At 67.0% G+C, this 55,096-nt stretch carries 54 protein-coding genes (1 of these 54 only partly in view); 17 read left to right on the plus strand and 37 right to left on the minus strand.

Annotation, left to right across the window (positions count from 1 at the left end; genetic code table 11):
• Nucleotides 1–139 precede the first annotated feature (139 nt).
• From ACSUZJ_RS16620 to alr, 15 genes are all read right to left on the minus strand, one after another.
• Nucleotides 140–1,183: an IS110 family RNA-guided transposase gene (locus tag ACSUZJ_RS16620; RefSeq protein ID WP_499408564.1), complete on the minus strand. Its 1,044-nt coding sequence runs from the start codon at nt 1,181–1,183 to the stop codon at nt 140–142.
• 325 nt (nt 1,184–1,508) lie between these two features.
• Nucleotides 1,509–1,922, minus strand: coding sequence for a GlcG/HbpS family heme-binding protein (locus tag ACSUZJ_RS16625; RefSeq protein ID WP_499409973.1), 414 nt, complete (start codon nt 1,920–1,922; stop codon nt 1,509–1,511).
• Nucleotides 1,923–1,959: 37 nt separating this feature from the next.
• Nucleotides 1,960–2,862, minus strand: a complete 903-nt coding sequence (locus ACSUZJ_RS16630) for a patatin-like phospholipase family protein (protein ID WP_499409974.1) — start codon at nt 2,860–2,862, stop codon at nt 1,960–1,962.
• A gap of 274 nt (nt 2,863–3,136) precedes the next feature.
• A complete protein-coding gene (gene phoR / locus ACSUZJ_RS16635) occupies nt 3,137–4,429 on the minus strand; it encodes a phosphate regulon sensor histidine kinase PhoR (protein ID WP_499409975.1) in 1,293 nt (430 codons plus the stop codon).
• Between the two features lie 15 nt (nt 4,430–4,444).
• A complete protein-coding gene (locus ACSUZJ_RS16640) occupies nt 4,445–5,128 on the minus strand; it encodes a response regulator (protein ID WP_499409977.1) in 684 nt (227 codons plus the stop codon).
• A 5-nt stretch (nt 5,129–5,133) separates the two neighbouring features.
• The gene (phoU, locus tag ACSUZJ_RS16645; protein WP_499409978.1) at nt 5,134–5,826 is read right to left on the minus strand and encodes a phosphate signaling complex protein PhoU; all 693 of its coding nucleotides are present in this window, start codon (nt 5,824–5,826) and stop codon (nt 5,134–5,136) included.
• Between the two features lie 174 nt (nt 5,827–6,000).
• Entirely contained in the window at nt 6,001–6,786 is a 786-nt protein-coding gene (gene pstB, locus ACSUZJ_RS16650; protein ID WP_499409979.1) for a phosphate ABC transporter ATP-binding protein PstB, read from the minus strand.
• Nucleotides 6,787–6,813: 27 nt separating this feature from the next.
• Complete coding sequence (gene pstA, locus ACSUZJ_RS16655; protein WP_499409981.1) at nt 6,814–7,671, minus strand: phosphate ABC transporter permease PstA; 858 nt, start codon at nt 7,669–7,671, stop codon at nt 6,814–6,816.
• A complete protein-coding gene (gene pstC, locus ACSUZJ_RS16660) occupies nt 7,668–8,684 on the minus strand; it encodes a phosphate ABC transporter permease subunit PstC (protein WP_499409982.1) in 1,017 nt (338 codons plus the stop codon). The genes pstA and pstC overlap by 4 nt, the downstream gene beginning before the upstream one ends.
• 89 nt (nt 8,685–8,773) lie before the next feature.
• Nucleotides 8,774–9,814, minus strand: coding sequence for a phosphate ABC transporter substrate-binding protein PstS (gene pstS, locus ACSUZJ_RS16665; protein ID WP_499409983.1), 1,041 nt, complete (start codon nt 9,812–9,814; stop codon nt 8,774–8,776).
• Nucleotides 9,815–10,095: 281 nt separating this feature from the next.
• The gene (gene aac(6'), locus ACSUZJ_RS16670) at nt 10,096–10,545 is read right to left on the minus strand and encodes an aminoglycoside 6'-N-acetyltransferase (protein ID WP_499409984.1); all 450 of its coding nucleotides are present in this window, start codon (nt 10,543–10,545) and stop codon (nt 10,096–10,098) included.
• 394 nt (nt 10,546–10,939) lie between these two features.
• Nucleotides 10,940–11,260 carry a PilZ domain-containing protein gene (locus tag ACSUZJ_RS16675; RefSeq protein ID WP_499409986.1) on the minus strand — a complete coding sequence of 107 codons (321 nt, stop codon included), beginning with the start codon at nt 11,258–11,260 and terminating at the stop codon, nt 10,940–10,942.
• A gap of 175 nt (nt 11,261–11,435) precedes the next feature.
• Nucleotides 11,436–12,796, minus strand: a protein-coding gene (locus ACSUZJ_RS16680; protein ID WP_499408834.1) for an IS3 family transposase whose coding sequence is annotated in 2 segments (ribosomal slippage) — nt 11,436–12,317 and nt 12,320–12,796 — 1,359 coding nt in all. Because the reading frame shifts where the segments join, the coding sequence is not laid out codon by codon here.
• Between the two features lie 143 nt (nt 12,797–12,939).
• Nucleotides 12,940–14,319, minus strand: coding sequence for a DNA repair protein RadA (gene radA, locus ACSUZJ_RS16685; RefSeq protein WP_499409987.1), 1,380 nt, complete (start codon nt 14,317–14,319; stop codon nt 12,940–12,942).
• Nucleotides 14,312–15,421 (minus strand): alanine racemase, encoded by a 1,110-nt coding sequence (alr, locus tag ACSUZJ_RS16690; protein WP_499409989.1) that lies wholly within the window; start codon nt 15,419–15,421, stop codon nt 14,312–14,314. Before alr ends, radA begins: the two co-directional genes overlap by 8 nt.
• A gap of 169 nt (nt 15,422–15,590) precedes the next feature.
• Between alr and lplT the strand changes: the two genes are divergently transcribed.
• Nucleotides 15,591–16,841 (plus strand): lysophospholipid transporter LplT, encoded by a 1,251-nt coding sequence (lplT, locus tag ACSUZJ_RS16695; protein WP_499409990.1) that lies wholly within the window; start codon nt 15,591–15,593, stop codon nt 16,839–16,841.
• A 260-nt stretch (nt 16,842–17,101) separates the two neighbouring features.
• Here the strand turns inward: lplT and ACSUZJ_RS16700 are convergent, their stop codons facing one another.
• The 4 genes from ACSUZJ_RS16700 to tsaB are packed head-to-tail and all read right to left on the minus strand — an operon-like array spanning nt 17,102 to nt 20,199.
• A complete protein-coding gene (locus ACSUZJ_RS16700; RefSeq protein ID WP_499409991.1) occupies nt 17,102–18,079 on the minus strand; it encodes a DUF1853 family protein in 978 nt (325 codons plus the stop codon).
• A complete protein-coding gene (locus ACSUZJ_RS16705; RefSeq protein ID WP_499409992.1) occupies nt 18,060–19,022 on the minus strand; it encodes a uracil-DNA glycosylase in 963 nt (320 codons plus the stop codon). The genes ACSUZJ_RS16700 and ACSUZJ_RS16705 overlap by 20 nt, the downstream gene beginning before the upstream one ends.
• Nucleotides 19,019–19,495 carry a ribosomal protein S18-alanine N-acetyltransferase gene (gene rimI, locus ACSUZJ_RS16710; protein ID WP_499409993.1) on the minus strand — a complete coding sequence of 159 codons (477 nt, stop codon included), beginning with the start codon at nt 19,493–19,495 and terminating at the stop codon, nt 19,019–19,021. The genes ACSUZJ_RS16705 and rimI overlap by 4 nt, the downstream gene beginning before the upstream one ends.
• A complete protein-coding gene (gene tsaB, locus ACSUZJ_RS16715; RefSeq protein WP_499409995.1) occupies nt 19,492–20,199 on the minus strand; it encodes a tRNA (adenosine(37)-N6)-threonylcarbamoyltransferase complex dimerization subunit type 1 TsaB in 708 nt (235 codons plus the stop codon). Before tsaB ends, rimI begins: the two co-directional genes overlap by 4 nt.
• A 91-nt stretch (nt 20,200–20,290) precedes the next feature.
• Here tsaB and ACSUZJ_RS16720 point away from each other — a divergent pair, with 91 nt between their 5' ends.
• Nucleotides 20,291–20,716, plus strand: coding sequence for a thioredoxin family protein (locus tag ACSUZJ_RS16720; protein WP_499409996.1), 426 nt, complete (start codon nt 20,291–20,293; stop codon nt 20,714–20,716).
• 339 nt (nt 20,717–21,055) lie between these two features.
• On the opposite strand, the gene ACSUZJ_RS16725 is transcribed toward ACSUZJ_RS16720, so the two are convergent.
• The 5 genes from ACSUZJ_RS16725 to modA form a co-directional block, all read right to left on the minus strand.
• Nucleotides 21,056–21,268, minus strand: a complete 213-nt coding sequence (locus ACSUZJ_RS16725) for a hypothetical protein (protein ID WP_499409997.1) — start codon at nt 21,266–21,268, stop codon at nt 21,056–21,058.
• A gap of 88 nt (nt 21,269–21,356) precedes the next feature.
• On the minus strand, nt 21,357–21,500 hold the full coding sequence (locus ACSUZJ_RS16730) for a molybdopterin-dependent oxidoreductase (RefSeq protein ID WP_499409998.1): 144 nt from the start codon (nt 21,498–21,500) through the stop codon (nt 21,357–21,359).
• On the minus strand, nt 21,479–21,865 hold the full coding sequence (locus ACSUZJ_RS16735; RefSeq protein WP_499410000.1) for a hypothetical protein: 387 nt from the start codon (nt 21,863–21,865) through the stop codon (nt 21,479–21,481). The genes ACSUZJ_RS16730 and ACSUZJ_RS16735 overlap by 22 nt, the downstream gene beginning before the upstream one ends.
• Before the next feature lies 1 nt (nt 21,866).
• Nucleotides 21,867–22,688, minus strand: a complete 822-nt coding sequence (locus ACSUZJ_RS16740) for an ABC transporter substrate-binding protein (protein ID WP_499410001.1) — start codon at nt 22,686–22,688, stop codon at nt 21,867–21,869.
• 12 nt (nt 22,689–22,700) lie between these two features.
• Nucleotides 22,701–23,492 (minus strand): molybdate ABC transporter substrate-binding protein, encoded by a 792-nt coding sequence (gene modA, locus ACSUZJ_RS16745; RefSeq protein ID WP_499410002.1) that lies wholly within the window; start codon nt 23,490–23,492, stop codon nt 22,701–22,703.
• 130 nt (nt 23,493–23,622) lie between these two features.
• Here modA and ACSUZJ_RS16750 point away from each other — a divergent pair, with 130 nt between their 5' ends.
• On the plus strand, nt 23,623–24,717 hold the full coding sequence (locus ACSUZJ_RS16750) for a substrate-binding domain-containing protein (RefSeq protein WP_499410004.1): 1,095 nt from the start codon (nt 23,623–23,625) through the stop codon (nt 24,715–24,717).
• 8 nt (nt 24,718–24,725) lie between these two features.
• Nucleotides 24,726–25,931 (plus strand): putative sulfate/molybdate transporter, encoded by a 1,206-nt coding sequence (locus ACSUZJ_RS16755; protein ID WP_499410005.1) that lies wholly within the window; start codon nt 24,726–24,728, stop codon nt 25,929–25,931.
• A gap of 142 nt (nt 25,932–26,073) precedes the next feature.
• Here ACSUZJ_RS16755 and ACSUZJ_RS16760 read toward each other — a convergent pair whose 3' ends face one another.
• The 4 genes from ACSUZJ_RS16760 to ACSUZJ_RS16775 all read right to left on the minus strand — a co-directional run bounded on the left by ACSUZJ_RS16760 (nt 26,074) and on the right by ACSUZJ_RS16775 (nt 32,547).
• Complete coding sequence (locus ACSUZJ_RS16760) at nt 26,074–28,398, minus strand: xanthine dehydrogenase family protein molybdopterin-binding subunit (RefSeq protein WP_499410007.1); 2,325 nt, start codon at nt 28,396–28,398, stop codon at nt 26,074–26,076.
• On the minus strand, nt 28,361–31,531 hold the full coding sequence (locus tag ACSUZJ_RS16765; protein ID WP_499410008.1) for an EAL domain-containing protein: 3,171 nt from the start codon (nt 31,529–31,531) through the stop codon (nt 28,361–28,363). The genes ACSUZJ_RS16760 and ACSUZJ_RS16765 overlap by 38 nt, the downstream gene beginning before the upstream one ends.
• Nucleotides 31,532–31,769: 238 nt before the next feature.
• The gene (locus tag ACSUZJ_RS16770; protein WP_499410009.1) at nt 31,770–31,943 is read right to left on the minus strand and encodes a DUF1289 domain-containing protein; all 174 of its coding nucleotides are present in this window, start codon (nt 31,941–31,943) and stop codon (nt 31,770–31,772) included.
• Nucleotides 31,944–31,977: 34 nt separating this feature from the next.
• Nucleotides 31,978–32,547, minus strand: a complete 570-nt coding sequence (locus tag ACSUZJ_RS16775; RefSeq protein ID WP_499410011.1) for a DUF1415 domain-containing protein — start codon at nt 32,545–32,547, stop codon at nt 31,978–31,980.
• 436 nt (nt 32,548–32,983) lie between these two features.
• On the opposite strand from ACSUZJ_RS16775, the gene ACSUZJ_RS16780 reads away from it, so the two are divergent.
• Both ACSUZJ_RS16780 and ACSUZJ_RS16785 read left to right on the plus strand, forming a co-directional pair.
• Nucleotides 32,984–34,303, plus strand: a complete 1,320-nt coding sequence (locus ACSUZJ_RS16780; RefSeq protein ID WP_499410013.1) for a transglycosylase SLT domain-containing protein — start codon at nt 32,984–32,986, stop codon at nt 34,301–34,303.
• A gap of 416 nt (nt 34,304–34,719) precedes the next feature.
• On the plus strand, nt 34,720–36,306 hold the full coding sequence (locus tag ACSUZJ_RS16785; protein WP_499410014.1) for a DEAD/DEAH box helicase: 1,587 nt from the start codon (nt 34,720–34,722) through the stop codon (nt 36,304–36,306).
• Nucleotides 36,307–36,447: 141 nt separating this feature from the next.
• Here ACSUZJ_RS16785 and ACSUZJ_RS16790 read toward each other — a convergent pair whose 3' ends face one another.
• Nucleotides 36,448–37,185, minus strand: coding sequence for a PEP-CTERM sorting domain-containing protein (locus ACSUZJ_RS16790; protein ID WP_499410016.1), 738 nt, complete (start codon nt 37,183–37,185; stop codon nt 36,448–36,450).
• 301 nt (nt 37,186–37,486) lie between these two features.
• On the opposite strand from ACSUZJ_RS16790, the gene senB reads away from it, so the two are divergent.
• From senB to ACSUZJ_RS16805, 3 genes are all read left to right on the plus strand, one after another.
• Nucleotides 37,487–38,479 (plus strand): selenoneine biosynthesis selenosugar synthase SenB, encoded by a 993-nt coding sequence (gene senB / locus ACSUZJ_RS16795; protein WP_499410017.1) that lies wholly within the window; start codon nt 37,487–37,489, stop codon nt 38,477–38,479.
• Nucleotides 38,480–38,526: 47 nt separating this feature from the next.
• The gene (selD, locus tag ACSUZJ_RS16800) at nt 38,527–39,576 is read left to right on the plus strand and encodes a selenide, water dikinase SelD (protein ID WP_499410019.1); all 1,050 of its coding nucleotides are present in this window, start codon (nt 38,527–38,529) and stop codon (nt 39,574–39,576) included.
• Between the two features lie 134 nt (nt 39,577–39,710).
• Nucleotides 39,711–40,868, plus strand: a complete 1,158-nt coding sequence (locus ACSUZJ_RS16805; RefSeq protein WP_499410020.1) for a GGDEF domain-containing protein — start codon at nt 39,711–39,713, stop codon at nt 40,866–40,868.
• 9 nt (nt 40,869–40,877) lie between these two features.
• Here the strand turns inward: ACSUZJ_RS16805 and ACSUZJ_RS16810 are convergent, their stop codons facing one another.
• From ACSUZJ_RS16810 to egtD, 4 genes are all read right to left on the minus strand, one after another.
• Nucleotides 40,878–41,051: a hypothetical protein gene (locus tag ACSUZJ_RS16810; protein ID WP_499410022.1), complete on the minus strand. Its 174-nt coding sequence runs from the start codon at nt 41,049–41,051 to the stop codon at nt 40,878–40,880.
• Nucleotides 41,052–41,154: 103 nt separating this feature from the next.
• The gene (locus ACSUZJ_RS16815; protein ID WP_499410023.1) at nt 41,155–42,096 is read right to left on the minus strand and encodes a YihY/virulence factor BrkB family protein; all 942 of its coding nucleotides are present in this window, start codon (nt 42,094–42,096) and stop codon (nt 41,155–41,157) included.
• Nucleotides 42,093–43,310 carry an ergothioneine biosynthesis protein EgtB gene (egtB, locus tag ACSUZJ_RS16820; protein ID WP_499410025.1) on the minus strand — a complete coding sequence of 406 codons (1,218 nt, stop codon included), beginning with the start codon at nt 43,308–43,310 and terminating at the stop codon, nt 42,093–42,095. Before egtB ends, ACSUZJ_RS16815 begins: the two co-directional genes overlap by 4 nt.
• 11 nt (nt 43,311–43,321) lie before the next feature.
• Complete coding sequence (gene egtD / locus ACSUZJ_RS16825) at nt 43,322–44,293, minus strand: L-histidine N(alpha)-methyltransferase (protein ID WP_499410026.1); 972 nt, start codon at nt 44,291–44,293, stop codon at nt 43,322–43,324.
• Between the two features lie 161 nt (nt 44,294–44,454).
• Between egtD and ACSUZJ_RS16830 the strand changes: the two genes are divergently transcribed.
• The 6 genes from ACSUZJ_RS16830 (at nt 44,455) to ACSUZJ_RS16855 (ending at nt 48,929) form a co-directional block, all read left to right on the plus strand.
• A complete protein-coding gene (locus ACSUZJ_RS16830) occupies nt 44,455–45,345 on the plus strand; it encodes a putative selenate ABC transporter substrate-binding protein (protein WP_499410027.1) in 891 nt (296 codons plus the stop codon).
• 16 nt (nt 45,346–45,361) lie between these two features.
• Nucleotides 45,362–46,174 (plus strand): phosphonate ABC transporter ATP-binding protein, encoded by an 813-nt coding sequence (locus tag ACSUZJ_RS16835; RefSeq protein WP_499410029.1) that lies wholly within the window; start codon nt 45,362–45,364, stop codon nt 46,172–46,174.
• Nucleotides 46,175–46,177: 3 nt separating this feature from the next.
• Nucleotides 46,178–47,005 (plus strand): PhnE/PtxC family ABC transporter permease, encoded by an 828-nt coding sequence (locus ACSUZJ_RS16840; RefSeq protein ID WP_499410030.1) that lies wholly within the window; start codon nt 46,178–46,180, stop codon nt 47,003–47,005.
• The gene (gene phnE, locus ACSUZJ_RS16845) at nt 47,002–47,802 is read left to right on the plus strand and encodes a phosphonate ABC transporter, permease protein PhnE (RefSeq protein ID WP_499410031.1); all 801 of its coding nucleotides are present in this window, start codon (nt 47,002–47,004) and stop codon (nt 47,800–47,802) included. Before ACSUZJ_RS16840 ends, phnE begins: the two co-directional genes overlap by 4 nt.
• Before the next feature lie 14 nt (nt 47,803–47,816).
• On the plus strand, nt 47,817–48,461 hold the full coding sequence (locus tag ACSUZJ_RS16850; RefSeq protein ID WP_499410033.1) for an ABC transporter ATP-binding protein: 645 nt from the start codon (nt 47,817–47,819) through the stop codon (nt 48,459–48,461).
• A 180-nt stretch (nt 48,462–48,641) separates the two neighbouring features.
• A complete protein-coding gene (locus ACSUZJ_RS16855) occupies nt 48,642–48,929 on the plus strand; it encodes a hypothetical protein (RefSeq protein WP_182988058.1) in 288 nt (95 codons plus the stop codon).
• Nucleotides 48,930–48,983: 54 nt separating this feature from the next.
• Here ACSUZJ_RS16855 and ACSUZJ_RS16860 read toward each other — a convergent pair whose 3' ends face one another.
• The 4 genes from ACSUZJ_RS16860 to ACSUZJ_RS16875 form a co-directional block, all read right to left on the minus strand.
• Complete coding sequence (locus ACSUZJ_RS16860; RefSeq protein ID WP_499410034.1) at nt 48,984–49,712, minus strand: hypothetical protein; 729 nt, start codon at nt 49,710–49,712, stop codon at nt 48,984–48,986.
• A gap of 41 nt (nt 49,713–49,753) precedes the next feature.
• Complete coding sequence (locus tag ACSUZJ_RS16865; RefSeq protein ID WP_499410036.1) at nt 49,754–50,749, minus strand: Ppx/GppA phosphatase family protein; 996 nt, start codon at nt 50,747–50,749, stop codon at nt 49,754–49,756.
• Between the two features lie 184 nt (nt 50,750–50,933).
• Nucleotides 50,934–52,106, minus strand: a complete 1,173-nt coding sequence (locus ACSUZJ_RS16870; protein ID WP_499410038.1) for a GGDEF domain-containing protein — start codon at nt 52,104–52,106, stop codon at nt 50,934–50,936.
• Between the two features lie 9 nt (nt 52,107–52,115).
• Nucleotides 52,116–52,391: a hypothetical protein gene (locus ACSUZJ_RS16875; protein WP_499410039.1), complete on the minus strand. Its 276-nt coding sequence runs from the start codon at nt 52,389–52,391 to the stop codon at nt 52,116–52,118.
• Between the two features lie 141 nt (nt 52,392–52,532).
• On the opposite strand from ACSUZJ_RS16875, the gene ACSUZJ_RS16880 reads away from it, so the two are divergent.
• Together ACSUZJ_RS16880 and ACSUZJ_RS16885 are read left to right on the plus strand one after the other, a co-directional pair.
• Nucleotides 52,533–53,339 carry a fused MFS/spermidine synthase gene (locus ACSUZJ_RS16880; protein ID WP_499410041.1) on the plus strand — a complete coding sequence of 269 codons (807 nt, stop codon included), beginning with the start codon at nt 52,533–52,535 and terminating at the stop codon, nt 53,337–53,339.
• 120 nt (nt 53,340–53,459) lie between these two features.
• Nucleotides 53,460–55,096: the 5' portion of a bifunctional diguanylate cyclase/phosphodiesterase gene (locus ACSUZJ_RS16885; RefSeq protein WP_499410042.1), read on the plus strand. 1,213 nt of this gene lie beyond the right edge of the window; the window shows 1,637 of its 2,850 coding nt (coding positions 1–1,637); its start codon is at nt 53,460–53,462; the stop codon falls past the right edge of the window.

Raw genomic sequence — 55,096 nt, forward strand, 5'->3', positions numbered from 1 at the left:
CTCATAGGGTGACGGCCTTGATGGCCACTACAGTTTACGGATTCACCCGACGCCGGTCCAACCTGTTGGCATCATTCTTTCTTCTCGTCGCAAACTTGGCGGTTGCTCCTTGCTGTTGCTGAGTTAATCGACAGTCTTTTCAGGCCGGCCTGGGCGTGTCTTTCGACCAGGCCGGAACGTACGGGCGTCCATGCGCCATCAACGCCCAGATCACCCTGGCCATCTTGTTGGCCAGCGCAGTCGCGGCAACGTTGAAACTGCGCCGTTCTGCCAGCCTTGTTGCCCACTGCAGCAGCTTGTCGGGCTTGCCGCTTGCTGTTCTCAGTGCACTGCGCGCTCCGTGTATGAGCAGGGTGCGCAGATAGCTGTCGCCCCTGCAGGTAATGCCATACAGGCGCTGCTTGCCTCCACTGCTATGCTCGCGTGGCACGAGGCCTAAATTCGCTGCAAAGTCCCGCGCGCTCTTGTAGTGGCGCGGATCGGCGATGGTTGCCTGCACTGCCGTTGCCGTCAACGGCCCCACACCCGGCACCTCCATCAGTTTCTTCGCCAGTTCCGACTTGGCTGCCTGGTTCAAACGTCGGTCGTACGCCTGAATCCTCTCGTCCTTGTCGTCCAGCTGGGCCTTGAGCTCCCGGAACGTCTCCAGGGCCATACCAGACAAACCATTGTCCAGATCGTTCAGCCATGCTTTCAGTCCGTCGCGGAATCTTTCCACGCGCTTGGGAAACACCCGGCCATATTCCCCGGCAAACGCCCTGATCCTGTTGATCATCGCCACCCGTTCCGTCATCAGGGCGCTGCGAGCGCGGTGCAGCATCTGCAAATCTTGCTGTGCAGCCGTATTGATCGGCACATACTTGGTTGCCCCACGCGAGCGCGCCTCGGCAATTGCAGCAGCGTCGTTCATGTCGTTCTTGTTACCGGTGACATATGCCCTGACGTGTTGGGCCGCAATCAGTTTGGCGTCGTGTCCCATTTCGACGAGCTTGCGTGCCCAGTAATGCGAACCCGCGCACGCTTCGATACCAATCATCGCCGGAGCCATCTGCGCGAACTGCGCAAGCACCTGGTCTCGAGAAAGCTTACTCTTGAACACCCGTTTGCCGTTTCCATCGAGCCCGACCGCGAAGAACACGTCCTTCGCAATATCCAAACCAACTACTTTTGCGCTAGCATTCATGGTGACTCCCCCTCTTGTTTTAGCGTGCCAGCCCAATCTGGCACGCTTGGCACAATGATGCCGATATCAGGAGGGTGGAGTCCATCACATTAGGGTGGTCGGCTACACCCGGCGGCTTGCGGATACGCGGCGGGTGCGCCGCCCACGCGTTCAACAGGTGTTCGACAGGATGGTGTGGTTCACGAAGCCGATTGAAGCAATTGCTCATCAGCTTCGTGAAACGGTGCGGCAACCTGGGGCAGGCTGAACGCGTGGACGGCGCAACTGCCGCGTGTGCACAGCCGCCGCCGGTAGAGCCGTCCACCCTACCGGACCATCACGACATTTACGGATTGGCGACCAGTGCAGCGATACCCGCCTTCGCAATCTGCGCGTCCTCGGTCGACTTCACGCCAGAGACGCCGACCGCGCCGATCACGTGGCCGTCGACCACGACCGGCACGCCGCCTTCCAGCATGCCCTCGAGTTCCGGGGCGGACAGGAAGGACACGCGGCCGTTGTTGATGATGTCTTCGTAGATCTTCGATTCGCGGCGGCCCAGCGCGGCGGTCTTCGCCTTCTGCGGCGCGATGTGGGCCGAGATCGGCGCCACGCCGTCCAGGCGCTGCAGCCACAGCAGGTGGCCGCCGTCGTCGACGATCGCGATCGTCACGGGCCAGTTGTTCTTGAGCGCTTCGGCTTCGGCCGCGGCTGCAACGGTTTTCACGTCCGCCAGGGTCAGCATCGGTTTGGTCTGCATGGTTTTCCTTGTTGTCCTTGTTTAACTGAGGTGATTGTTATTGTTGCTGCTTCGCCTTGAGCTTGGCCTTGATCTGCGGCATGACCGCAGCGGCGGCCTGCTCGCCGGCGAGGATTGCGAGATTGCGTCCGGCAAAGTCGGCGCTACCCATTTTACCCAGCGCCGGGGTGATGACGACGTCCGCTTCCTTCAGCTCGAAGTGGTTGATGCGCTGGCCCATGATCGAAAAGGTCTGCATCAGCACGTCGAGCGAGCTGGCGGTGGCCTGGCTGTCGGCCTGGGTCGAGATGTTCACGGCGATAATGAAGTCGGCCCCCATCTCGCGCGTGAACTTGACTGGCACCGGCGCGACCAGGCCGCCGTCGACATAGGTCTTGGCGCCGATCTTCACCGGCTGGAACACGCTCGGCACCGAGGACGAGGCGCGTACGGCCAGGCCGGTGTTGCCCTTGTTGAAGAGGATCGATTCGCCGGTCTTCAGGTCGGTCGCCACCGCGCCGAAGCGTTTCGGGAAGCGCTCCATCGGTACGTTGTTGACGGCCTTGTTGACGTAGTTCTGCAGCGCCTCGCCCTTGAGCAGGCCGGGGGACTTCGAGAACAGCGGCAGCGCCCAGTCCGAGATCGTGGCCTCGTCCATGCTCATGGCGGTGCGCTGCAGCGCGAAGCCGTCGTAGCCGGAGGCGTACAGCGCGCCCACCACCGAACCGGCGCTGGTGCCGACCACGATCTCGGGAACGATGCCCTGGGCCTCGAGCGCCTTGATGACGCCGATGTGGGCAAAGCCGCGCGCCGCCCCGCCGCCCAGGGCCAGGCCGATGCGGACCTTCTTCGGCGGGGGCGGTTGTACGGCGACCGGGGTGGGAGGAACCGGTGGGGTGCTGCCGCAGCCGGCCAGGACGAGCGCGCCGAGCGCAATGAGGGTGGTACGTCGAGAAAACATGTGCGGGTCGAAAAAGACAATATTCGATTGTACCGCGCAATGTGGATGTGTGGATGAGGCCGGGCTTATGGAGGTTGTAGGGTGGACACCTGTGTCCACGCGGTGCAGCGGATGAACTGACGCGGCGTTTGACCACGGCCATCGCACCTACGCGATCTCCGGGTGACGTTTCGGCGCGCATCGGTACGACCGCGTGGGCACAGGTGCCCACCCTACGAAAATCCGGTTGCGGCCCGAGGTGGCGCCAGCATCGCGCCACCCATCCAAATCCGGATCACCCCGGCAGCGAGGTATTCGGCAGCGACGCCGTGAAGGTACTCCCCTCCCCCGGCACCGAACTGATCTTCAGCCTGCCGCCATGGCGCAGCAGCACGTGCTTGACGATGGCCAGGCCCAGGCCCGTGCCCTGGGTGTCGCGCGAACGGCTCTTGTCGACGCGGTAGAAGCGTTCGGTCAGGCGCGCGATGTGCTGGGGGTCGATGCCGATGCCGGTGTCGGCCACCGCGAACTGCAGCTCGTCGCCGGCGCGGCGCCAGGCCAGCTCGATGCGGCCGCCGTCCGGCGAATAGCGCACCGCGTTCGAGGCCAGGTTGGCAAACGCGCTGCGCAGTTCTTCCGCGCTGCCCATCACGTCGGGGCCGTCGACCGAGACCGATATCTCGTGGCGTCCGTTCGACAGCGCCCTCGCCTCGCTCGCCACCGACTCGACCAGCGACTTGATGTCGACGCGTTCGCGCCGCAGCGGGAATTCGTCGGACTCCAGTCGCGACAGCGTCAGCATGTCCTCGATCAGGCGCTGCATGCGCTGGCCCTGCTCGGTCATCAGTCTCAGGTGGGCTTCGCGCGTGCCGGCGTCCATGCAGGGATCGGACATGGCGATTTCCAGGAAGCCGACGATGACCGTGAGCGGCGTGCGCAGCTCGTGCGAGGCGTTGGCGATGAAGTCGCGCCGCATCGCTTCGATGCGCTCGGTATCGGTGGCGTCGTGCGTGACCAGGATCTGGCGCCGGTTCTCGAAAGGGATGATGCGGCACTCGATCTTGCGGCCGCGGAAGGACAGGGTCAGCGGCTGCTCGTAGCGGCCGAGGATGATGTAGTCGATGAAGTCGGGATGGCGCACCAGGTTGGTCACGCGCAGGCCCTTGTCGCGCTCCAGCGTCAGGCCGAGGTGGCGCTCGGCTGCCGGATTGCACCACTCGAGGAAGAGCACGTCGTCCATGATCGCCACACCTTCGGGCAGCAGGCTCATGGCCTGGCGGAAGCGCGCCAGCCACTCGGCCAGTTCCTGCTGGTTGCGCTCGTCCTCGCGGCGCAGGCGGTACAGGCGCGCGAACACGTCGGTCCAGGCGCCCCAGCCGTCGGGCAGCCTGCCCGAATGCGGGTCGTCCAGCCAGCGGCCCAGCTGGTCCAGGTAGGACAACTGCACGAACAGCGCGACAACGGCGCCGGCCAGCGCCAGCGCCAGCGCGGGAACCGGGCCGGCCATCCACCAGACGACGCCGGCGGCCACGAAGATGGAGCCCAGGCGCAACAGCGCCGGCACCCAGAACAGCAGTTTGGGATTCATCGGACCTTGTGTGATTTATTTTTCCGAGAGCATATAGCCGACGCTGCGCACCGTGCGGATCAGCCCCTCGGCGCCCTTCAGCGCCTTCCTGAGCCGCAGCACGTGCACGTCGACCGTGCGCTCCTCGATGACGGCGTGGTCGCCCCAGACCTTGTCGAGCAGCTGGGCGCGCGAGAACACGCGTTCGCGGTGCGCCAGCAGGAATTTCAGCAGCTTGTATTCGGCGTTGCCGATATCGATCTGGCTGCCGTCGATCGACACCGTGCAGCTGGCCGGGTCGAGCACCACGGCGCCGGCGCGCAGCGGCGCCTCGGCCAGGTGCGGGCTTTTCCGGCGCAGCAGCGCACGGGCGCGCGCCAGCAGTTCGCGCGGCGAGAAGGGCTTGGTGACATAGTCGTCGGCGCCCGTGTTCAGGCCGGCCAGCTTGTCTTCTTCCATGCTCTTCGCGGTCAGCATGATGACCGGGATGTCCTGGAAATCGCGGTCGCCGCGCAGCCGCGCCAGCAGGCGCAGGCCGCTCTGGTCGGGCAGCATCCAGTCGAGCAGCAGCAGGTCCGGCTTGCCGTGGGCGATGCTGTCCCAGGCCGCGGCGGTGGTGCCGACCGACCTGATCGTCCAGCCGGCCTCGCGCAGCGAGTAGCTCACCAGTTCGACGATCGCCGGCTCGTCCTCCACCACCAGTACGGTCGTGTTGCTCATCGCGGTCAGCCCTCGTGCGCCACGGGTTTGCTGTGGCGGATGTCGCGTCCTTCCACCACGTAGATCACGTACTCGGCGATGTTCTTGGCGTGGTCGCCGATGCGCTCGATGGCCTTGGCCACCCACAGCGTGTCGAGCGCCGAAGAGATGGTGCGCGGGTCTTCCATCATGAAGGTGATCAGGTTGCGCAGGATGGTGCGGAACTCGTGGTCGACGATCTCGTCGGCGGCGATGATCTGCATCGCCTGCTTGCCGTCGAGGCGGGCAAAGGCGTCGAGGGCGTCGTGCAGCAGGTCGGAAGTGGCCTTGCCGATGGTGCGGATCATGTCGAAGTGGGCGAAGCCGATGTTGCCGCGCCCATGCAGGTTCTTGGCGGTGCGCGCGATCTTCGAAGCCTCGTCGCCGATGCGCTCCAGGTCGGTGATCACCTTGATGGTCGCCATCACGGTGCGCAGGTCGTTGGCGGTCGGCTGGCGGCGCACGATCAGGTGGCTGCAGGCGTCGTCGAGCTGTACTTCGAGCTGGTTCACCGCGTGGTCGTCGGCCATGACCTTGTCCGCCTTGGCCGCATCGTCGACGCGGAAGCAGTTCAGCGCCTCCTCGAACTGGGTTTCCACCATGCCGCCCATCAGCAGGACCTTGGAGCGGATCGATTCCAGTTCCTGGTCGTACTGTTTGGATGAGTGCTCGCCAATCATACTGCTCTCCTAATTCTGAACATTGTTATCTTATCGGGGCCTCGAGAAACCGTAGCGAGCGGAAGGAGTGGCGTCCGAGCCGCCAAGGCGCCGCGGCTGTACGGATAGTACAGCGAGCTATCGCCTTGGCGGCGCAGGGCGCCAATCCGACGCGCAGTAGGTTTGTCGAGGTCCTCAGCCAAAACGGCCGGTGATGTAGTCCTGTGTCTCTTTCTTGCTGGGGTTCATGAACAGCTGGTCGGTCTCGCCGAATTCCACCAGTTCGCCCAGGTACATGTACGCAGTGTAATCGGAGCAACGCGCCGCCTGCTGCATGTTGTGGGTCACGATCGTGATCGTGTAGTCCTGCTTCAGCTCGCTGATCAGTTCCTCGATCTTCGCCGTCGAGATCGGGTCGAGCGCCGAGGTCGGCTCGTCGAGCAGCAGGACGTCGGGCTTGACGGCCACACCGCGCGCGATGCACAGGCGCTGCTGCTGGCCGCCGGAGAGCGACAGGCCGCTCTTGGCCAGCTTGTCCTTCACCTCTTCCCACAGGGCCGCCTTTTTCAGGGCCCATTCCACGCGCTCGTCCATCTCGCCCTTCGACAGGTTCTCGTAGAGGCGCACGCCGAAGGCGATATTGTCGTAGATCGACATCGGGAACGGGGTCGGCTTCTGGAACACCATGCCGATTTTCGCGCGCAGCATGTTCACGTCCACGCCCGGCTCGAGGATGTTGCGGCCGCGGTACATGATCGAGCCCTCGGCGCGCTGGCCCGGGTAGAGGTCGTACATGCGGTTGAGCGTGCGCAGCAGGGTCGACTTGCCGCAGCCGGAAGGGCCGATGAAGGCCGTCACCTGTTTCTCGTGGATGTCGAGGGAGACGTTCTTCAGGCTCTGGGTCTTACCGTAGAAGAAATCCAGCTTCGAGATCTCGATGGTCTTCGTCTTGGCCGACAGGGTCGGGATCGGGGTTGCCATAGCTTGGGTCATGGTTATCAGGATAAATTAACGCGGGGTCTTCTGCGAGAACAGGGTGCGCGACAGGATGTTCAGGAACAGCACGGTGAAGGTCACCAGCAGCGCACCGCCCCAGGCCAGCGAGCGCCAGTCGTCGTAGGGGCTCATCGCGTAGGTGTAGATCACGACCGGCAGGTTGGCCAGCGGCGCGTCCATGTCGGTGCTGAAGAACTGGTTGTTCAGGGCGGTGAACAGCAGCGGCGCGGTCTCGCCCGAGATGCGGGCCAGCGCCAAGAGCACGCCGGTGATCACGCCCGCCTTCACGGCGCGCAGGCGCACCAGCATCGCCACCTTCCAGCGCGGGGCGCCGAGGGCGAAGGCGGCTTCGAGCAGGCTGTTCGGCACCAGGCGCAGCATGTTGTCGGTGGTGCGCACGACCACGGGAATCGCGATCAGGGCCAGCGCGATCGAGCCGGCGTAGCCCGAGAAGTGCTTCACATTGGCCACGTACAGGGCGTAGACGAACAGGCCGATCACGATCGAGGGCGCCGACAGCATGATGTCGGTAACAAAACGCGTGACCTGGCCGAAGCGGTTGGTCTCGCCGTACTCGGCCAGGTAGATGCCGGCCAGGATGCCGACCGGGGTCGACACCAGGGTCGACAGGCCGACCATCATCAGGCTGCCGACGATCGCGTTGCGCAGGCCGCCTTCGCTGCCCGGCGCCGGGGTGTCGAGGCTGAACATCGGGCCGGAGAGCGCGCCGAAGCCCTGGATCAGCAGCGTGGCCAGGATCCAGGCCAGGAAGGCCAGGCCGATCGCCATCGCCAGCACCGACAGGGCGATGCCGACGCGGTGCGCCAGCAGGCGCTTGCGGTACACGGGGTTCTTGGCGATGCCCTTCATTTCACACCTTCCTTGCGGGACATCCCCACCAACATCAGTTTTGCAGCGGCGAGCACGATGAAGGTGATCGCGAACAGGATCAGGCCGAGGGCGAACAGCGAGGACACGTGCAGGCCCGGCGTCGCTTCGGCGAATTCGTTGGCCAGGGTCGACGAAATCGAGTTACCCGGCATGAAGAGCGAGGTCGAGAGCTCGTGCGCATTGCCGATCACGAAAGTGACGGCCATCGTTTCGCCCAGCGCGCGGCCCAGGCCCAGCATCACGCCGCCCACCACGCCGTTGCGGGTGTAAGGCAGCACGACCTTGCGCACGACTTCCCATTTGGTGCAGCCCAGGCCATAGGCCGATTCCTTCAGCACGGCGGGAACGATCTCGAACACGTCGCGCATCACCGAGGAAATGAAGGGGATAATCATCACGGCCAGGATCAGGCCGGCGGTGAGGATGCCCATGCCCATCATCGGGCCCTGGAACAGCTGGCCGACGACCGGCAGCTGGCCGAGGGTATTCTGCAGCAGCGGCTGCACATGGTCGGCGAACAGGGGCGCGAACACGAACAGGCCCCACATGCCGTAGATGATGGACGGGACGCCGGCCAGCAGCTCGACGGCCGTGCCCATCGGGCGGCGCAGCCAGGCCGGGCAGATCTCGGTGAGGAACAGGGCGATGCCGAAGCTGATCGGGAAGGCGATCAGCAGCGCGATCAGCGAGGTGGCGACCGTGCCCCAGATGGCGATCAGGGCGCCGTAGCGGTCTTCGATGGGATCCCACTCGACGGTGGTGATGAAGGCGGCCCCGAACTCCTTGAAGGCGGGCGCGGCGCCGATGGCCAGCGAGACGATGATGCCGAGCAGGGCCAGCAGGACGCTGGCTGCGAACAGCAGGGTAATCTTGTGAAACAGGAAGTCCTGGATGCGCTGGTTGCGCATGGTCTTGCGCAGGGCGGCGTATTCGTGGTCGGCCGCGGCCGGGGGGGCCTGGTCCTCGATTGTGACGGAAGGATGAGCGCTCATGTGTGTTCTTGTGTTTGCCGCGTGTGAGGCCGCCGGGCGAACCCGGCGGCCAGGCCTCAGTGCCTGTTTTACGCGTGATTAGCGCGTGATTACCAGACCGCCTTGCCGGCTGCGTCTTTCACGTTCGCGCGCCAGGCATCCTGCACCAGCTTGGTGACGGCGTCGGGCATCGGCACGTAGTCCAGGTCGGTGGCGGCGGCGTCGCCGTTCTTGTATGCCCAGTCGAAGAACTTCAGCACTTCCTTGCCCTTGGCCGCATCGGCCTGCGCCTTGTAGATGATGATGTACGAGGCGCCGGTGATCGGCCAGCTGGCCTTGCCCGGCTGGTCGGTCAGCACCACGCCGAAGCCGGGGGCCTTGGCCCAGTCGGCGCTGGCGGCGGCGGCCTTGAAGGCGGCGTCGTCGGGCTGGAGGAAGGCGCCTTCGCGGTTCTGCAGCTGGGTGTGCGCCATGCGGTTCTTCTTGGCGTAGGCCCACTCGACGTAGCCGATCGCACCCTTGATGCGCTGGACGTTGGCGGCCACGCCTTCGTTGCCCTTGCCGCCCACGCCGGTCGGCCACTTGACCGAGGTCCCGGCGCCGATCTTCAGCTTCCAGTCCGGGCTGGCCTTCGACAGGTAGTCGGTGAACAGGAAGGAAGTGCCCGAGCTGTCGGCGCGGCGCACGACGGTGATGTTATCGGCCGGCAGCTTGACGCCCGGATTCAGGGCGGCGATCGGCTGCGCATTCCATTTGGTGATCTTGCCCATGAAGATGTCGGCCAGCACGGCGCCGGTCAGCCTGACCTGGCCCGGCGTGACGCCCGGGATATTCACGACCGGCACCACGCCGCCCATGATGGCCGGGAACTGGAACAGGCCGGCTGCGTCCAGGTCCTTCGCCGGCAGCGGCATGTCCGAGGCGCCGAAGTCGACCGTTTTCGCCTTGATCTGCTTGATGCCGGCGCCCGAGCCGACCGACTGGTAGTTCAGGCCGTTGCCGCTGGCTGCCTTGTACATTTCCGCCCACTTCGCGTAGATGGGATAGGGGAAGGTCGCGCCGGCGCCGGTGATGTTGACCGCCTGGGCGGCGCTGGCCGCCAGGGTGGCGGCGGCAACCGCGACGGAGAGGAGCAAGTGCTTCATACGCATATCGATATCCTTTCAGAAGGTGGCGCGGACTGCGCCCCGGGTTGCCCCGGTTGGATTAGCGCGCAGTCTACTGACCGAATATGACAAGTTGATGACACGCCCCTGGCGCCGAATGGGAGCGGATGCCATGTCATCGAATCGATGACATGGCGAAGAAGCGTGTCATATGTATGTTTCAGGACGGTGTCGACCTCGTGGCGGCCTCCTCGAAGCCGCAACATGGCATTTACCCGCGCAATAGTGCCGCGAACCGGAAATGGCCGTCACACACTTGATGACGTCTATACATCCGGCAGTTCCTTGCGAAAGAAGACGACGCGCTCCGTTTCCTCGAACCCCAGCGCATGGTGCATCAGGTGGCTCGCCTCGTTCTCCAGCAGCGCATCGGACGCCAGCTCGCGGCAGCCCCTGACCCTGGCCCAGGCAGTCACGGCGTCGACCAGCGCCCTGCCCCAGCCCTTGCGGCGCTGCTGGGGCAGGACGTAAATCCCTTCGAGAAAGGCGACCGGCGAGCTTGCCGTGCCGTTGACGTAGTCGGTACGCAGCGCCGCCTCGGCGAATCCGGCGGCCCGGCCGTCCTCGTCATACGCGACGAACTGCGCGTACCTGTCCGGGTCGAGAACGAAGGCCTGCATCTCGGCGAGGTGCTCGGCCTCGGGACAGTCGGGCCAGAGCGCCTGGCGCAGGCGCAGCCAGCCGTCCTGCGCGACGGACGTACATGGAAGAATCATGACGGTGATCCCCTTTCGTGCCGGTGCCCGGCCGACGCCGGGCGGGCCGCTCCCACGGTCGGGCGAGCCCGGCCACAAATATAGGCAGCGGCATACTTGTAAATACGCCGACGGCTGCTATGCTCAAATCGTCATCATGACATGGAGGGGATGCTGAAAAGCGTTTTGGCCGTATGTGGAATATGTTTGTGTTTGCAGTCCTGAGTGGCATGGTTGGCCTGATTGCCTACGAAATCTTCCAGGAAATCGAAGGCAGTTCGGAAGCCCTGCACGACCACTATCACGAATAGTGAACGACCCTGGTAAGGGTCAGTGTCATGCGACAAAAAAAGCGGCGAGGCCCGAGGGCGCTCGCCGCTTTCGTTTACGTCGCGAGTGCAGGTCGCGAAGATGCTCAGCGCAGGAAGCGCGACAAGGCGGTCATTGCCGCCGGCTCCAGGTTGAGGAACTGGAAGCCCACCTTGAAATCCCCGCCGCTGAGAATGCAATACTGCGCCTTGGCGCGCGTATTGATGGGGACGATATTGCCATCGACCAGGAGGTCGAAGCGCAGCTGGGCTGCCTGGCCGATGCCGACCGAATGCGGCAAGGCCAGGCTGACGCCGTTTGCGCCGATGTCTGTGGTACGGCCCAGCACCGGAGCGCCGCCTTCGACCGCCAGCATGGCGCGTGTCTTGAATACCTTGCGTTGGGACTGCCTTTGATCTGTCTGCACTAATTCACCAGGTGAAACTTTAAAACGGCCCAATTATAGGCAAAAACGCATGCGCCCGCTCAGCTGGTGCTGATCGAAGAATCCTGCCCGCAGCGTTTTTCTTCGTCAATGCCAACCATCCCGGGCCTTAGGGTGGGCGCCCCTTGAACTGACCCCAGAAAGTTGGACAGTTGATCTATGCTGCCAATTGCTGAGTCCTGAATTGTACAGGGCTCAGCCCGTTGAGTCTGAGCTTGCCGCGGTCATTGTTATAGTAGCGAATATACTCATCAATCCCAGCTTCCAGCTGATCGATGCTGGTGATTTTTTCCAAGTAGAAGAACTCGGTCTTGAGCACGGCAAAGAAGCTTTCCATGGCCGCATTGTCGTGACAGTTACCCTTGCGCGACATGCTCTGCACGATCCCATGCTCGGTCAGTGCCTGTTGATAAGCGGGCATGCGGTATTGCCATCCCTGGTCGGAGTGGAGCATTGGTTTGTCCTCCGGGCCAAGTCTTGAAAATGCCTTGGTCAGCATGGATGTCACCAGTTCGAACCGAGGGCGCCTGTTCGTTTCGAAAGCGATGATCTCACCATTGTATAGGTCGAGCACAGGCGACAAATAAAGCTTTTCACCTGCGACATGAAACTCGGTGATGTCGGTCACCCATTTCTGCTTTGGCGCCTTTGCTTCGAACCGGCGCTGCAATTCGTTCGGCGCCGTCTTGCCCACTTCGCCTTTGAAAGACTTGTATTTCTTGGGACGAACCAGGGACTTCAACTTCAGTTGCCCCATCAAACGCTGTACGGTTTTATGATTGATGCGTTCGCCAAGCTGGCGAATGGCTGAGGTCACACGGCGGTAACCATAACGTCCCTTGTGGCGCTCGAATACGTCCTTGATCGTCGCTTTCAATTGTCCGTACTTGTCATCGGCAGCTTGCGCTTTGAGCCGGTAATAGAACGAGCTTCGAGGAAGTCCTGCCAGCTTGAGCAGACCGTCGAGTCGATATTGCTGCCTTAGTTCTTGGACCGCTTGGGTTTTTTCGCAGACTCCGCTTCCTGCCTTGCCTGAACTAAGGCTCTCAACTTTTTTAGGTAGGCGTTCTCCATCCGCAGGTACTCCAACTCGGCCAGCAATTCTTCGCGGCTACGCTTGTCTTCATGCGCTACTTCCGGCTTTGTCGTCGGTATGATCATCTTCTCGGATCTGCTTGTTGGAGGGCGAGCCAATGCCTCGCTCCCCCCTTCTTGATAGGCACGCTCCCAGACTCCTACCGTCGAATGACCGCGGATATCGAACCGGGCAGCGGTCTGGGTGATCGAAAGGCGATTTTCCCACATGTACTGTAGTACCGACAGCTTGAATGCGGCCGTATATCTGCTCCGCTTCTTGCGCAGTCCAGCATCCCCATGCAGTCGATACGCTGTTACCCAGCGCTCCACCAGCGAGCGATTGGCCATGCCATGGCGCTGAGCCACAGCCCGGTAGCCTCCCCGACCAGACAAATAGTCCTGGACAACCGTTATCTTGAACTGCTCCGTGTGCTTACCCATATCACCCCAATAAGTTGTGTCTAACTTATTGGGGTCAGTTCACCCTGTGCCCACCGGAACGATGCGCTAACGCGACGCGAACATTTGGTGGGCACGGAGCGCCCACCCTACGCAGCGCAATGACACGTGCCCCGCCGGTTTGCTCAGTCCAGTTCGCGCAGCTTGCTGAAGGCCTGGTCGATGCGCTCGACCGAAATGATGGTCATGCCTTCGATCTTCTGCTTGGGCACGTTGGCCTTCGGGATGATCGCCGTCGAGAAGCCGAGCTTGGCCGCCTCGCGCAGGCGTTCCTGCCCGCGCGGCGCCGGACGGATCTCGCCCGCCAGGCCCACTTCGCCGAACACCACCAGCCCGCGCGGCAGCGGCTTGTTGCGCATCGACGAGTTAATCGCCAGCAGCACCGCGAGGTCGGCCGCCGGTTCGGCGATCTTCACCCCGCCGACGGCGTTGATGAACACGTCCTGATCGAAAGCCGCGATGCCGGCGTGACGATGCAGCACGGCGAGGAGCATCGCCAGGCGGTTCTGCTCCAGGCCCACCGACAGGCGGCGCGCATTCGGCAGGTGGCTGGCGTCGACCAGGGCCTGGATCTCGACCAGCAGCGGGCGCGTGCCCTCCTGGGTGACCATCACGCAGGAACCGGGCACCTGGCTGTCGTGCTGGGACAGGAACAGCGCCGATGGATTCGACACGCCCTTCAGTCCCTTCTCGGTCATGGCGAACACGCCCAGCTCGTTCACCGCGCCGAACCGGTTCTTGATGGCGCGCACCAGGCGGAAGCTCGACTGGGTGTCGCCCTCGAAATACAGCACGGTGTCGACGATGTGCTCGAGCACGCGGGGACCGGCCAGCGCGCCCTCCTTCGTCACGTGGCCGACCAGGATGATGGTCACGCCGGTCTGCTTGGCCACGCGCGTGAGCTGGGCCGCGCACTCGCGCACCTGCGACACCGAGCCGGGCGCGGCCGTCAGCGCGTCCGAGTACAGCGTCTGGATCGAGTCGATCACGGCCACCTCGGGCTTCAGGTCGGCCAGGGTGCCGAGGATCTTCTCGAGCTGGATCTCGGCCTGGAGCTTGAGCTCCTTGGCGTCGACCGCGAGGCGCTTGGCGCGCAGCGCGATCTGGGCGCCGGATTCCTCGCCGCTCACATACAAGGTGCTGCGCACCGAGGCCAGGTTGGCCAGCGCCTGCAGCAGCAGGGTCGACTTGCCGATGCCCGGATCGCCGCCGATCAGCACCACGCCGCCGGCCACCAGGCCGCCGCCCAGCACGCGGTCGAATTCCTCGATCCCGGTGCCGAAGCGTGGCACGTCGATCGCCTCGATGTCGGCCAGCGAGAGCACCGGCGCGGTCTGCGCCAGCGCCTTGTGGTGGGTGGCCTGCGACATGCGGTTCACGCCGGCCGTTTCCGCCACCGTCTCGACCATCGTGTTCCAGGATTTGCAGTCGGGGCACTGGCCCATCCAGCGGCTCGATACACTGCCGCACTCGCTGCAGACGAACTGGGTCTTTGCCTTAGCCATGGGTACCCAACCTCCCCTCGATCACGCGCACGCGCGGCGCGAGTGCGCACATCAATTCATAGCCGATGGTGCCCGACGCCGCGGCCACCTCGTCGATCGGCAGGCCGTCGCCCCAGAGCGTGACCTTGCTGCCCACGCGCGCATTCGGGATCGGCGTCAGGTCCACCGTCATCATGTCCATCGACACCCGGCCGACCACGCTGGTCCGGATGCCGTCCACGATCACCGGGGTGCCGTGCGGCGCGTGGCGCGGGTAGCCGTCGGCATAGCCGCAGGCCACCACGCCGACCTGCATCGGGCCGGTCGCTTCGAAGCGGCTGCCGTAGCCGACGGTGTCGCCGGCCACCAGGTCCTGGATCGCGATGATCTCCGAGGACAGGGTCATGGTCGGGCGCAGGCCGAAATCGTGGGCCGTGCGCCCGCCGCCGGGGGTGCCGCCGTACAGCATGATGCCGGGGCGGACCCAGTCGTTCTGCAGTTCGCTGGCCAGCGCTTCGTTGTGCAGCACGCCGGCCGAGTTCGACAGGCTGCGCTCGCCCTCCAGGCCTTCGACGCCGCTGCGAAAGCGCCGCACCTGCTCGCTGATGGCCAGGCGCGGGTGCTCGAGTTCGTCGGCGTTGGCGAAGTGGGTCATGTGGGTGATGTTGCGGATGCCCGGGATCGCGCGCAGGCGCTTGAAGGCGACCGCGTATTCCTCGGGCTTGAAGCCGAGGCGGTTCATCCCGGTGTTCATCTTCAGGTGCACGTCGATCGGGCGGTAGAGCTGGGTGTATTCCAGCATCTTGATCTGCTCGATGCAGTGCACGGTGCTGTTGATATTGTGCTCGGCCAGCAGCGGCACATCAAGGGCGTCGAAAAAGCCCTCCAGCAGCAGGATCGGCTTGACCCAGCCCAGTTCGCGCAGGCGCAGGGCGTTTTCGGTTTCGATCAGGGCCAGGCCATCTGCCAGCACGAAGCCCTTCATGCCGCGCTCGAGCCCATGGCCGTAGGCGTTCGCCTTCACCACCGCCCAGACCTTGGACTGGGGGGCGCAGGCGCGCGCGCGCGCCAGGTTATGCTGCATCGAATCGAGGTGGATGGTGGCGCAAAGCGGACGTGGCATGGCAGGCTGACGGGAAATAAAGACTAAATGGAAACGAAAGCGGAGGAATCGTGAATTAGGTGAAAGGTTCTATTTTACCGGACCGGACCGGGTCCTGCCCGGCTGTTTTCTTTGGCGAGCCGACCTTTCATGGTATAAAGCAACCCACACTAGTTTTCAGATATTCTCGATGAACCGTGGTTTTTACACCATTATGGCGGCGCAGTTCTTCTCGTCGCTGGCAGACAATGCGCTGCTGTTCGTAGCCATTGACATCTTGGTGACGATGAATGCCCCGGCTTCGCTCACTCCGCTGCTGAAGCTGTCGTTCGTCCTGTTCTATGTGCTGCTGGCCGCCTTCGTCGGCGCCTTCGCCGACGCCATGCTCAAGGGGCGCGTCATGTTCATCGCGAACCTGATCAAGATCTTCGGCTGCGGCCTGATGTTCCTCACCGTGCACCCCCTGCTTGCCTATGCCGTCGTCGGCTTCGGCGCGGCCGTGTATTCGCCGGCCAAGTATGGCATCCTGACCGAACTGCTGCCGCCCGAAAAACTCGTCGCCGCCAACGGCTGGATCGAGGGCCTGACCGTGATGTCGATCATCTTCGGCACCGTGCTGGGCGGCGCCCTGGTCAGCCAGGCCGGCTCGGCGCTGCTGCTGGGCTTCGGCATTCCCGGCATCGACACCACCAGCGAGGCCGCGATGGCCGTGGTGGTTGCCATTTATGTTCTTGCGGCCCTGTTCAACCTGCGCATTCCCGACACCGGCGCGCGCTACGAGCACCAGGAACGCAATCCGATGAAGCTGATCGCCGACTTCGCCAACTGCTCGGCCACGCTGTGGAAAGACAAGCTGGGCCAGATCTCGCTGGCCATCACCACCCTGTTCTGGGGCGCGGGCGCGACCTTGCAGTTCATCGTGCTGAAGTGGGCCGAGCGCTCGCTGCACATGCCGCTCGACAAAGCCACCAGCCTGATCGGCGTCGTCGCGATCGGCGTGGCGGTCGGCGCGGCGCTGGCGGCAAGGATCATCCCCCTGCGCAAGTCGCTGACCGTGATCCCGATGGGCATCTTCATGGGCCTGGTCGTCACCGTCATGGTCTTCGTGCACGACGTGATCATCGCCTACCCGCTGCTGGCCCTGATCGGCTTCCTGTCGGGTTTCTTCGTGGTGCCGATGAACGCCCTGCTGCAGCACCGCGGCCACGTGCTCATGAGCGCCGGCCACTCGATCGCCGTGCAGAACTTCAACGAGAACCTGTCGATCCTGACCATGCTGGCGCTGTACGCCATCATGATCACCCTGAACCTCGACCTGAACGTGATCATCGTGATCTTCGGCCTGTCGATCGCCAGCATCACCTACCTGATCCTCAAGCGGCACCAGCGCAACCAGGCGCAGCACGATTCGCTGGCGCTGATTGGCGAGCACAAGCACTGATCAGGCCGCGCTCGTCGCCGGGCCGTCGGCCGCGACCGTAGGGTGGGCACCCTGTGCCCACGCGTTACGTGCGTATCGTTCGGCTAGGTATTGCCAAGTGTCGCTCGCCAGCTTCAAGCGTAGCTGATAGCGGTGCTATTAGCGCCGCGTAGCGCTGCGGCACAGTCAACAATACGGGATACGTGCGTAACGCGTGGGCACGGAGTGCCCACCCTACGGGCGACGCTGCCCTGCAAACAATATTTGCAAAGAATTAATATTTACCAAACAATATTTCGCGCCACATCCGTTGCGCGCCGGGCCGCTGCGCGCTCGCGCCAGTTGTTCGGCACGATGAATCCCCGCTCGACCTCTTCCACGCAGCCCGGCGTCTCGCGCACCACGGCCACCAGCACCGGCGAAGCCGACTCCTCGAACTGCGCTTCCAGCTCCGCATGCAGCTGGGCCCGGTTGAGCAGCCAGGCCGCCGACATGGCCCGGAACGGCGTCAGCCATTGCAGGCGCGGCAGGATCAGGAAGGCGTCCGCCCCGGTCGCATCGAGCTCGTCCAGCGCGCACCAGAAGCCGCGGCAGTGGCCGGCCGTGATGCCGCTCATCGCCGGCCAGCTGCCGGCCGGGTAGAACAGCCAGCCCTTCACCAGCGCGCGCGCCTGCGCCACCGGCCTTGGGAGCAGGGGTTGGGCCGCCGGATGGGCGCCCAGTTCCAGCTGGCGCTCGAAGATCTTGCGCATCTTGGCGCCCAGGCTGTCGGCCAGATTCGGCCCGACCAGGGCGTCGAACTGCTGCCCGGCTTGTCCTTCCCTGCCTTGCAGGAGATAGAACTTGGTGGCGAACTCGATGTGCTCGACCGCCTCCGGCCCGGCATCGAGCAGGAAGTCGAATTCGCCGACGGTGTCGTTGCGGCTGGCGCGGATCTGCAGGCCGTGCGCGATCAGCCGGCCCTGGTGTTCGAAGTAGAAGGCCATCAGCTTTTCCGCGTACAGCCCGAGGCGGGTGTAGACGCGCGGGCCGAGGGCGGCGTCGAGCGGCGCCGGATCGCGGTCGAGTTCTGCCAGCCAGCGCTCGGTGTCGGGCGTGACCGGTCCGAGCGAGGCGATGCGGCCCTGCCAGTGCGGGGCGTCGACATCGAGCAGGTCGGGAGAATCGAGGAGCCAGGCCAGCGCACGCACCCGCGCGCGCCGCAGGTGGCCCCAGCGGCGGTGGAAGGACGCCTGGTAGCTATCGGCCCCGTCGCGCATGGGCAGCTCGCGCCCGGCACAGGTCGGCCCAGGCCTGGGCCTTGTCCAGCCCGCGCCGCAACAGTTCGCCCGGATGCAGCGTGGCCACCAGGTCTGCCGCGCCGAACGCGTGGACGGCGCCGCGCGCGCCGGCCAGCGGCTCCTGCAGGGGCTTGCCCAGCAGGCCGTTGGCGGCGATCTGGCCCAGGGTCAGCACGGTGGCCGCCTTGGAGAGCGCCAGTTCGCGCGCCAGGAAGGGACGGCAGGCGGCCGCTTCGTCCGCCGTCGGCGCGCGGTCGCCGCCGTTTGCCGAGGTCGGGCGGCACTTGACCAGGTTGGTCACGTAGACATCGCGCTCGCGCGACAGGTCGACCGCGGCCAGCATGTTGTCGAGCAGCTTGCCGGCCTCCCCGGCCAGCGGCACGCCCGCTTTCTCGTCGGCGGCGGAGCTCGCCCCGGCAGCCACGAACCAGCGCGCCGTGCGCGCGCCGGCGCCGTACACCGGTTTGGCGCCGCCCGCGCAGGCGCCGCAGCGCTTGCAGTTGGCGATCGCGGTGCGCAGCTCGTCCCAGTCCATGGCGGCGATCGCCGCCTCGTCGATGGCGTCGGGATCTGGTTCCGGCTCGGGCGGAGGCGGCGGCGTCCAGCGGGCGGGCGCCGGCGCGGCCGTGGCCGGGATCGGGCCCCAGGCCGGGTCGCGCGGCTCGGGCACCGGCGCGCGCGCGATCGCCGGTGCGGGTGCCGGCGCGGGCGTCGATTCGGGCTCGGCCCATGCGGCGTCCATCGGCGCGGGCGACGGCGCCCGCTCGACGGGAGCCGGCACAGGCGCGGCCACCTCGGCCGGACTCGCCTGCTCCTGCGCCGCTTCCGCCGGCGCTTCCTCCTGCGGCGGATGGCGCAGGCGCCACAGCGGGGCGATGCCCATCTCCTGCAGGAACACCTCGTCGCGTTCGCTCACCTTCATACAACCAACCTCATCACGATCGCATCCTCGCGCTTGCCCTCATGCGCCGGATAATACCCCTTGCGCCGGCCGATCTCCTCGAAACCGTAGCGTTTGTACACATGCAGGGCGCGCTCGTTGGACGGACGCACTTCGAGCAGCACCGATGCCGCGCCCATGTCGCGGGCGCGCGCGCACAGGGCGTCGAGCAGCCAGCGCCCCAGCCCGGTGCCGTGGCGCTCGCCCGCGACCGCCACGTCGAGCAGGTGGGCCTCGTCGAGCGCGTACATCAGGAGAAAATAGCCGGCCAGCCTGCCGGCGCCGTCGCGCGCGACCCAGGCGTCGTAGCCGCTGACCAGGCAGTCGTCGAAGTTGGCCCGGCTCCAGGGATGCGGGAACACGCTGCACTCCAGGGCGTGGACCTCGTCGACGTCGGCCGGCGTCATCGGCGCCAGCGCCAGCGCAGCAGCGGCGGGGCTGGGCGCGCCCGTCATGCGCCCGCCTTGGCCGCGTTGATGGCCTGGCGCTCGGCGCTGGTATAGGCCACCTTGTTGCGCAGGTAGAGCGGCTGGGCCTGGGCTGCCGGAACGCCCTGCCCGGCAGCCAGGGCCGGCGCGGCCAGCACGGCCAGCTCGCGCGCGTGCGGGATGATGTCGCCGTGCGCGTTTACTGCGAAGTCCTTGCCGGCAAAGGCGTCCGGATACGCAGTCAGGCCATTGCCGCAGGCGACCAGGCCGCTTGCCGCCAGCGGCTGGACGGCCTCGGGCGCGGACAGGAGCGGCTCGGCGACGGCTTTCCAGCCGGCATCAAAGCGGTACTGGGCCCAGTAGACTTCGCCCATGCGGGCGTCGAGCACCGCCAGGACCTCGGTCGCGCCGGTGCGCGCGCGGCAGGCTTCGGCCATTGCTTCAAGCGTGACCAGCGGGACCACCGGCAGTTCGGCGCCGAAGGCCAGGCCCTGGGCCACGCCGCAGGCGGTGCGCACGCCGGTGAAGGAACCGGGACCGGCCCCGAAGGCGATGGCGTCGAGCTCGGCCAGCTTCACGCCGGCTTCGCGCAGCAGTTCCTGCACCATCGGCAGCACGGCCTGGGAGTGCGTGCGCACGCCGCCGGATTCGCGTGAAAAGAGGTGGGCGCCGGACAGCAGCGCGCACGAGGCGAGTTCCGACGAGGTTTCGATAGCAAGGATATTAGGCATGCGCTATTTTAACCCGCCGGGCCGCAGCCCGGCCATGGCCGCTCGCCATGCGGAGGCTGCCGGATTCGTCCGCCCGAGGTAGAATTCGCCCATGCATAGCCTGACACTCGATCTTGATAACCGCGACGCCATCGCCGCCGCCATCGATGGCGACCGCTGGGTTGTCGCCTGCCTGTGCGCCGCCTGGTGCGGCACCTGCGGCGGCTACCGCGCCGCCTTCGACAGCCTGGCCGCGCGCCACCCGGACAAGGTCTTCGTCTGGATCGACATCGAAGACCAGGCCGACGTGGTCGGCGACCTCGACGTCGAGAACTTCCCCACCCTGCTGCTGCAGCGCGAGGACACCGTGGCCTTTTTCGGCACCATGCTGCCCGACGCCGCCGTCGCCGAGCGCCTGCTGCTGGCCCAGGCCGAGCTGCCTCCGGCGGAACTTGCGCGCCTGGCCCAGTCCAGCGAAGAGCGGCGCGAATGGCAGCGCGAATGCAATTTGCGCACGCTGCTGCAGGACGCCGGCTGAGCGCTCCCGACGCAACACCACCAGCGACGCGGCGCGCCTGGCCAGGACGCCGTCCTGCATGCTCAGCACCTGACGCACGGTCGCCCGTCCCAGCAGCATGCGCATACCGTTCTGCCCGAGCAGCATGATGGCGCCTCCATGCTGTCCACCGGCGGGCCGGCATGGTGGCGCGACAGGTCGGCAGCGTTCATGTTCTCGTCGCGCAGGGTGCGCAGCAGTTGCGGGATGACCCCGGGAACGCGCGGCACCAGGGCGGCGCCGGAGAACGGCGACCGGACCAGGCGCGCCAGCTCGGCCAGGATGCGGCGCCCGTATCGGGCGAGGGGCCGGCCAGCGGTTTCAGTCGCCCGGCCCTTCGCCCGGCATGGTGTCGGCCATCAGACGCAGCTCTTCCGGCGTCAGTTCCTCGGGCTTCTTGTCCGCCAGGCCGTCGAACGCGGCCTTCGCCCTGGCCTCGGGGCTGTCGTCGGCGGGTTTGTGCCCGTCCGCCTGGGGTGCTTCAGGAGCCTGTTGCGCCTGGTTGGTCTGCTTGGTCTGGTTGTCGGTTGCCATGATGTTCCTCCATGGATGTTTTCATTGGCGAACCAGTGTGACACAGCCCGCCGATGCGCGGCGTCGGCTAGCCGCCAGGCAAAGCCCCCTATTTCGGGACCGTGAAGACCTCGACGCGGTTGAGCCACTTCACGTGGCGCGGGCCGGAGCGGGTATCGAGCAGCGAACGCAGCGCATAAGGCCCTTCGCTGGCCGGCAGCGGCTTGCCGTTCATCGAGGTGATGACCAGCACGTTCTCGCCGGGCCGGGCGTTATACAGTTCGCCCCAGGAGAACAGCACGGCGTTTTGTCGGTCGCGCGGGCCACCACGCCCGAATGGCGCAGCGCGTAGCGGTCGATGCTCTGCATCCCGGCGGCATCGAGCAGGTCGCGCAGCAGCACGCCGCGCCAGCGCACCTCTGCATTCTCGGCCTTGCCGCCGGCGCCGACGCTGCGCGCCTCGACGATTTCCGTCTGCGGCAGCGCGGCCAGCTCGGCCTGGCCCAGGCGCCGCGGCGCGGCGGCGCCGACCTTCACCTCCAGCAGGGCTTCCTGGGCGGCGGCGAACCCGCACGCGAGCAGCAGCGGCAGGAGCCAGGCACCGCGGGCGCGCCCCATCCTACTTCTCGCCCTTGTACGACGGGAAGAAGACCTGCTGGCCCTCGACCTTGAACGAACCGATCAGGTTCTGGCCCTCGGGCGAAGTGATCCACTCGACCAGCTGCATCGCGCCCTTGTAGTTGACCTCCTTGTGCTTCTGCGGGTTGACCGCGATGATGCCGTAGGGGTTGAACATCTTCGGGTCGCCTTCGACCGCGATCTGCAGGCCGGTCTTGGCGCGGTAGGCGATGTAGGTGGCGCGGTCGGTCAGGGTGTAGGCGCGCAGCTCGGCGGCCATGTTCAGCACCTCGCCCATCCCCAGGCCGGCCGAGACGTAGGCCGGCCCCTGGGGCTGGCTGCCGACCTGCTTCCAGTAGCCCTTCTCCATCTGGTCGGTGCCGGAATTGTCGCCGCGCGAGATGAACCTGGCCCTGGTGTCGACGATCTTCTTCATCGCGGCCAGCACGTCCTTGCTGCCCTTGATACCGGCCGGGTCGCTCTCCGGACCGACGATGATGAAGTCGTTGTACATCACGTCGCGCCGGTTCACGCCATGGCCTTCGGCGACAAACTTGTCTTCGCTGGCGCGCGCATGGACCAGCGTCACGTCGACGTCGCCGTTCTTCGCCAGCTCCAGCGCCTTGCCGGTGCCGACCGAGATCACGTTGACCTTCGAACTGGTCTTCGCCTCGAACTTCGGCAGCAGGTATTGCAGCAGGCCCGAGTTCTCGGTGCTGGTGGTGGTCGACAGGCGGATCACCTGCTGGGCAAAAGCCGGCGCGGCCGTGGCTGCGGCCAGCAGGAAGCCCAGCAGGGCAAGGTGTTTCTTCAGATTCAGCATGCTCGTTTCCTCTCAATGAAATCCGTAAGTGCGCAGGATGTCCTGGCCGGCCGGGCTCAGCACGAAGCGCAGCAGGCGCGCGCCCGCTTCCGAACCCGGGCGCGCGGCGATGCCGTAGCTGCTGCGCACGTTCAGCTCGTCGGGAATGCGCAGCTGCGCCAGGTGCGGCAGCGTGTTCCTGGTGAGCACCGCGTTGGTGCAGTACATGATGTAGGCGTCGGCCTTGTCTTCCGCGAAGGCCGCGACATACGGCAGGGTGCTGTTGGGATCGACGTTGGCGGCGCCGGAGAGCTTGAGCGCCTTGGCGTCGAGCACCTTGTACAGGCCCGGCTGCCGGGCGTCGGCCTTGCGGAAGAACTGCCAGGTGTAGTCGCCCATCGGGTCGCTTACCGGGGTCGAGGTCGCCAGCCGCACGCCGGGGCGGGCCAGGATCTCGAGCAGGTTCGCCGCGCGCAGGCCGAGCTGGGGCGTGGACACCACGCACAGGTCGTTATGGGCAAAGACGCTCGGCTGGCCCAGCAGGCCCTGGCGCGCCAGCGCCTCGGCATGCTCCAGTGCGGCCGAGGCGAACAGGTCGACCGGGCGCCCGCCCTCGATCTCCTTGCGCAGCTTGCCCGAGGGACCGTACTGGGCCGCGAACGCCTCCCCGCCGCCGGCGCGGTAGGCCACGAGGATGTCGCCGAAGGCCTGGCGCAGGCTGCCGGCGGCCAGCAGCACGGGCGCCGGTGCGCCTGCTCCGGCACCTGCCGCAGCGGCGCTTTCCTGCGCCGGCGCAGGGCCGGGCAAGAGTGAAGCGAGCAGCATCACGCCCAACGCACGTCTATCCGAGTGCCGTCCCATCCGCATCCCCTGTGTGATTGTTATCGATGTGCTATGGTAAGCCGCCTTCAAAAACTTTCAATATGAACATCATTGCATATGTCGCACCTTGATTATGTTGCACGTTAAGCTAGCCTATACCTTCGACCGCCAGGCCGGCATGCGGAGCCAGCTCGACAATCCCCTGTTCGACATCCTGTCCGCCATCCACGCCTCCGGCTCGGTCGGCCAGGCAGCCGCGCGCCTGCAACTGTCCTACCGCCACGTCTGGGGTGAACTGAAGAAATGGGAAACGGTGCTGGCCGCCAGCCTGATCGTCTGGGAGCGCGGCAAGCGCGCGCGCCTCTCGCCCTTCGGCGAAAAGCTGCTGTTCGCCGAGCAGCGCGCCCGGATGCGGGTGCAGCCCCAGGTCGAGAACCTGATCGCCGAGATGGAACGCGAATTCGCGCTGGCCTTCGATCCCAACGCGCACGTGATCCCGATGTTCGCCAGCCACGACCTGGCCCTGCCGCGCCTGAAGGAGTTCATGGCGCGCGACGCCATGCTGCACCTGGACCTGCAGTTTCGCGGCAGTATGGAATGCATAGCGGCCCTGAGCCGCGGCGAGTGCCTGCTGGCGGGCTTTCACGTGAGCGAAGACCGCGCGCCGGGCAGCATGACCCAGAAGGCCTTCAAGGCCCTGCTCAAGCCGGGCCGCCACAAGCTGATCAATTTCGTGGGCAGGCAACAGGGGTTGATGGTCGCTCCGGGCAACCCGAAACGCATCGCCGGCGTGCAGGACCTGGCGCGGGCGGACGTGCGCTTCGTGAACCGCCAGCCCCATTCCGGCACCCGGCTGGTGGTCGAACAACTGCTGGCGCAGGCGGGAGTCGACCCGGCCGGCGTGCAGGGCTACGACAGCGCCGAGCCCACCCACCTGGCGGTGGCGGCGGCGGTCGCATCAAACCTGGCCGACGCCGGCTTCGGCATCCAGGCCGCGGCCGCCGGCTTCGGGCTGTCCTTCATCCCGGTCATGCGCGAGCAGTATTATTTTGTCTGCCTGAAGGAAGCGGTCGACGGCGCGCCGATCGCCAAGCTGCGCGAACTGCTCGGGCGCAGCGAGTGGCAGGGACTGATCGGCGACCTGCCCGGCTACGACACCAGCGGCGCCGGGCAGGTCATCTCGCTCAGCCGCGCCCTGCCCTGGTACGCGTTCCGCAAACCGAAATGAGAGCAAGCATGGATGAGAAGCTGAGCCACGCAGGCGGAGCGATCGCACCCGGCGACCAGCCCGGGGCCGCCGGCCTGCGCTTCGACCGCGTCGAATGGGCGGCCGCCTTCGCCGACCTGGGCGTCTTCATCCCCTATGTGGTCGCCTACGTCGGCGTCCTGAAAATGGACCCGGTGGGCATCCTGCTGGCCTTCGGCGTGGCGCTGGTCGGTTGCGGCCTGGCGTACCGCACGCCAATGCCGGTGCAGCCGATGAAGGCCATCGGCGCGCTGGCGGTGGCGCAAGCCGGCATGGTCTCGGGCAATGCGGTCGTGGCGGCCAGCCTGGTGACCGGCGCGCTCTGGCTACTGCTGGGCATGAGCGGCGCGGCCGGCCGGCTGGCGCGCCTGGTCCCGAAGGAAGCGGTGCTGGGCGTGATGCTCGGCCTGGGTCTGACGTTCGTGCTGCAGGGCCTGGGCATGATGGATGGGGACTGGCCGGTGGCACTGGCGGCCCTCGCGCTGGCGCTCCTCCTGCGCAAGAGCCGGCTGTTCCCGGGCATGCTGGTGCTGCTGGCGGGCGGACTGGCCTACGGCGTGGCGCGCGACCCGAGCCTGTGGCAGCAGGCCAGCTTCGCTTTTGCCTGGCGCTGGCCGGCGTTCGCCCCGTTTCATCTGTCCTGGGACGATGTCGTCACCGGCACCCTGCTGCTGGCCCTGCCGCAGCTGCCGCTGACGCTGGGGAATGCGGTCATCGCGACCAATGAAGAAAACAACCGCCTGTTTCCGGACCGGCCCGCCAGCGTGAAGAAGCTCGGGCTTTCCACCGGCCTGATGAACCTTGCGGGAGGACTGGTCGGCGGCGTGCCGATGTGCCACGGCGCCGGCGGCATGGCGGCCTACACGGCATTCGGCGCGCGCAGCGGCGGCGCACCCCTCATCTTCGGCGCCACGCTGCTGGTCCTGGCGCTGTGCTTCAGCGGCGCGATCGCCTTCCTGCTGCAGGCCGTGCCCGCCGCCGTGCTGGGCGCGATCCTGCTCCTCGCCGGCGCGCGCCTGGTCCTGGGCAATACGCCGCGCACGCGTGACTGGCGCGTGCTGCTGCCGGTGCTGCTGACCGCCGGGCTGGCGCTGTGGAACGTCGGGCTGGCGCTGGTGGCGGGTGTGGTCGCACACTGGCTCGTCGCGCGGCGGCAAAGAAACAGCAGGGGTCAAAACAGCAGGGGTCAGGTCTGACATTTGGACACGGCCTCTGCCGTGCGCCCGATCTCTTCATGCCAACAGGGGGCCAATATCGAGACCGGCTGTCCGGTACTCTTGAGCTCGTGTCTGAATGTCAGACCTGACCCCAGCTGTTTTCACCTGACCCCAGCTGTTTTCACCCCAGTCGCAGCGGCAAACTGCGCAGCCGCTTGCCCGTCAGCTGGAACACCGCCGACGCCACCGCCGGCGCCACCGGCGGTACGCCCGGTTCGCCCACGCCCTCGGGCGGCTCTGCGCTCGGGACGATGATGGTTTCCACCAGCGGCGCGCGGTCCATGCGCAGCACCGGGTAGTCGCCGAAGTTGGTCTGCTGCACGCGCCCGTCGCGGATCGTGATCTCGCCGCCCAGCGCCGCCGACAGGCCGAACACGACCGCGCCTTCCATCTGCTGGGCCACGATGTTCGGGTTCACCACGATGCCGCAGTCGACCGCGCAGACGACGCGGTGCACGCGGATGTCCGTGCCCTCGACCGAGACCTCGGCCACCTGGGCCACGATGCTGCCGAAGGACTGGTGCAGCGCGACCCCGTGAGCGCGGCCGGCGGGCGCCTCGCCGGCTGCGCGGACGGCTTCGTTCAACACCGCCAGGTGGCGCGGATGCCGCGCCAGCAGCGCGCGCCGGTAGCTCACCGGGTCCTGGCCGGCCGCATGCGCGACCTCGTCGAGGAAAGCCTCCTTGAAGAAGGCGTTGTGCGAGTGCCCGACCGAGCGCCAGTAGCCCAGCGGCACCGCGCTGTCGACGATCACGTGGGCAATGCGCTGGTTGGCGATCTCGTACTGCATGTCGTATTCGCCCTCGGCCGTGGTCTTGTCCGGGCCGACGCCGGGCAGGCCGAGGTTGCGCGGGAAATACTGGTGGCCAATCGCCCCGCTGGCCGACTTGTTGTCCCAGGCCAGCACCCGTCCCTGGGCATCGAGCCGCGCGGTGAAGCGCGCCAGCGCCGCCGGGCGGTAGACGTCGTGGGTGGTGTCGTCCTCGCGGGTCCAGATCAGCTGCACGGGCTTGCCGCCGGCCTGCATGGCCACCGCCACCGCCTGGGCCACCATGTCGCCCTCGAGCCGGCGCCCAAAACCGCCGCCCAGCAGCATGACGTCGATGCTCACGTCCTCGCGCGCCACGCCCGCTACCTTCGCCGCCACATCGACCGCGATGCTGGGCACCTGGGTCGAGGCCCAGAGGCGCACCTTGCCGTCCGCGACCTGGGCGGTGCAGTTCACCGGCTCCATCGTCGCGTGGGCCAGGAAAGGCGCGCGGTATTCGGCGCTGACGGTTTTGGCCACGCCTTCCACGTCCTGGGTGCCGGATTCGAAATAGGTGTAGCCTGACTCCTTGTCCAGGGCCGCCGCGAAGCCGGCAAAGATCGCTTCCGAGGACAGCGCGGCGCCCTCGCCCTCGTTCCAGGTGACCGGCAGCGCGGCCGCGGCGGTCTTTGCCTGCCACCAGCTGCGCGCCACCACGGCCACGCCGGCGCCCGCGCCCGCAGGTGCGCCCGGTGCGCCCAGCGCCGAGGAAAAGTCGACCACGCCGGTCACGCCGGGCAGGTCTTTCACTTTGGCGGCGTCGAAGGAGGCGACCCTGCCCTTGAGCGTCGGCGACATCTTCACTGCCGCGTACAGCAGGCCCGGCGGACGGGCGTCGATGCCGAAGCGCGCGCTGCCGTCGACCTTGCCCGGGGTGTCGCGGCGCGGCACTGCCTTGCCGATCAGGCGGAAGTCGCGCGGTTCCTTCAGCTTTACATCGGAGGCGTCGATGCCGGCGCCCACCTCGGCCGCGCGCGCGGCCAGGCTGGCGTAGCTGGCGCGGCGTCCATCGCGCCCGATCACGAAGCCGTCCTCGGTGCGCAGTTGCGCGGCCGGGACTTTCCAGTCTTCGGCGGCGGCTTTCACCAGCATCGCGCGCGCGACCGCGCCCGCTTCGCGCATCGGCGCCCAGGCATCCTTCACGCTGGTCGAGCCGCCGGTGAACATGATGCCCAGCTCGCGTCCGATCTTGGAAAGCACCCATTGGGTGCCGTCCTTGACGTTGCCGCGCTCGTCCGGGTGGAAGGGCAGGTTCTCGCGCAGCACGGTGAGGTTGCCGAAGATCTTGTCGATCGGCGCCGGTGCAATGCGCACCTGGTCCAGGGCCACGTCCATCTCCTCGGCCACCAGCATCGGCAGCGCAGTGTGCACGCCCTGCCCCATCTCGCTGCGCGGCACCACGACCGAGACCGTGCCGTCGGGGTTCAGCACGACCCAGCCGTTCAGGGCCACGGCCCCTTGCGCCACCGCCAGCGGCTCGGCCGTGTGCAGGCGCTGGCGCGGCGGCTGCATGCCCCAGCCCACCAGCAGCGCGCCGCTCCCGAGCAGGCCGCCGAGCAGGAAACGGCGGCGCGAGCGCCGCACGGCTACCTGTTGCTTCTCAAGAGCTGCTTGCCCGCTTGCGTTTACGTCTCTCATTGTTCTTCGATCCCCAAGTCGCCAGCAGCTCGTCCGGCCCCACCGGCCGGCCGTACAGGTAACCCTGTGCACGGCCGCACCCATGGCGCAGCAGGAAGGCCGCCTGGTCTTCGTTTTCCACCCCTTCGGCGATCACCGAAAGATTCATGCTCTTGCCCAGCTGGATGATCGCGATCGCGATCGCCTCGTCGTTGGCGTCCGTCGAGATGTCCTTGATGAAGCTGCGGTCGATCTTCAGCACGTCCACCGGCAGCTGCTTCAGGTAGGCCAGCGACGAGTAGCCGGTGCCGAAGTCGTCGATCGCCAGTCCCACGCCCAGCCCGTGCAATTCCCTGACGAAGCCGGCCGCGTCGTCGGCGTTCATGATGATCGACTCGGTCACTTCCAGCTGCAGCCGGCCGGGCGCCAGCCCGGTTGCCGCCAGCGCCTGCCTGACCTGGGCCGCCATCGCGCCGCGCTCGACCTGGCGCACCGACAGGTTCACCGCCACTTTCGGCACCGCCAGTCCGGCGGCATCCCAGCGCGCCACCTGGCGGCAGGCCTCGACCAGCACCCATTCGCCCAGCTGGTTGATGAAGCCGGTGTCCTCGGCCAGCGGGATGAAGCGCACGGGACTGACCATGCCGAGCTCGGGATTATGCCAGCGAACCAGGGCTTCGACGCCGATCAGGCGCCGGCTCTCGATCTCGACCTGCGGCTGGTAGTGCAGGAAGATCTCGCCGCGCTCGATCGCGCGGCGCAGCAGGGCTTCCATGCGCAGGCGTTCGAGGCCCTCGCCGTCCATCTCGGGCGAGTAGAACTGGTAGCCGTTGCGCCCGCGCGCCTTGGCCTGGTACATGGCGACGTCGGCATTGCGGATCAACATGTTGGGGTCGACTGCGTCGCGCGGGAACAGGCTCACGCCGATGCTGCCGGTGACGAAGAGCTCGTGGCCGGACACCAGGAAGGGCTGCTCGAACAGCGCCACCATCTTCTGCGCCACCTCGGCCGCGCCGAAGTGCCCGTCCACGTGCTCGAGCAGGACGATGAACTCGTCGCCGCCCAGGCGCGCCAGGGTGTCGCCTTCGCGCAGCCGCATCCCGAGCGTGCCGGCGACCTGCTCCAGCAACTGGTCGCCGACCTGGTGACCGAGGGTGTCGTTGACGTTCTTGAAGCGGTCCAGGTCGATGAACATCACGGCCAGCTCCTGGTGCTCGCGCGCGGCGCGTCCGATCGCGTGCACCAGGCGGTCCTGGAACAGCAGCCGGTTCGGCAGCCGCGTCAGCGGGTCGTGGTGAGCCAGGAAGTCGAGCTGCTCCTGCGACTCCTTCAGGCGTGTGATGTCGCTGAATACGCCCACGTAATGGGTCAGTTTCCCCTCGCCGTCGCGCACCGCCGAGACGGTGAGCCACTCGAGGAAGGTGTCGCCGTTCTTGCGGCAGGCCCAGACCTCGCCGCGCCAGACGCCGCCCCCGTCCAGTTCGCGCGCCATGCCGGTGTAGAAGGCTTCGTCGTGGCGCTGCGAGCGCGTGACCGACCACGGCTGGCCGAGCACCTCGGCCTCGGCATAGCCGGTAATCGTGGTGAAGGCCGGGTTCACCGCGACGATCGTGCCTTCGGTGTCGGCCACCATCACGCCGTCGGCGATGTGGGCGATCACGGTGGCCGACAGGCGCAGGTTTTCCTCGGCCTCCTTGCGTTCGGAGATATCGGCGAACACCCAGACATTTCCCGCTTCCGGATTGCCCGGGACCAGCGAACTGCCGCTGACCAGGCACCACAGCAGGCTGCCGTCGCGGCGGCGGAACTGGCGCTCGTGGCGCGGGTCCTCGCCGCGCGCCATGCGTGGAAAGTACTCGTCCTCGGCACGCGCATGCTCGCCGCTGCTGGCGAACAGGACCGAGGCTGGCTTGCCGACCAGGCTGCCTTCCGGATAAGCGAACAGCTCATCGGCGCGCCGGTTGGTCGATACGATGCGGCGCTCGCGTGTGAACACGACGCCGAACATCACGTTATCGAGGATTGCGCCCTGCTCCACCAGCAGGGCCTCGATGCGCATCTCGTTGTGCTTGCGTTCGCTGATATCGGAAATGATGCCGTCGACCCGGAAGCCGGTTTCGCCCGGACGCCCCTGTGGCTGGCCGCTCTCGAGCACCCAGCGTTCGAGGCCGTGGGCGTCCACGATGCGGTATTCGACCTCGTAGCTGCGCCCCGCGAGGATGGCTTCGCGCGAGACGCGGCGCTGCAGGCGCCGGTCTTCCGGACAGACGAGGTTCGCCCAGGCGTCGGTACTGCCGCGCATGAACATGGCGGCCGGGTAGCCGGAAATGTCCTCGATGGCGTCGCTCACGAAATCGATCTGGCCGCCCGGGCGGGCGCTGAACACCGCCCCCGGCACCTGGTTGACGATGGTGCGGAACTGCTCCTCGCGCCGGGCGACGTCGACGAACAGCTCGCGGATCGCGGCGCGCATGCGTTCCATCTGGCGCCCGAGGATGCCGAGCTCGCCTTTCGCCCTGAGCACCAGCGGCGTATCGAAGTCGCCGCGCGAGAGGCGCCTGGAGAAGGCGGCCAGGGTGCGCAGCGGCTGGTGCAGCCTGGTTCCAAGGTAGATGACGATCAGCGCCATGGACAGCGCCACCTGCAGCGCCAGCACCAGCGCGTAGTTGCGCTGCTTGCGCTGCAGCGCCTGTTCGCTGCGCAGGTCGTCCATCTCGACAGTGACCAGTCCGATGGCCTGGCCGCGCACCACGATCTCGCGTTCGGCGCGCAGCACGCGGCCCAGCGGCCGGACCGGCGCATGGGCGTCGATGAAGCCGGCCTCGAGCGGGCCGCCGGCCGTGCCGCGCACCTGGATCCGCACCATCGAGGGGTCGCGCATGAACGAGTCGACCAGCGGGCGGGCGGCATCGGCGTTCATGTTCCACAGCGACTCCTGCACGCCGAGCGCGAGGATCTCGGCGTTGCGCTGCAGCGTGGCGTCGAGCTCGGCCACGGTGGCACGGCGCTCCTGCACCGCCAGCAGCAGGTAGCCGGCGGCCAGCGCCGGAATCACCAGGCCGCCGACGACGACAATCAGGAGCGCCCCGTAGACCGACCTGCCGTAAAGGCGGCTCAGTCTTGACGGGAGGGCGCGCAAATCAATCGGGAACATCGTCGTGGCGGCAAGGGTTGGGCCGGCGCGGCCGGCCAGTCGTCTGGTGCAAACACCACGATTATGCACAGTAAATTGCCGTGAGTCACCACGGTGACACGCACAAGCCCGTTGCAACCGCGGGTGGCCGTGGACGCAGCGACTGCAGCTTACGCCGCTATGATCGCACAGGGCGGGCGGTGCCCGGGCGGACGTGTTTCAACCGTGCTCAGGTGTGGTGCGACGAGAAGCAGGCGGATCAGGTATTGCGGCGCGGATAGCCCTGGGCCAGGATGCGCTGCCACACGAGCTCTTTCTGCTCGGCCGTCATCGACACCCAGTGCGCCACTTCGGCCACCGTGCGCCCGCAGCCGCGGCAGACGTCGTCGAAAGTGGTCGAGCAGACCGCGACGCATGGCGTGTCGGGCCGCATGGGAGTGCCGGCAGGACGCACGGGCGCCCCCGCCTTATCGTGCGGGGCCGACATCGAGCTTGTCCCAGCCTTCGTGGCCGAGTTGTTCCATGGTGTCGATGTTCTTCTCGAAGATCTCGGCCGCGTCGGGGAAGGCCTCGACGGCGCGCGCGATGCTGTCCTCGCGCAGCAGGTGCAGGATCGGGTAAGGCGCGCGGTTGGTGTAGTTCGAGATGTCGTTCGGGTCGGTGTCGGCGAACCGGTAGTCCGGGTGGAAGCTGGCCACCTGCAGTTCGCCGTCGAGATGCATGTCCTCGACCGCGGCGTCGGCCACATCCAGGAACTCGTTGTAGTCCAGGAAATCGTTGAGCACGAAGGGGTGGATCAGCAGCGTGGTGTCGACCTCCTCGGCCGGGGTGTCGGACAGGCGCTGCAGCTCGTCCATCAATTGCTCCAGCAGGGCCTCGGGCGTGCGCGCCGCCGACACGACGTAGCGCACCTGCTCCTTCACGTAGACCGACTTGGCAAAAGGGCAGAGGTTCAGGCCGATGACGGCCTTCTCCAGCCAGCGGCGGGTGGCGGCGACGATGGCGTCGTCATCGGCGTTCAGGTTGGCAGTACTCATGTGATGCTTTCGATAATAAAAATGCCTGAGGCGAGAGCGCGATTGTACGCACAGTTTGCGTGCGCTCATAGGTCCCCGGATGCGCGGCGGGTAAGTTTGGACACACGCGAACACATCGGTAAACACGCCGGCCTTGCCGGATCGCTCAGCCTGCCACAGCCGTAAAGATTGCCGCAATACATTGCTTCTGTACGGCAATTTTTATGATACCCCATGGGAGTACCTTGGCATTATTCAGCATTTTTCATGGGACGAGACGGAATAAAACGCGCATACCCCCTAAAGAAATTCCATAAAGTATTGCTAGTTAGCATAAAGAGTAGACAGAAAATTTTGTAACCGCGCTGACATATTGCTTGACTGCCTCAACAGCAGCTCCTTACACTGCCCCCTTGATCGTCAGTCCCGCCGTTCCTGGACGCAACACTGGAAAGCTATGTACGACACGACCCGCCTCACTTCCGTCGCCGCCGCGCTGGTGCTTCTGTTCTCCGCGCCACTCGCCCAGGCCATCGATAACGCCCCGAGCAGCGCCACCCAGAGTGCCGCCGTCAGCCGCCCGGCCGCCCCGGCAGGCGCCGCCATGCTGAAGGTCGACGAGTACAAGGAAACCGACGTCTGGGGCCGCATCCGCAGCGGCTATGCGATTCCTGACATCAACAACAACCTGGTCGAGCGCCACGTCAAGTCCTACGCCAGCAAGCCGGACTACATGGCCCGCATCTCCGGCCGCGCTTCGCTCTACCTCTACCACGTGGTGCAGGAACTGGAAAAGCGCGGCATGCCGACCGAGCTGGCCCTGCTGCCCGTGATCGAATCGGCCTTCAACCCGCAGGCCCTGTCGACCGCCAGCGCGGCCGGCATCTGGCAGTTCATGCCCGGCACCGGCAAGGACTTCAACCTGAAGCAGAACATGTTCAAGGACGAGCGCCGCGGCGTGCTGGCCTCGACCGACGCCGCCCTGACCTACCTGCAGCGCCTGTACACCATGTTCGGCGACTGGCAACTGGCCCTGGCTGCCTACAACTGGGGCGAAGGCAACGTTCTGAAGGCGATCAAGACCAACCAGTCGCTGGGCAAGCCGACCGACTTCGAAAGCCTGGCCGACCTGATGCCGCTTGAAACCCGCAACTACGTGCCCAAGCTGCAGGCGGTCAAGAACATCGTCGCCAATCCGGGCCAGTTCGGCGTCACCCTGCCGGTCATCGACAACCAGCCCTACTTCACCGCGGTCGACAAGACCAGCGACATCGACGTCGCCGTCGCCGCCCAGCTGGCGGAAATGTCGCTCGACGAATTCAAGGCCCTGAACCCGCAGTTCAAGCGCCCGGTCATCACCGGCGAGAAGACCAAGATCCTGCTGCCCAAGGAAAACGCCGAGAAGTTCCACCTGAACCTGGCGCAGTGGGGCCAGGCGCTGTCGAACTGGACCACGCACCGCATCACCAGCGCCAAGGAAAGCATTTCCTCGCTCGCATCGAAGTTCGGCACCACGCCGGAAGTCATCCGCCAGGCCAACAACATCCCGGCGCAGACCCGCCTGAAGGCCGGCTCGACCATCCTGGTGCCGAAGACCTCGGCCAGCATGCACAGCGACATCGCCGAGAACATCATCGAGAGCGCCGTGGTGGCGCTGGAGGCGGACCGCGGCGAGAAGCGCAGCGGCGCGCGCACCCAGCGCTTCAAGAGCAAGGCCGTGGCCCCGTCGAAGAGCCGGGTCTCGCGCAACACCAACAGCCGCCGCAAGCACCGCTGAGCGCCCCGCGCATCCGGGCCGCCAGCCCGGCAAGACGCTGAATCGCGCCTGGGCTGGATTTACCTCAGCCCGCTCTTTGCGCTACATCAAATGAACCACACTGTGCAGGCATTTGGAAAGTGCTGTATAGTGTGGTTTGTGCGCTGCAAAAACACATCGCGGCAGTATGCCGCAGCACCGCACCGCAGTATTCAGTACTGTACAACTAGCAGCTTCGCAAGCCAGGCGTATCGTTCAGATACCCTCCCATAAAGCCCTCCCGCCCTGCGTGTCGATCCTTGACACCGTCCCGGCGCAAAGCTTTTGTGCCGAAATTTCTTTCATTTCTGAGTCATTTCGTTGTGTTGGTTCGCGTTGCTATTTTGCGCTCGCAAACAATTGGCGAGCGCTGATCACTACCGAAAGTAAAGAAAACAATGAGTTTTGAAGCACTAGGTCTCCACGCGTCACTCGTCAAGGCAGTCACCGAAGCCGGTTACCTGAAGCCGACCGCAGTCCAGGAACAGGCCATTCCTGCCGCCATCGGCGGCCGCGACCTGCTGGTCTCGTCGCAAACCGGTTCGGGCAAGACCGCAGCCTTCATGCTGCCGTCGCTGAACAAGTTCGCCAACACCGAGCCGACCCCGATGGGCCGCACCCCTGCGCAGGAAGCGCAGGCAGCGCGCGCTCGCGGCGAACGCGTCCGTTTCAAGCCAGCCCAGCCGAAGATGCTGGTGCTGACCCCTACCCGCGAGCTGGCCCTGCAGGTCACCACCGCGACCGAACAATACACGACCTCGATGCGCCGCATCCGCGCCGTCTCGATCCTGGGCGGCATGCCCTACCCGAAGCAGATGCAGCTGCTGTCGCGCAATCCTGAAATCCTGGTGGCGACCCCGGGCCGCCTGATCGACCACATGGAGTCGGGCAAGATCGACTTCTCGCAGCTGGAAATCCTGGTGCTGGACGAAGCCGACCGCATGCTCGACATGGGCTTCATCGAGGACATCGAGAAGATCGTCGAAGCGACGCCGGAAACCCGCCAGACGATGCTGTTCTCGGCAACGCTCGACGGCGTGGTCGGCAGCATGGCGCGCCGCATCACCAAGAACCCGATGGTGATCCAGATCGCCAGCGCCACCAACCGCCACGAGAACATCGTGCAGCGCGTGCACTTCGTCGACGACCTGTCGCACAAGAACCGCCTGCTCGACCACCTGCTGCGCGACGAGACGCTGGACCAGGCCGTGGTATTTACCGCGACCAAGCGCGACGCCGACATGATCGCCGACCGCCTGAACATCGCCGGCTTCGCCGCGGCCGCCCTGCACGGCGACATGCACCAGGGCGCGCGCAACCGCACGCTCGACAGCCTGCGCCGCGGCCAGGTGCGCGTGCTGGTGGCGACCGACGTCGCCGCCCGCGGTATCGACGTGCCGAACATCACCCACGTGGTGAACTACGACCTGCCGAAGTTCCCCGAGGACTACGTGCACCGTATCGGCCGCACCGGCCGCGCCGGCCGCAACGGCGTGGCGATCTCGCTGGTGAACCATGCGGAAGGCATCAACATCAAGCGCATCGAGCGTTTCACCAAGCAGACCATCCCGGTCAACGTGGTGGAAGGCTTCGAGCCGAAGCGTTCGGCGCCGACCCGCTCGGCTTCGCGTCCGGGCTGGAAGCCGGGCGACGGCCGCAGCGCAGCCAAGCCGGGCCAGCGCAGCTTCAGCAAGCCTTACGGCCAGCGTGACGGCGCGCCGCGCGAAGGCGGTTATAACCGTGAAGGCGGCTACAACCGCGACGCGGCGCCGCGTGAAGGCGGTTACAACCGCAGCGCCGCACCGCGCGAAGGCGGCTACAGCCGTGACGCGGCTCCCCGCGAAGGCGGCTATAACCGCGACCGCGGCTACAACCGCGACGCGGCAGCCCCGCGCGAAGGCGCCGCCCGTCGCGAAGGCGGCTACCGCGGCAATGCGCACCCGCGCTCGTTCGACAGCGCACGCCGCACCTTCGGCGACAACTGATCGCACGAAACGCGCATCGCATCAAACACGCGTCGTATTAAAAACACGTCGCATCAAAAAAGGCTGCCTCGGCAGCCTTTTTTTTGCGTCGCCACCTGGCGGCGCCGCTGTTCCCGACCCGGGCGCCGCGGCGCCCTCCGCTTACCGGGCCGAACGGCGGCGCATCGCGCCGATGGCCGCGATGCCGGCCGCCAGCAGTGCGATCGATGCCGGCTCCGGCACTTCGCCCGCCTGCGCGGCGGTGTACCTGATCACGCTCTGGCTGAGGCTGGGGCCGCTGCTGTGGAAGTTCGATGTGGTCAGGCCGCTGTACATGATGTAGCCCTTGCCGAACTCCTTGCCCGCCACGATGGCGCCGCCGGCGCTGCCAGTCATGTAGGTGGTCAGGCCGCTGCCGCTGATCAGGTCATGCGCGAGCGAACCGCCGCACTGCGACACCGCGGTCGTGAAGGCGGCGGCGCCGGCGGCGGTGAGCGTGCCGCAGCCGCTGGCGTTCATCGTGAGGTTGACGTCCTTGAACGAAATGTTGTTGTACCAGCCGGCCGACTGGATCAGCAGCGCGCCGCCGCCCTGCACCCAGGCGTCGATGATGGCGCCGTATTGGCCCAGGTAACCGGCCAGGGCCGCATCGGTATCGGCGCCGCCTTCGAGCATCACGAAGCGGTTCGCCGCCGAGAAGATGCTGTTCGCGTCCGTAGCGGCCAGCCTGTAGTTGGTGTAATTGGTGAAGCCGGTGGCGCCGAAGACGGCGCTCATGTTCTCCGCGTCGCTGTTGCTACCCCATGGCAAGGCAGCGACCAGGACGGGAGCGGCGAGCGCGGGAGCGGCCAGCAGGGTGACGGTGGCGGTAATCAGGGTCTTGCAGATCAGTTGTTTCATTTTCATTCTTAGTTTTGTGGTGGCAACGTATAAGCAAACGCTGTGCCATATTGTCAATACAAGGACTTGACGATATTTCAATAACAAGCTGTAATATTTTCCGACAGAAAATGTGAATTTATAATGCACCGAGACTACGCGCAACCGACCAGCGGTTTCGCCGCCCTGACGTGGCGGAGCGCGCGAGGCTGCGTATCGTCCTGATCGTCCTGATCGTCCGGGTATCGTTTGCGTATAATTCTCGCTTCCTGAGCTCGCGTCTGCCCGAACGCCGGCATGAAAACATCTACGTGGAGCAGCAGTGCGGGAACGACGCCCCTTCATCCTGATCGCCAGCCCGGCCTCGGCCAGGGAGAACAACGGCAACTGGCAAACTGCAAGCCGATGGGCGCGTTTCCTGCGCGCATCCGGCTGGCGCGTCGCCGTCGCCGGCGGCTGGAACCCGGACGAGCCGCCGCCTGACCTCCTGCTGGCCTTGCACGCACGGCGCTCCGCCGCCGCGGTGGCGGCCTACCGCGCCGCCTTTCCCCTGCGCCCGGTCCTGCTGGCACTGACCGGCACCGACCTGTACCGCGACATCGACGAGGACGCGGACGCCCGCGCCTCGCTGGCCAGGGCCAGCGCCCTGGTGGTGCTGCAGGAAGCCGGGCTGGCGCGCCTGCCGGCCGCACTGCGCGCCAAGGCGCGCGTGATCTACCAGTCCGCGCCGAGCCTGCGTCCGGCGCCCACCATATCCAGCCCACGGCCGCGCCGGCTCGACATCTGCATGATCGGCCACCTGCGTGTGGAAAAGGACCCGCTGACCTTCATGCGCGCCGCCGCGCTGGTAACGGCCCCGCGCCTGCGCCTGCTGCACATCGGCGGTGCCCTCGATCCGGTGCTGGCCGAGGCGGCGCGCGCAACGCAGGCGGCCACGCCGTGCTACCGCTGGCTTGGCCCGATGCCGCGCAGCGCCACCCGCCAGCGCCTCAAGCGCTGCCATGCAATGGTCATCGCCTCCACCATGGAAGGCGGCGCCAACGTCATCATCGAGGCCGTGACCAGCGGCGTGCCGGTGCTGGCCTCGAACATCGAGGGCAACCGCGGCATGCTGGGCGCGGACTATGCCGGTTATTTCGAAGTGGGCGACGCGCAGGCCCTGGCCGCCCTGATCGACCGCATCGCGTTCGACCCCGCCTTCGAGGCCCTGCTGCGGCGCCAGTGCGCGGCGCGCGCGCCGCTGTTCGCGCCGGCCGCCGAGCAAGCGGCGCTGGCCGACTTGGTGGATAATCTGCTGCGCGCGCGATCGCCCTGAACGGGCGCGCATTGAACACGACCTTGGCAACTTCATTGGAAAAGAACATGACCGACCAGACCATCAAACTGACTTCCTTCTCCCACGGCGGCGGCTGCGGCTGCAAGATCGCCCCCGGCGTGCTGGCCGAGATCCTGAAGAAGTCGAGCGGCTTCCCGGTGCCGCCCCAGCTGATGGTCGGTATCGAGACGGCCGACGACGCCGCCGTCTACAAGCTCAACGACGAGCAGGCGCTGATCGCCACCACCGACTTCTTCATGCCCATCGTCGACGATCCCTTCGACTTCGGCCGCATCGCCGCGACCAATGCGATCTCCGACGTCTACGCGATGGGCGGCACCCCGATCATGGCCCTGGCCCTGGTCGGCATGCCGATCAATAAACTGCCGCTCGAGACGATCGGCAACATCATCCGCGGCGGCGAATCGGTCTGCGCGGAAGCGGGCATCCCGATCGCCGGCGGCCACACCATCGACTCGGTCGAGCCGATCTATGGCCTGGTCGTGATGGGCCTGGTGCACCCAAGCAAGGTCAAACGTAATGCCGATGCCCGTGCCGGCGACGTGCTCATCCTCGGCAAGCCGCTCGGCGTGGGCGTGCTGTCGGCGGCGCTGAAGAAGGACGCGCTGGGCGCGGACGGCTATGCCGCCATGATCGCCAACACCACCAAGCTGAACAAACCGGGCAAGGCGCTGGCCGAGATGGACGGCGTGCACGCGCTGACCGACGTCACCGGCTTCGGCCTGCTCGGCCACCTGCTGGAACTGGCACGCGGCGCCGGGCTGCAGGCCGAGCTCGAGATGGATGCGATTCCCCTGCTCCCGGGCGTGCTGCAGCTGGCCCATGACGGCTACTTCACTGGCGCATCAAGCCGCAACTGGGAAGCCTACGGCAAGGATGTCGCCCTGTTCGATGCGATCACGCCGGCCCAGCGCGCCCTGTTGACCGATCCCCAGACCTCGGGCGGCCTGCTGGTGTCCTGTGCGCCCGAGGCTGCCGACGCGGTCCTGGCCCTGTTCGCGCGCGAGGGCTTCGGCGAAGCGCAAGTCATCGGCCGCATGGTGGAAGGCGCAGCGCGCGTCGTCGTGCGCGGCTGATATAAAAGTTCTGGATGTCAACAGGAATATTTTGCATCCATAAGGCAACATAAATGTTTTTCTGAGAATTGTCGGTTGTATAATCGCGGGGCCGGCGCAGACCGGCCTCGACATCACGACGACCCAGAGAGACAATGCCCACGCCCCTGGCCGCTCAAGCGCCCCTAGTCCCCGAACCCGACCGTGCCCCCGACTGGTTGACCCGGCTGGGCAATGCCGTCCTGACCACCGACAACCGCCAGCGCCGTACCCTGGGCCTGCTCCTGCTGGCCGCCCTGGTGTCGCTGACCGTCATGATACTGCTGGGCTACGCCACGCTCATCGGCGTGACCCGGGCGCAGCATGTCGGCTGGCTGGCGGCGCTGTTCGGCGTCTTCATGGTCGGCTTCTACACGACCATCCGCAGCGGCTTCAACCGGCGCTTCAAAGACCCCACCCTGGCCCTGCCCCAGGTGATCTCGGCCCAGACCCTGATCGCCGGCGGCTATGCGATGACCGGCCCGGTGCACGGCGCCAACGTCATCATGCTGGCCCTGGTGATGGTGTTCGGCATGTTCAGCCTGCGCCCGGCGGCGCTGCGCGTGGCCAGCCTGTACACGGTAGTGGTGATGGGTGTGGTCATGTACCTCTGCGCGCGCCACCAGCCTGACCTGTATCCGGCCCGCCTCGAGCTGTTCAACTTCACGTTGACCACGATCGTGATGATCGCCATTTCCCAGCTGTCCGGCCAGCTGATGGACATGCGCACGCGCCTGAAGACGCAGAAGATCGCGCTCGAACAGGCGCTCACCCACATCAAGGAAATGGCGGCCAGGGACGAATTGACCGGCCTGCCGAACCGCCGGCGCATGATGACGCTGCTGCAGGAGCACGCCACGCGCCATGGCCGGGGCGGTCCGCGCTTCTACGTCTGCATCATCGACCTCGACCACTTCAAGAACATCAACGACACCTACGGCCATGCCGCCGGCGATGCCGTGTTGCGCGCCTTTGCGAGCCAGGCCCAGCAGGTTTTGCGCACCACCGACATGATCGGCCGCTGGGGCGGCGAGGAATTCCTGCTGCTCCTGCCCGAGACCCCGCCGGGCGATCCGGCGCTGGGCGTGGCCCGCCTGCGCGAGGCGCTGGCGGCGCTGCCGGCCAGCCCGGCGTTGCCGGAGCTGCGCGTGCGCTTTTCGGCCGGCTTCGCGCGCTACGAGAACGGCGAGCCGATCGACCAGGCGATCGAACGGGCCGACCGCGCCCTGTATGCGGCCAAGTCGGCCGGGCGCAACCGCAGCGTGGTGCTGTAGCAGGTACGTTCAGTCGCGCTCGCGGTAGCGCGGACGCGGTTCGGTGTGGCTGCTCGTCCGGCGCACGACGGCCGGACGGCGCAGGTCGTGCAACAGGCGCGCCACCAGCACCAGTCCCAGCAGCAACGCGATAAAGGCCAGCACGACCGACAGCGGCAGTCCGAACAAATCGCCCTGATCCATGACACCTCCCGTTCGTTAGGAAATGGCCCGGTGTTAACCGAACACAAGAACGTAATGTGCCACTTCTGTTCCTGCTGGAAATTGACCCAACTCAAGGACTAAATCAGGGCGCCGTCGACATCGGACGCGCCCGCTCCGGCTTGCCGCGCCCGACCCGCTCGTACTCGGCGATCACCTGGGCGCCGAACAGCAGCAGCGTGGCGCCGATCTCGAGGCTGAACATGACCACGATCGCCGTCGTCATCGAGCCATAGACCACGTTCACCTGCGACAGCGTGGAGAAATACCAGACCAGCACGTGGCGCGCGAGCTCCCAGAGCAGCGCCGCGGTGACGCCGCCGACCAGCGCATGCGAGAGCGACAGGCGCCCGACCGGCATCACCAGGTAGATCGAGGTCAGCACCAGGATCTCGCCCAGCAGGCCGAGCAGGTAGAGCAAGGCGCCCGACACCCCGCCCAGCGACCAGCTGTGACCGAGCAGCTCGACGTGCTCCTGCCCCATCACCTGCAGCGTCCCCGCCACCAGGGTGACGAGCATCACGCCGAAGCCCAGGGCCAGGATGTAGCAATAGGGCAGCACCGCCGAGACCAGGAAGTGGCGGCGCCGGATCGCTACGCGGTGCACGAAGATCACGCTCATCGCGTTTTCCAGCACCGTGAAGGCCAGCGAGCTGAAGAACAGCATGGTCACCCCCAGCACCCAGGTGATCAGGTCGCGATTGTCGAGGAAGTTGGCGACCTCGGCCACGATCGAGACGGACTGGCCCGGCACCAGCAGTTCGAGGTAGCGCCGCAGCGTCACCAGCAGTTCGGCCTGGTCGATGAAGTGCGACAGCGCCACCACCACCAGCATCAGGAAGGGCACGATCGACAGCAGCGCGTAATAGGCAACCGCGCCCGCCAGCAGCAGGCCCTGGTTGGCGCGAAAGCCGCGCAGCACGGCGAGCGTGAAGGCGAGCGGATGCGTCAGGATGTAATGGTTGGCGCGCCGGTTCAGGATCCGGATGCGGGCGCGGCGGACCGACTGCCAGCGCAGGCGCATCATCGCGCCAGCCTGACCCCGGTGAACTGCCAGCGCGCCCCGGCCGGGAAGAAATTGCGGTAACTGGCGCGCGCATGTCCGCCCGGGGTGGCGCAGGACGAGCCGCGCAGCACGTACTGGTTGACCATGAACTTGCCATTGTATTCGCCGACCGCGCCCGGCGCCGGCGCATAGCCGGGATAAGGCGCATAGCTGCTGCTGGTCCATTGCCAGCAGGCGCCGAACATCTGGGCCAGGCCGGCGCCGCTCGCCGCCTCCGGGTGGAAGCGTCCAGCCTCGATGCTGGCCTGGCGCGCCGCGAATTCCCATTCGGCCTCGGTCGGCAGGCGCGCGCCGCGCCAGCGCGCATAGGCGTCGGCCTCGTACAGCGACAGGTGGGTGACGGGGCGCGCCGGATCCAGCGGCAGCAGGCCGTGCAGGGTGAACTCGCGCCAGGCGCCGTCCTCCTGGCGCCAGTACAGCGGATGGGCGAGTTCGCCGGCAAGGACCTTGTCCCAGCCCTCGGCCAGCCAGAGGCCGGGATCGCGGTAGCCGCCGGCGTCGATGAAGGCCAGGTATTCGCCGTTCGTCACCAGGCGCGAGGCGATCTCGAAGGGCGCCACGTAGGCACGGTGGCGCGGCAGCTCGTTGTCGAAGCAAAAGCCGCGGCCGTTATGGCCGATCTCGGCCAGTCCGCCCTCGCAGCGGATCCATTCCAGCGGCGCGGGCGGCTGCGCCGGTTCGAGGGGATCGTCCAGGTAGGCCGGAGCCAGGGGATTCTGGGCCAGCAGGTGCTTGAGATCGGTGAGCATCAGCTCCTGGTGCTGCTGCTCGTGCTGCAGGCCGAGCTCGACCAGCGCGGCCAGGCCGGGGTCCAGCGCGGACTCCCCGCCGCGCCGCGCCAGCAGCTGCGTCATCCTGCGGTCGACGTCCAGGCGGTAGGCGCGCACTTCGTCGAGCGAAGGACGCGTGAGCAGCCCGCGCTGGGGCCGCGGATGTTTGGCGCCGACGCCGTTGTAGTAGGAATTGAACAGCACCCGGAACGCCGGGTGGAAAGGCGCGAAATCGTTCTCGTACTGCTCGAGGATGAAGGTCTCGAAGAACCAGCTGGTGTGCGCCAGGTGCCACTTGATGGGGCTGGCGTCGGGCATCGACTGGGCGCAGCAGTCCTCGCTCGACAAGGGCTCGGCCAGTTGCAGCGAGCGCTGGCGCACGGCGGAAAAATCGGGCTGCGGCATGGCGCTTCCCTTCAGCCCGCCGCGGCCACCGCCTGCGCGTGGATGACGGCGAACGGGCGCTGCTGGTCGGTCCAGACACGGGTGGCCTCGAAACCGGCCTGTTCCAGCAGGCCGATGGCATCGGCCTGGCGGTACTTGTAGCTGTTCTCGGTGTGGATGCGTTCCCCCGCCGCGAAGTCGCGCCCGCCGCCGGGCCAGCGCACCCGCTGCGCGCTGCGCGCCTCCAGGTGCATCTCGACCCGCCCCATCGTTTCGTTGTAGAAGCCGACGTGGCGCCAGCCGCGGATGTCGAAGTCGGCGCCAAGCAGGCGGTTCACGTGGCGCAGCACGTTCAGGTTGAAGGCGGCTGTCACGCCCAGGGCGTCGTCGTAGGCGGCATCGAGCATGGCCTTGTCCTTGGCCAGGTCGATCCCGATGAGCAGGCCGCCGTCAGGACCGCACTGGCGGTGCAGGCGGCGCAGGAAGGCGCGCGCTTCGGGCGGCGTGAAATTGCCCAGCGACGAGCCGGGATAGAAGAACAGGCGGCGCTCCTCGTGCACGCTGGCCGGCAGGTCGAGCCCGCTGGAAAAATCCAGGCCCAGGGCCTGCATCGCGATGGCGGGGAAGCGCTGGCGCAGGCGCGCCAGGGCCTCGCTCACGAATTCACTGGAGATATCGACGGCCACGTACTGGCGGGGACGCAGGAGCGGGAACAGCGAGGCCGCCTTGGCGCAGTTGCCCGCGCCCAGGTCGATCAGGGTGGCGCCGATGCCCGCCACGCGCGCGATCTCGGCGCCATGGCGCGCGAAGATGCCTGCCTCGGTACGGGTGGGATAGTATTCCGGCAGCTCGCAGATCGCCTCGAACAGCTTCGAGCCCAGCGCGTCGTACAGGAATTTCGGCGAAATGCTGGCCTCGCGGGCGTTCAGGCCGTCGTACAATTCGGCGGGAACATGGGCGCTGGCAACGGTTTCCAGCTTCTCGGTCGTGCAGGACGTCATCATAAGGTTTATCATTCGTGCCGCCGAAGCGCACCATGCGCCCTGGCCTGGGAGATGTTGCCGTTTTTGCTATCATAGCGGAACGTCCAAATCTTCCGCGTTCGCCTGCAGCGCAAGCGTGCAGGCCGTCCGTTTCCCTTGCTTCGATCAATAAGAAAGCCAATATGTCCCCACTGTCGACCTTGAAGTCCTTCCTTGCCAAATCCCTGGCCGCCTCCATGGCCGCCGCCCTGCTGTTCGCCGCCCCGGGCGCCTCGGCCCAGAACACGCCGGGCGTACTGAAGGTCTCGGCCATCCCCGACGAGGCGCCGACCGAACTGCAGCGCAAATTCAAGCCGCTGGGCGACTACCTGGCCAAGGCCACCGGCCTGAAGGTCGAGTTCACCCCGGTGACCGACTACGCCGCCTCGGTCGAGGGCCTGATCAACAAGAAGCTCGACATGGTCTGGTTCGGCGGCTTCACCTTCGTGCAGGCCAATGTGCGCAGCAAGGGCCAGGTCACGCCGCTGGTGCAGCGCGCCGAGGACGAAAAGTTCCGTTCCGTGTTCATCACGACCAATCCGGCCATCCACAAGCTGGAAGACCTGCGCGGCAAGACCCTGTCCTTCGGTTCGGAATCCTCGACCTCGGGCCACCTGATGCCGCGTTCCTTCCTGCTGGGCGCGAAGATCAATCCGGACACCGACCTGAAACGCGTTTCCTTCTCGGGCGCACACGACGCCACTGTGGCCGCGGTCGCTGGCGGCAAGGTCGATGCCGGCGCGCTGAACATCTCGGTCTGGGAAAAGCTGGTCGAAGCGAACAAGGTCGATCCGAAGCAGGTCCGCGTGTTCTACACCACTCCCGGCTACTACGACTACAACTGGTCGGTGCGTTCGGACATGAACCCGGCGCTGCAGAAGAAGATCCGCGACGCCTTCCTGGCGCTGAACGAATCCACCCCGCAGGGCAAGGAAATCCTGGAACTGCAGCGCGCCACGAAGTTCGTGCCGACCAAGGCCGAGAACTACAAGGCGATCGAAGCCGCCGCACGCAATGCGGGCCTGCTGAAGTAAGACCGGGAAAGACCAGATGAGTTTCAAGCTCGACAAGCTGACAGTGCGCCACCTCAACGGCAGCCGCGCGCCCGCGCTGCAGGAACTCGACCTGGCCATCGCGCCGGGCGAGCAGTTGGCCCTGATCGGTCCGTCGGGCGCGGGCAAGACGACGCTGCTGTCGACCCTTGCCTGCGCGCACCAGCCGGCCGAAGGCGGTTTCGCCGTCTTCGGCCAGGATCCGTGGGCGCTGTCGCAGCGCGCGCGCCATGCCTTGCGCGCGCGCCTGTTCCTGGCGCCCCAGACTCCGCCGCTGCCGCCGCGCCAGCGCGTGGTGACGGCGGTGCTGGCCGCGCGCCTGCCGCAGTGGAGCCTGGGCCAGGCCCTCGCCTCCCTGTTCAGGCCGGCGGACCCGGACGCGGCCTTCGATGCCTTGTCGCGCTTCGGCCTGGGCGAGAAACTCTATGCGCGGGTCGACCGCCTGTCCGGCGGAGAGCGCCAGCGCTGCAGCCTGGCGCGGCTGCTGTTGTCGAATGCCGAAGCCTTCCTGGTCGACGAGCCGATCTCGGCGCTCGACCCGGCGCTGGCCCAACTGACGCTGTCCACGCTGCAGCAGGAAGCGGCGGCGCGCAAGGCCACGCTGGTGTGCAGCCTGCACCAGGTCGACATGGCGCGCGCCCACTTTGCCCGCATCGTCGGCCTGCGCGCGGGCCGCATCGTGTTCGATTTGCCGCGCGAACGCGTCACCGACGAAATGATCGCCGCGCTCTACCAGAACGAAACGGTCCAGCCGCATCCCCACATCCCGCACGAACCGCCCGAGCGCATCGCCGTCGGCGCCTGCTTCTGATCGATGGCCTCGAGCACCTTACATCCCGACCCGGCCTGGCGCGGCCGCCTGCTCGCCTGCGCGCTCGGGCTGGCGCTGCTGTGGCCGATGCTGGTCTACAGCGAATTCAAGCCCTGGCTGCTGTTCGACCTGCAAAGCCTGGCCGCGGCCGGCAACTTCCTCTCGGATTTCCTCCATCCCGCGCACTCGGCCGAATTCCTGGCGATGGTCCTGCGCGAGACCTGGATCACGGTGGCGATCGCCACCTGCGGCCTCTTCCTCGCCCTGCTGGGCGCGATTCCCGCGACGCTGCTCGTGACCGAGCACTTGTCGATCTCGCGCCTGGGCACGGGGCGCATCCGGCGTCCCGCCGCGCTGCTGCGCCAGGCCGTGCGCTGGGTGCTGGTGCTGCTGCGCAGCGTGCCCGAGCTGGTGTGGGCGCTGCTGTTCGTGCGCGTGGTGGGCCTGGGACCGACCGCCGGCGTGCTGGCGATCGCCCTCACCTACTGCGGCATGCTGGCCAAGGTCTATGCCGAGATCCTCGAGTCGAGCGACGCCCACGCGCTTGATGCCCTGCTTGCCAACGGCAGCGCGCGCCTGCCGGCCCTGCTCTACGGCGCCCTGCCCGACGCCGCCGCCGAACTGGTGTCCTATACCGTCTACCGCTGGGAATGCGCGATCCGCGGATCGGCCGTGATGGGTTTCGTCGGCGCCGGCGGCCTGGGCCAGCGGATGGACGAGTCCACGAAGATGATGGCCGGCGGCGAAGTGTCCACCATGCTGCTGATGTTCGTGCTGCTGGTGGCGGCGGCCGACCTGGTGTCGAAATTCTTGCGGAGGAAGCTGGGATGACGCAGCCGCATCGCACCCTGCCGGCGCCGCCGCGGCGCTCGTGGAGCACGCCGCTGGTGCTGCTCGCCCTCGCCGCACTGGTCGTGGCCAGCTTCGCCACCCTGCAGCTGGAACTGGCCGCCTTCTTCACGCCCGAAGCGGTAACGACCACGCTGGAGTTCCTGGACGGTTTCGCGCCGCCCGAGATGGCGGCACCCTTCCTGCTGAAGACCCTGAGCGCGGCCATCGAGACGCTGTCGATGTCGGCCCTGGGCACCCTGCTGGCCGTGATCGCCGGCATGGTGCTGGCGCTGCCGGCGGCCGGGCGCTGGGGCGCGGCGCCGCGCGCCGCGGTGCGCCTGGTGCTGAACGTGCTGCGCTCGATTCCCGAGCTGGTTTGGGCCGCGCTGCTGCTGGTGGCCGCGGGCCTGGGGCCGTTTGCCGGCACGCTGGCGCTGGCCGCGCACACGGCCGGCGTGCTGGGACGCCTGTTCGCCGACGCGCTGGAGAACGCCGAACCGCTGCCTGAAGCAAGCCTGCGCACCAACGGCGCGCCGGCGCTGGCCGCCTTCTTCTATGCGACCCTGCCCCAGACCCTGCCGCAGATGCTGTCGTACACCCTGTACCGCTGGGAGAACAATATCCGCGCCGCCGCCGTGCTGGGCGTGGTCGGCGCCGGCGGCCTGGGCCAGATGCTCAAATACCACCTGTCGCTGTTCCAGATGCAGAGCGCGGCCACCGTGGTGATCGCGATGCTGCTGCTGGTGGCCCTGGTCGATGCGATCAGTTTCGCGCTGCGGCGCGCCCTCACCCGATAAGGTAGAACACGCCCATGCTGGAACTGCGCGAACTCACCAAGACCTACGGCGGACGCACTGTCCTGGCCAACCTGTCGCACCGTTTCGAGCCCGGCAGTTTCGTTGCCATCATGGGCGAATCGGGGGTGGGCAAGTCGACCCTGCTGAACCTGATCGCCGGCCTGGATGCGCCGACGGGCGGCCAGGTCCTGGTGGACGGCACGCCGATGTCGGCGCTCGACGACGACGCGGCCACGCGCCTGCGCCGTACTCGCATGGGCTTCATCTTCCAGGCCTTCCACGTGCTGCCCCACCTGACGCTGCAGCAGAACGTCGCGCTGCCGCTGCTGCTGAACCGCGACGCCACCGCGCGCGCCGACGAGATGCTGGCGGCGGTGGGCCTGGCGGGACGCGGGCTTGACTTCCCGCGCCAGTTGTCGGGCGGCGAACTGCAGCGCGTGGCAATCGCGCGCGCCCTGGTGCATCGTCCGGCCCTGCTGCTGGCCGACGAGCCGACCGGCAACCTCGACCCCGAAACGGCGGACGGCGTCCTGCGCCTGCTGCGCGCCGAAATCAAGGCGAACGGCGCCGGCGCCATCATGGTCACCCACTCCCACGCCGCGGCCGAGATGGCCGACCAGGTGCTGCTGCTTACCCGTGCCGGATTGCAATTAGCGTAAATTCCCATCGGAAAGAACGACGTTAGCCCTCCTTTGCGCACAGTTGTTGTTTGAATAGTGCGCGGCACGCCGCATAGCCGTAGTACTATCACAACGACCCGCACGCATAAGCTATCACAACATCGGGCGCTTCCAGAACGGTCCTGTCCCCTCAACCAGATTGTGTATTTGGAGGAGTACATGAACGTACGCCAAAAAAAACAGGAAATGCTGGCCGCGATGCACCGAGCGCGCGCCCTCGAGCCGTCGAGCTTCGTCCCCAACAAGCTGCTCGACACCCTCATCGAAAAGATGCATCTGAAGAATGACGCCGAGCTATGCCGGGTGCTGGAAGTACAGCCCCCGATCATCAGCAAGATCCGTCACCGCAAGCTCAATGTCGGCGCCACGATCCTGTTGCGCATGCATGAAAAGTCGAACATCCCGATCCGCGAACTGAAGGAACTGACGTCCGCGTCGGTGCATTGACGAAGGAAAGACGGCCACCGCGGTGGCCGTCTTGCCATCCGGCCGCTTCGGGATCTAGCCTGCGCTGGGCGGGCGCCCGGTCTTGAGCTGAGGCAGGCCGTCGAGCACCTGGCGCAGGGTGGCCATGTCGAGGCGGCCGACGAGGGCGACGCCGATGCGCAGCAGCTCGCTTTTCTTGACTTCGAAGCCTGCCTTCAAGCAAGCCTGCTTCACCTCGGCCAGGACCGCATATTCCTGCTCGGGCATGGTGAAGCTGTCGCGCACCAGCGCCGGCCGTACCGGCTCCACGACCGGTGCGGCCTCCGGCACGGCGCGGGCGCGCGTGCCTGCAGCGCCCTTGCCTGTCGCCTTGACCAGGGCCTTGGCTGCCACCTTGGCCGCGACTGCGGGCTGTTTGGCCGCCACGGTGCGTGCAGCCGGCTTGACCGGCCTGGCGCCTGCCTTGGCCCCGGACTGCGGGGCGGCTTTCGCGGCCGCCTTCGCGCTGCCGCGCGTCGTGGCGGCGGCCTTTGCAGGAACTTTGGCAGGGACTTTGACAGGCGCTTTGGCCGGCGCTTTCACGGCGGGCTTGGCTGCCGCCTTCCGGGCTGGCGCGGGCGCTTTGGCGGCGGCTCTCGTGGTGCTCTTCGTTGCGGATTTCTTGACGGCGGCTGCGTCCGCCGCAATCGCCTTCGAAGCTTTCGACGCGCCCTTGGCTGCCGCGCCGGCGGACGCGCGCGCGCCCGACTTTGCCCGCGCCGCGCCGCTTGCGGCTGCTGCTGCGGGAACCGATTTTCTGGTCATTAGGTATTCCACTGCTTAAACAAGGTAAACAATATAGTCGATCATACGCATTCCCGGTAGGGCGTTGCGCAGTATGCACCCGTTTCCATACCCCTTTGCGTGCCCGCGTCGGTTTGCGCGCGCAGATGGAGCTCGCGGATGACGCCGGCGCGCAGTCCGGCCTGGACCGGCAGCACGGCGTCGATGCCGAGTTCCTCGACCAGCGCCAGCAGCATCGCCAGGCCGCCGGCGACCTGCGCCGCCCTCCCCGGCTGGGACCAGCGCGCCGCGATGCGCGCCAGGGCGCCGTCCTCGATCAGGACGCGGCGCAGCGCATACAGCCGGCCCGCATACAGCGGGCTCGCGGCCGGCAGCAATTCTCCCGCCAGCGCGGCCAGCAGGCGCACGCTGCCCGAGGCGCCGTAGGCGCGCTCCCAGCCGCGCATGCCGGGCGCCGCGCCGGCGTCGGCAAAGCGGCTGCGCGAGGATTCCAGGGCGGCATCGAAGGCGCCGGGATCGATGCCTTCGCCAAAGAAGGCCAGGCCGTGGCGCAGCGCCCCTACCCCGAAGGACTGCACGCGTTCCACCCGCTCGCCGCGCCCGGCCACCACTTCGGTCGAGCCGCTGCCGATGTCGAGCACCAGCCGCCTTTCCGCCGCGTCATCCAGGGCCCCGGCAACGCCGAGGTAGACCAGCCTGCCCTCCTCTTCGGGACCGATCACCTCGACCGGATGGCCGATGGCCGCTGCCGCGGCCGGCACGAACACCGGCGCATTGCGCGCCACCCGCAGCGCGGCGGTCGCCACCACCCGCACCGCGCGCGGCCGCCACAGTTCCAGGGCGGTGCGGAACTGGCGCAGGCAGGCGAGCGCGCGGCGCACCGCATCGGCCCGGAAGCCGCCCTCGGCATCGAGTTCGGCGCCCAGGCGGATCGGTTCGCTCAGGGTGGCGAGCACGCGCACGGCGCCGCCGGCGCAGCTCGCCACATGCAGGCGGAAGCTGCCGGATCCGAGTTCCACGGCGGCGTAGAGGGGCTCTGCGTCGGGCGAGATGGTCATCGAGGTCTGCTGTGGTCGAAGAGCTGCCAGTATGGCGGGGGTTTGTGACGGGGCGATGACGCGGGCGCGTGCGTGCAGTGCAATCGGCTCCGTGTTCGTTCCGGATGACCGGGCTGCCAACTATCGACGCGTGGGCGGCGCATACGCTGCGGCTGTTCAGCCGGCAGCGGTGGAGCCGGCCACCCTACGCGGGGGTTGCTGCCCTCGGCGCGATGTGGATGCGGTTGCGGCCGGCGGCCTTGGCGGCGCGCATGGCTTCGTCGGCGCGCTGCAGCAGGGTGACGTTGCTGTCGTCGGGGCGGATGGTGGTGACACCGAAGCTCGCCGTCATCGAGATCATGGCGCGTTCGGTCTTCACCGGCGTGGTCTCGATCGCGCCGCGCATGCGTTCGGCCACGATTGCCGCTTCCTCGAGGCCGGTGCGCGGCAGCAGCACCGCGAATTCGCCGCCGACCAGGCGCGCCAGCTGGTCGCTGTCGCGCAGGGCGCGCTTGCACAGCCCGGCGACGTGGCGCAGCACGACGTCGCCGGCCGGGTGGCCGTAGCCGTCGTTGACGCGCTTGAAGCCGTCGAGGTCGAGCACGACGAGCGCGGTCGGCAGGCCGGGGCGGCGCGCCAGCGCCATCCAGGGCGCCAGCGTCGCGAAGAAGCCGCGCCGGTTCGGCGCGTCGGTCACGGTGTCGACGGTCTCGAGGCGTTCGAGCTCGGCCTGCAGGCGTTCGCGCGCCAGCAGCAGGCAGCCGAAGCCGCTCACCAGCATCAGGAGGTAGAGGGCGGCGCTCGAGAGCTGGCGCAGCAGCTCGTGCGAGAGCCAGCGCCAGCCGTCGGGCATGACCAGCACCAGGATGCCGCGCGCCGCGACCACCAGCGCCAGCAGCACGGTGGCGATCGCCAGCGCGCGCTGCAGCATGGTGGCCGCGCACCAGCCCTGGGCCAGCGCGGCGCCCGAGCACAGGTAGAAGCCGCCCAGCAGCAGCAAGGCGGCCAGGTTGCGCAGGCCGATGTCGTCGATCAGGTAGCAGACCAGGAAGGCGGCAACCGCCACCACGGCCAGCGGCAACATGGTGCGGCGCCAGCGCGTCCTGCCGGCCATCTCCCACAGGGCGCCGGTCTCCAGCGCGACGCCGCCGATCAGCAGGGCCCAGCCGGCCGGCAGGGCCAGCGCCTCGGGCACCACGCGCGCCCCGCCCAGCGCCAGCAGCACCCAGGCCGCGGCCTGCACCTGCTTGGACAGTCCCCAGGAGGCCAGCGCCGGGGCGCGCGGCGCGCCGTAGTCGAAGAAGAACAGGACGCTGCACAGGGCCAGGTTGCCCAGTGCTAGCACCAGCACCATCGTTGTGGAATCCAGGTTCAGCATCGGCTCTCTTCAATATTCGTGTTCGACGTTGGCCGTGCCGTCGCCGACCCGGCTGGCCCAGGCGCGCGCCCAGCATTCGCGATCGAGCTCGCCCGGCGCCTCGTTCCAGAACACGATCAGGGTGCCCTTGTGGTCGTGCAGCTGGGTCACGCGCTCGACGAAACCGGCATTGCCGGCGCTGTCGGCCAGTGCCATCGCATACCCATACACACGGTTGAGCCGCTCGATGCGGTCGGGCTCGGTGGTGCTGTTGGTGGCGGTGATCAATGGGTGATCCAGGAACATGGGGAAACTCCGTGTGGCGGCGAGGGCCAGCTTATCAGAATTTAATGCCTGCGAACAAGGCGAGCGCCCGTCGCCCAGGGTCGCCAAGGTCCGGCCGGCACGCCGGTTCCGGCCCGCGCCGCTCATCGCTATACTGGCGCCATGCCCCCCGAATCCGATCCCAGCGAGCCGCAGGTGCGCCAGGGTGCGCCGCTGGTGCGCACGCGCGGCAACCGCCGCACCCTGGAGTTCCAGCCCGGCGACATCCAGAGCGAGATGCTGCTGTCGAAGCCCGACGCCCTGGTGCTCGACTATGCGCGCGCCATGATGTGCTTCGCCCTCTTCGTTCCAGAGCCGCGCCACATCCTGATGGTGGGCCTGGGCGGCGGTTCCCTGGTCAAGTTCTGCTACCGCCACCTGCCGCGCACGCGCATCACCGTGCTCGAGATCAGCGCCGAGGTGATCGCCCTGCGCGAGCAGTTCCTCGTCCCGCCCGACGACGCGCGCCTGCGCATCGTACATGCCGACGCCGCCGACTACATCGCGGCCGCCCCCGCCAGCGCCGATGTGATCCTGGTCGACGGCTTCGACGCCGCCGGCATGCCCCAGGCCCTGGGCAGCGCCGGCTTCTACGGCGCCTGCCGGCGCGCCCTGCGCGACGGCGGCGTGCTGGTGGCCAACCTGCTCAGCTACGATCCCCGCTATGCGGCGCTGCAGGCGCGCGTGAACGCGGCCTTCGGCGGGCGGGTCTGCCAGTTCGAAGGCATCGCCGGCAACAACCACATCCTGTTCGCGCTGCGCGTCCCGCCCCGCCCTGCGCCGGGTTCGCCCCTGGAGCGCACGGCATCCCGGCACGCGCGCATGGCGCGCCGGCGCGGCCTGCGCCTGCCCCTGCTGAACCATCTCCCGAACCGCCTGCTGGCGCGCCTGGTGGTCGCCTGGCTGGCATGGCGTCCTGTGGGGTCTTGACGACAGCAGCGCCCCGCCGCCGCCGGGGGCGCGGAAGTGTTTGCCGAAAGGCGCCGATGTATGACACACTTCGGGGCTTTGGTGCCTTTGGGCAAGCAAATTATTCTTCTGGAACAGTACATGGTGCGTCGCCTGTCGTTTTCCCTCACCCGTGCCGCCGTCCTCACCTTCGGAGCCGGCCTGGCTGCCTCGTGCGCGCTGTTCGTCGGCGTGAGCCATCTCGAATACGACAACCTCGCCCTCTCCTTCAGCCAGCGCGCCGACCAGCGCGTGGCCACGGTGCGCCAGGGCCTGCACGACGCGGTCGAAGTGGTGACGGTCACGAACCAATTGTTCCGGCTCGGCGCGCCGGTGACGCGCGAGCAGTTCCACGATTTCACCTCGCCCCTGCTGCAGCGCCATCCGTACATCAAGGCCTTCAACCAGCGCCGCCTGGTCGCGGACAGCGAGCGCGCCGCGGTCGAAGCCGAGCTGCGCCAGGTGGCGCCCGGCAGCTTCATCAACGAAGCGCGCGACGGCGCGCGCGTGCCGGCCGAAACGCGCCCGCACTACAACGTCGTCTACTACCTCGAGCCGATGGCCGGCAATGAACCGGCCTTCGGCTTCGACTCCAACAGCCGCCCCCAGATCCGTGAGGCGGTGACGCGCGCCCGCGCCGAGGGCCGCGCCGCTGCCAGCGCCTTGTACCCGCTGGTGCAGGACGCCGACCCGCAGCCGAGCTTCCAGCTCGTCATGCCGCTGTTCGACCGCGCGGGCAGGTATACCGGCGACACCGCCATCATCGTGCGTGCGCGCGAACTGGTGCGCAACGCCCTGGCCGGCGCCAAGCTGCTGGGCGACAATCAGATCGTGATGTCGGTCTACGCCTCGGCCAGGCCCGATCCGGCCAGCCTGGTCTTCACCACCCGCGCCGAGGATGCGCCGGTGCCGCGCGACACCATGGCGAACTGGATCGCGCCCGAACACCGCGCCAGCCTGGTGCGCACGCTCGATGCCGCCGGCCGTCCATGGCTGGTGGAAGTGACGGCCCTGCCGCGTCCTTTCGCGGCCGACCACCTCGCTTCGCTGACGATCCTGGCCGGCGGCATCCTGCTGAGCCTCCTGACCGCGGCCTGGGTCCAGGCCTCAGGCATGCGCACCCGCCGCGTGCAGCAACTGGTGCGCAAGCGCACGGCCGACCTGAAGCGCACCAACCGGCGCCTGGTCGACGACATGGTCGCGCGCGAGCGCACCGAAAAGGCCCTGCAGCAGAGCGAGCAGCGCTTCCGCCAGCTGGTGGCGATGTCGTCGGACTGGTACTGGGAACAGGACCGCAACTACCGCTTCACGATGATCACCGGCGGCTTTGCCGAAAAGGCCGGCGTGACGGTCGAGCGCGTGCTCGGCAAGACGCGCTGGGAATACATGGAGGGACTGGGCGACACCGAGATCGGCCGCGCCCACATCGCCCAGGTCAGGGCCCACGAAGCCTTCAGCGATTTCGAATACCAGGTCCTCGACGACAACGGCGACACACGCTGGTTCCTGGTCAGCGGCCAGCCGGTGTTCGACGAACGCGGCGACTTCCAGGGCTACCGTGGCACCGGTTCCGACATCACGGCGCGCAAACTGACCGAGCAGCGCGTGCACCACGTGGCCCAGCACGACGTGCTGACCGGCTTGCCGAACCGCTCGCTGCTGCAGGACCGCCTCGGCCAGGCGGTGGCCTATGCCACCCGCAGCGGCAACCCGGTATGGGTCATGCTGATCGACCTCGA

It is taken from the genome of Telluria sp. B2 (assembly GCF_051789535.1).
Lineage (GTDB): Bacteria > Pseudomonadota > Gammaproteobacteria > Burkholderiales > Burkholderiaceae_D > Telluria.

Bases quoted from the DNA above. Each gene is read 5' to 3' on its own strand.
- ACSUZJ_RS16620 (WP_499408564.1), bottom strand. From the start codon at position 1,183: ATGAATGCTAGCGCAAAAGTAGTTGGTTTGGATATTGCGAAGGACGTG.
- ACSUZJ_RS16625 (WP_499409973.1), bottom strand. From the start codon at position 1,922: ATGCAGACCAAACCGATGCTGACCCTGGCGGACGTGAAAACCGTTGCA.
- ACSUZJ_RS16630 (WP_499409974.1), bottom strand. From the start codon at position 2,862: ATGTTTTCTCGACGTACCACCCTCATTGCGCTCGGCGCGCTCGTCCTG.
- phoR (WP_499409975.1), bottom strand. From the start codon at position 4,429: ATGAATCCCAAACTGCTGTTCTGGGTGCCGGCGCTGTTGCGCCTGGGC.
- ACSUZJ_RS16640 (WP_499409977.1), bottom strand. From the start codon at position 5,128: ATGAGCAACACGACCGTACTGGTGGTGGAGGACGAGCCGGCGATCGTC.
- phoU (WP_499409978.1), bottom strand. From the start codon at position 5,826: ATGATTGGCGAGCACTCATCCAAACAGTACGACCAGGAACTGGAATCG.
- pstB (WP_499409979.1), bottom strand. From the start codon at position 6,786: ATGGCAACCCCGATCCCGACCCTGTCGGCCAAGACGAAGACCATCGAG.
- pstA (WP_499409981.1), bottom strand. From the start codon at position 7,671: ATGAAGGGCATCGCCAAGAACCCCGTGTACCGCAAGCGCCTGCTGGCG.
- pstC (WP_499409982.1), bottom strand. From the start codon at position 8,684: ATGAGCGCTCATCCTTCCGTCACAATCGAGGACCAGGCCCCCCCGGCC.
- pstS (WP_499409983.1), bottom strand. From the start codon at position 9,814: ATGCGTATGAAGCACTTGCTCCTCTCCGTCGCGGTTGCCGCCGCCACC.
- radA (WP_499409987.1), bottom strand. From the start codon at position 14,319: ATGGCTAAGGCAAAGACCCAGTTCGTCTGCAGCGAGTGCGGCAGTGTA.
- alr (WP_499409989.1), bottom strand. From the start codon at position 15,421: ATGCCACGTCCGCTTTGCGCCACCATCCACCTCGATTCGATGCAGCAT.
- lplT (WP_499409990.1), top strand. From the start codon at position 15,591: ATGAACCGTGGTTTTTACACCATTATGGCGGCGCAGTTCTTCTCGTCG.
- ACSUZJ_RS16700 (WP_499409991.1), bottom strand. From the start codon at position 18,079: ATGCGCGACGGGGCCGATAGCTACCAGGCGTCCTTCCACCGCCGCTGG.
- ACSUZJ_RS16705 (WP_499409992.1), bottom strand. From the start codon at position 19,022: ATGAAGGTGAGCGAACGCGACGAGGTGTTCCTGCAGGAGATGGGCATC.
- rimI (WP_499409993.1), bottom strand. From the start codon at position 19,495: ATGACGGGCGCGCCCAGCCCCGCCGCTGCTGCGCTGGCGCTGGCGCCG.
- tsaB (WP_499409995.1), bottom strand. From the start codon at position 20,199: ATGCCTAATATCCTTGCTATCGAAACCTCGTCGGAACTCGCCTCGTGC.
- ACSUZJ_RS16720 (WP_499409996.1), top strand. From the start codon at position 20,291: ATGCATAGCCTGACACTCGATCTTGATAACCGCGACGCCATCGCCGCC.
- ACSUZJ_RS16725 (WP_499409997.1), bottom strand. From the start codon at position 21,268: ATGGCAACCGACAACCAGACCAAGCAGACCAACCAGGCGCAACAGGCT.
- ACSUZJ_RS16735 (WP_499410000.1), bottom strand. From the start codon at position 21,865: ATGGGGCGCGCCCGCGGTGCCTGGCTCCTGCCGCTGCTGCTCGCGTGC.
- ACSUZJ_RS16740 (WP_499410001.1), bottom strand. From the start codon at position 22,688: ATGCTGAATCTGAAGAAACACCTTGCCCTGCTGGGCTTCCTGCTGGCC.
- modA (WP_499410002.1), bottom strand. From the start codon at position 23,492: ATGCTGCTCGCTTCACTCTTGCCCGGCCCTGCGCCGGCGCAGGAAAGC.
- ACSUZJ_RS16750 (WP_499410004.1), top strand. From the start codon at position 23,623: ATGTTGCACGTTAAGCTAGCCTATACCTTCGACCGCCAGGCCGGCATG.
- ACSUZJ_RS16755 (WP_499410005.1), top strand. From the start codon at position 24,726: ATGGATGAGAAGCTGAGCCACGCAGGCGGAGCGATCGCACCCGGCGAC.
- ACSUZJ_RS16760 (WP_499410007.1), bottom strand. From the start codon at position 28,398: ATGAGAGACGTAAACGCAAGCGGGCAAGCAGCTCTTGAGAAGCAACAG.
- ACSUZJ_RS16765 (WP_499410008.1), bottom strand. From the start codon at position 31,531: ATGTTCCCGATTGATTTGCGCGCCCTCCCGTCAAGACTGAGCCGCCTT.
- ACSUZJ_RS16770 (WP_499410009.1), bottom strand. From the start codon at position 31,943: ATGCGGCCCGACACGCCATGCGTCGCGGTCTGCTCGACCACTTTCGAC.
- ACSUZJ_RS16775 (WP_499410011.1), bottom strand. From the start codon at position 32,547: ATGAGTACTGCCAACCTGAACGCCGATGACGACGCCATCGTCGCCGCC.
- ACSUZJ_RS16780 (WP_499410013.1), top strand. From the start codon at position 32,984: ATGTACGACACGACCCGCCTCACTTCCGTCGCCGCCGCGCTGGTGCTT.
- ACSUZJ_RS16785 (WP_499410014.1), top strand. From the start codon at position 34,720: ATGAGTTTTGAAGCACTAGGTCTCCACGCGTCACTCGTCAAGGCAGTC.
- ACSUZJ_RS16790 (WP_499410016.1), bottom strand. From the start codon at position 37,185: ATGAAACAACTGATCTGCAAGACCCTGATTACCGCCACCGTCACCCTG.
- selD (WP_499410019.1), top strand. From the start codon at position 38,527: ATGACCGACCAGACCATCAAACTGACTTCCTTCTCCCACGGCGGCGGC.
- ACSUZJ_RS16805 (WP_499410020.1), top strand. From the start codon at position 39,711: ATGCCCACGCCCCTGGCCGCTCAAGCGCCCCTAGTCCCCGAACCCGAC.
- ACSUZJ_RS16810 (WP_499410022.1), bottom strand. From the start codon at position 41,051: ATGGATCAGGGCGATTTGTTCGGACTGCCGCTGTCGGTCGTGCTGGCC.
- ACSUZJ_RS16815 (WP_499410023.1), bottom strand. From the start codon at position 42,096: ATGATGCGCCTGCGCTGGCAGTCGGTCCGCCGCGCCCGCATCCGGATC.
- egtB (WP_499410025.1), bottom strand. From the start codon at position 43,310: ATGCCGCAGCCCGATTTTTCCGCCGTGCGCCAGCGCTCGCTGCAACTG.
- egtD (WP_499410026.1), bottom strand. From the start codon at position 44,293: ATGATGACGTCCTGCACGACCGAGAAGCTGGAAACCGTTGCCAGCGCC.
- ACSUZJ_RS16830 (WP_499410027.1), top strand. From the start codon at position 44,455: ATGTCCCCACTGTCGACCTTGAAGTCCTTCCTTGCCAAATCCCTGGCC.
- ACSUZJ_RS16835 (WP_499410029.1), top strand. From the start codon at position 45,362: ATGAGTTTCAAGCTCGACAAGCTGACAGTGCGCCACCTCAACGGCAGC.
- ACSUZJ_RS16840 (WP_499410030.1), top strand. From the start codon at position 46,178: ATGGCCTCGAGCACCTTACATCCCGACCCGGCCTGGCGCGGCCGCCTG.
- phnE (WP_499410031.1), top strand. From the start codon at position 47,002: ATGACGCAGCCGCATCGCACCCTGCCGGCGCCGCCGCGGCGCTCGTGG.
- ACSUZJ_RS16850 (WP_499410033.1), top strand. From the start codon at position 47,817: ATGCTGGAACTGCGCGAACTCACCAAGACCTACGGCGGACGCACTGTC.
- ACSUZJ_RS16855 (WP_182988058.1), top strand. From the start codon at position 48,642: ATGAACGTACGCCAAAAAAAACAGGAAATGCTGGCCGCGATGCACCGA.
- ACSUZJ_RS16860 (WP_499410034.1), bottom strand. From the start codon at position 49,712: ATGACCAGAAAATCGGTTCCCGCAGCAGCAGCCGCAAGCGGCGCGGCG.
- ACSUZJ_RS16865 (WP_499410036.1), bottom strand. From the start codon at position 50,749: ATGACCATCTCGCCCGACGCAGAGCCCCTCTACGCCGCCGTGGAACTC.
- ACSUZJ_RS16870 (WP_499410038.1), bottom strand. From the start codon at position 52,106: ATGCTGAACCTGGATTCCACAACGATGGTGCTGGTGCTAGCACTGGGC.
- ACSUZJ_RS16875 (WP_499410039.1), bottom strand. From the start codon at position 52,391: ATGTTCCTGGATCACCCATTGATCACCGCCACCAACAGCACCACCGAG.
- ACSUZJ_RS16880 (WP_499410041.1), top strand. From the start codon at position 52,533: ATGCCCCCCGAATCCGATCCCAGCGAGCCGCAGGTGCGCCAGGGTGCG.